The sequence below is a fragment of the Pseudoalteromonas sp. SWXJZ10B genome, assembly GCF_015864475.1.
Lineage (GTDB): Bacteria > Pseudomonadota > Gammaproteobacteria > Enterobacterales > Alteromonadaceae > Pseudoalteromonas > Pseudoalteromonas arctica.
The window spans coordinates 1-55,896 of the sequence record NZ_JADYXD010000027.1 but is presented as its reverse complement, the minus strand read 5'-3'; the positions used below and the strand labels follow the sequence as shown (position 1 = coordinate 55,896).

Annotated in this window: 52 protein-coding genes; 23 read left to right on the top strand and 29 right to left on the bottom strand. The window is 39.6% G+C overall.

All coding sequences use genetic code 11. From position 1 onward, the window contains the following. Positions 1 to 461: 461 nt before the first annotated feature. Both I6F54_RS18020 and I6F54_RS18015 read right to left on the bottom strand, forming a co-directional pair. On the bottom strand, positions 462 to 2,255 hold the full coding sequence (locus I6F54_RS18020) for a choice-of-anchor I family protein (RefSeq protein WP_197142522.1): 1,794 nt from the start codon (positions 2,253 to 2,255) through the stop codon (positions 462 to 464). An 83-nt stretch (positions 2,256 to 2,338) separates the two neighbouring features. Continuing rightward, entirely contained in the window at positions 2,339 to 3,568 is a 1,230-nt protein-coding gene (locus I6F54_RS18015) for an acyltransferase family protein (protein ID WP_197142520.1), read from the bottom strand. 144 nt (positions 3,569 to 3,712) lie between these two features. Between I6F54_RS18015 and I6F54_RS18010 the strand changes: the two genes are divergently transcribed. Then, entirely contained in the window at positions 3,713 to 4,555 is an 843-nt protein-coding gene (locus I6F54_RS18010; protein ID WP_165722850.1) for a LytR/AlgR family response regulator transcription factor, read from the top strand. Between the two features lie 27 nt (positions 4,556 to 4,582). Here I6F54_RS18010 and glmU read toward each other — a convergent pair whose 3' ends face one another. The 20 genes from glmU to rpmH all read right to left on the bottom strand — a co-directional run bounded on the left by glmU (position 4,583) and on the right by rpmH (position 23,699). Continuing rightward, positions 4,583 to 5,941, bottom strand: coding sequence for a bifunctional UDP-N-acetylglucosamine diphosphorylase/glucosamine-1-phosphate N-acetyltransferase GlmU (glmU, locus tag I6F54_RS18005; protein WP_101163105.1), 1,359 nt, complete (start codon positions 5,939 to 5,941; stop codon positions 4,583 to 4,585). A 294-nt stretch (positions 5,942 to 6,235) separates the two neighbouring features. Beyond that, a complete protein-coding gene (locus I6F54_RS18000; protein ID WP_007377666.1) occupies positions 6,236 to 6,658 on the bottom strand; it encodes a F0F1 ATP synthase subunit epsilon in 423 nt (140 codons plus the stop codon). A 13-nt stretch (positions 6,659 to 6,671) separates the two neighbouring features. Next, the gene (gene atpD / locus I6F54_RS17995) at positions 6,672 to 8,057 is read right to left on the bottom strand and encodes a F0F1 ATP synthase subunit beta (protein ID WP_007585971.1); all 1,386 of its coding nucleotides are present in this window, start codon (positions 8,055 to 8,057) and stop codon (positions 6,672 to 6,674) included. Positions 8,058 to 8,090: 33 nt separating this feature from the next. Further along, positions 8,091 to 8,951, bottom strand: coding sequence for a F0F1 ATP synthase subunit gamma (gene atpG, locus I6F54_RS17990; protein ID WP_007585974.1), 861 nt, complete (start codon positions 8,949 to 8,951; stop codon positions 8,091 to 8,093). 60 nt (positions 8,952 to 9,011) lie between these two features. After that, positions 9,012 to 10,553 (bottom strand): F0F1 ATP synthase subunit alpha, encoded by a 1,542-nt coding sequence (gene atpA, locus I6F54_RS17985; protein WP_007585976.1) that lies wholly within the window; start codon positions 10,551 to 10,553, stop codon positions 9,012 to 9,014. Between the two features lie 14 nt (positions 10,554 to 10,567). Then, positions 10,568 to 11,101 carry a F0F1 ATP synthase subunit delta gene (atpH, locus tag I6F54_RS17980; RefSeq protein ID WP_007585978.1) on the bottom strand — a complete coding sequence of 178 codons (534 nt, stop codon included), beginning with the start codon at positions 11,099 to 11,101 and terminating at the stop codon, positions 10,568 to 10,570. A 16-nt stretch (positions 11,102 to 11,117) separates the two neighbouring features. Next, positions 11,118 to 11,588 (bottom strand): F0F1 ATP synthase subunit B, encoded by a 471-nt coding sequence (atpF, locus tag I6F54_RS17975; RefSeq protein ID WP_004335264.1) that lies wholly within the window; start codon positions 11,586 to 11,588, stop codon positions 11,118 to 11,120. A gap of 41 nt (positions 11,589 to 11,629) precedes the next feature. Beyond that, complete coding sequence (gene atpE, locus I6F54_RS17970) at positions 11,630 to 11,872, bottom strand: F0F1 ATP synthase subunit C (RefSeq protein ID WP_007585980.1); 243 nt, start codon at positions 11,870 to 11,872, stop codon at positions 11,630 to 11,632. Between the two features lie 61 nt (positions 11,873 to 11,933). Continuing rightward, entirely contained in the window at positions 11,934 to 12,791 is an 858-nt protein-coding gene (gene atpB, locus I6F54_RS17965; RefSeq protein WP_010555143.1) for a F0F1 ATP synthase subunit A, read from the bottom strand. Between the two features lie 15 nt (positions 12,792 to 12,806). After that, entirely contained in the window at positions 12,807 to 13,187 is a 381-nt protein-coding gene (locus tag I6F54_RS17960; protein WP_007585983.1) for an ATP synthase subunit I, read from the bottom strand. Positions 13,188 to 13,329: 142 nt separating this feature from the next. Next, entirely contained in the window at positions 13,330 to 14,253 is a 924-nt protein-coding gene (locus I6F54_RS17955) for a ParB/RepB/Spo0J family partition protein (protein ID WP_165729267.1), read from the bottom strand. A gap of 20 nt (positions 14,254 to 14,273) precedes the next feature. Then, complete coding sequence (locus I6F54_RS17950) at positions 14,274 to 15,059, bottom strand: ParA family protein (RefSeq protein WP_004335235.1); 786 nt, start codon at positions 15,057 to 15,059, stop codon at positions 14,274 to 14,276. A gap of 14 nt (positions 15,060 to 15,073) precedes the next feature. Then, entirely contained in the window at positions 15,074 to 15,694 is a 621-nt protein-coding gene (rsmG, locus tag I6F54_RS17945) for a 16S rRNA (guanine(527)-N(7))-methyltransferase RsmG (protein ID WP_007585988.1), read from the bottom strand. 15 nt (positions 15,695 to 15,709) lie between these two features. After that, positions 15,710 to 17,599, bottom strand: coding sequence for a tRNA uridine-5-carboxymethylaminomethyl(34) synthesis enzyme MnmG (gene mnmG / locus I6F54_RS17940; RefSeq protein ID WP_197120029.1), 1,890 nt, complete (start codon positions 17,597 to 17,599; stop codon positions 15,710 to 15,712). 428 nt (positions 17,600 to 18,027) lie between these two features. Next, positions 18,028 to 18,477: an FMN-binding protein MioC gene (gene mioC, locus I6F54_RS17935; protein ID WP_024591277.1), complete on the bottom strand. Its 450-nt coding sequence runs from the start codon at positions 18,475 to 18,477 to the stop codon at positions 18,028 to 18,030. 1,105 nt (positions 18,478 to 19,582) lie between these two features. Then, positions 19,583 to 20,947 carry a tRNA uridine-5-carboxymethylaminomethyl(34) synthesis GTPase MnmE gene (mnmE, locus tag I6F54_RS17930; protein WP_197142518.1) on the bottom strand — a complete coding sequence of 455 codons (1,365 nt, stop codon included), beginning with the start codon at positions 20,945 to 20,947 and terminating at the stop codon, positions 19,583 to 19,585. 136 nt (positions 20,948 to 21,083) lie between these two features. Next, entirely contained in the window at positions 21,084 to 22,721 is a 1,638-nt protein-coding gene (gene yidC, locus I6F54_RS17925; RefSeq protein ID WP_197142516.1) for a membrane protein insertase YidC, read from the bottom strand. An 8-nt stretch (positions 22,722 to 22,729) separates the two neighbouring features. Then, complete coding sequence (gene yidD / locus I6F54_RS17920; protein WP_101216553.1) at positions 22,730 to 23,005, bottom strand: membrane protein insertion efficiency factor YidD; 276 nt, start codon at positions 23,003 to 23,005, stop codon at positions 22,730 to 22,732. A gap of 129 nt (positions 23,006 to 23,134) precedes the next feature. Then, positions 23,135 to 23,557: a ribonuclease P protein component gene (gene rnpA, locus I6F54_RS17915; protein ID WP_007584204.1), complete on the bottom strand. Its 423-nt coding sequence runs from the start codon at positions 23,555 to 23,557 to the stop codon at positions 23,135 to 23,137. 7 nt (positions 23,558 to 23,564) lie between these two features. Continuing rightward, entirely contained in the window at positions 23,565 to 23,699 is a 135-nt protein-coding gene (gene rpmH / locus I6F54_RS17910; protein WP_004335215.1) for a 50S ribosomal protein L34, read from the bottom strand. A 518-nt stretch (positions 23,700 to 24,217) separates the two neighbouring features. On the opposite strand from rpmH, the gene dnaA reads away from it, so the two are divergent. The 8 genes from dnaA to I6F54_RS17870 all read left to right on the top strand — a co-directional run bounded on the left by dnaA (position 24,218) and on the right by I6F54_RS17870 (position 34,676). Further along, a complete protein-coding gene (gene dnaA / locus I6F54_RS17905; protein ID WP_010555148.1) occupies positions 24,218 to 25,606 on the top strand; it encodes a chromosomal replication initiator protein DnaA in 1,389 nt (462 codons plus the stop codon). Positions 25,607 to 25,619: 13 nt separating this feature from the next. Beyond that, positions 25,620 to 26,723 (top strand): DNA polymerase III subunit beta, encoded by a 1,104-nt coding sequence (dnaN, locus tag I6F54_RS17900; RefSeq protein ID WP_197142514.1) that lies wholly within the window; start codon positions 25,620 to 25,622, stop codon positions 26,721 to 26,723. A 15-nt stretch (positions 26,724 to 26,738) separates the two neighbouring features. After that, entirely contained in the window at positions 26,739 to 27,833 is a 1,095-nt protein-coding gene (gene recF, locus I6F54_RS17895; RefSeq protein WP_008138030.1) for a DNA replication/repair protein RecF, read from the top strand. Positions 27,834 to 27,845: 12 nt separating this feature from the next. After that, a complete protein-coding gene (gyrB, locus tag I6F54_RS17890; protein ID WP_165729275.1) occupies positions 27,846 to 30,272 on the top strand; it encodes a DNA topoisomerase (ATP-hydrolyzing) subunit B in 2,427 nt (808 codons plus the stop codon). Positions 30,273 to 30,414: 142 nt separating this feature from the next. Further along, the gene (gene glyQ, locus I6F54_RS17885; protein ID WP_007584197.1) at positions 30,415 to 31,317 is read left to right on the top strand and encodes a glycine--tRNA ligase subunit alpha; all 903 of its coding nucleotides are present in this window, start codon (positions 30,415 to 30,417) and stop codon (positions 31,315 to 31,317) included. Positions 31,318 to 31,319: 2 nt separating this feature from the next. Beyond that, positions 31,320 to 33,389 (top strand): glycine--tRNA ligase subunit beta, encoded by a 2,070-nt coding sequence (gene glyS, locus I6F54_RS17880; RefSeq protein WP_197142512.1) that lies wholly within the window; start codon positions 31,320 to 31,322, stop codon positions 33,387 to 33,389. 75 nt (positions 33,390 to 33,464) lie between these two features. Further along, positions 33,465 to 33,914, top strand: coding sequence for a hypothetical protein (locus tag I6F54_RS17875; RefSeq protein WP_197142510.1), 450 nt, complete (start codon positions 33,465 to 33,467; stop codon positions 33,912 to 33,914). A gap of 66 nt (positions 33,915 to 33,980) precedes the next feature. Further along, a complete protein-coding gene (locus I6F54_RS17870; RefSeq protein ID WP_197142508.1) occupies positions 33,981 to 34,676 on the top strand; it encodes a hypothetical protein in 696 nt (231 codons plus the stop codon). 7 nt (positions 34,677 to 34,683) lie between these two features. Here the strand turns inward: I6F54_RS17870 and tusA are convergent, their stop codons facing one another. From tusA to fadB, 3 genes are all read right to left on the bottom strand, one after another. Further along, positions 34,684 to 34,923, bottom strand: a complete 240-nt coding sequence (gene tusA / locus I6F54_RS17865) for a sulfurtransferase TusA (RefSeq protein WP_007377644.1) — start codon at positions 34,921 to 34,923, stop codon at positions 34,684 to 34,686. 316 nt (positions 34,924 to 35,239) lie between these two features. After that, positions 35,240 to 36,409, bottom strand: a complete 1,170-nt coding sequence (gene fadA, locus I6F54_RS17860) for an acetyl-CoA C-acyltransferase FadA (RefSeq protein WP_007584192.1) — start codon at positions 36,407 to 36,409, stop codon at positions 35,240 to 35,242. A gap of 4 nt (positions 36,410 to 36,413) precedes the next feature. Beyond that, a complete protein-coding gene (gene fadB / locus I6F54_RS17855; protein ID WP_197142506.1) occupies positions 36,414 to 38,573 on the bottom strand; it encodes a fatty acid oxidation complex subunit alpha FadB in 2,160 nt (719 codons plus the stop codon). Positions 38,574 to 38,765: 192 nt separating this feature from the next. On the opposite strand from fadB, the gene I6F54_RS17850 reads away from it, so the two are divergent. The 8 genes from I6F54_RS17850 (at position 38,766) to I6F54_RS17815 (ending at position 46,409) form a co-directional block, all read left to right on the top strand. After that, positions 38,766 to 40,652, top strand: a complete 1,887-nt coding sequence (locus I6F54_RS17850; RefSeq protein WP_197142498.1) for a transglycosylase SLT domain-containing protein — start codon at positions 38,766 to 38,768, stop codon at positions 40,650 to 40,652. A gap of 157 nt (positions 40,653 to 40,809) precedes the next feature. Next, on the top strand, positions 40,810 to 42,132 hold the full coding sequence (pepQ, locus tag I6F54_RS17845) for a Xaa-Pro dipeptidase (protein WP_024592280.1): 1,323 nt from the start codon (positions 40,810 to 40,812) through the stop codon (positions 42,130 to 42,132). 88 nt (positions 42,133 to 42,220) lie between these two features. Then, positions 42,221 to 42,835, top strand: a complete 615-nt coding sequence (locus I6F54_RS17840) for a YigZ family protein (protein ID WP_197142495.1) — start codon at positions 42,221 to 42,223, stop codon at positions 42,833 to 42,835. Between the two features lie 96 nt (positions 42,836 to 42,931). Then, positions 42,932 to 44,383 (top strand): TrkH family potassium uptake protein, encoded by a 1,452-nt coding sequence (locus I6F54_RS17835; protein ID WP_121953916.1) that lies wholly within the window; start codon positions 42,932 to 42,934, stop codon positions 44,381 to 44,383. 44 nt (positions 44,384 to 44,427) lie between these two features. Beyond that, positions 44,428 to 45,087, top strand: a complete 660-nt coding sequence (locus I6F54_RS17830; protein WP_165729282.1) for a flagellar brake domain-containing protein — start codon at positions 44,428 to 44,430, stop codon at positions 45,085 to 45,087. A 464-nt stretch (positions 45,088 to 45,551) separates the two neighbouring features. Beyond that, entirely contained in the window at positions 45,552 to 45,764 is a 213-nt protein-coding gene (locus tag I6F54_RS17825) for an EF-hand domain-containing protein (RefSeq protein WP_004335175.1), read from the top strand. A gap of 139 nt (positions 45,765 to 45,903) precedes the next feature. After that, positions 45,904 to 46,116 (top strand): calmodulin, encoded by a 213-nt coding sequence (locus I6F54_RS17820; RefSeq protein ID WP_004335174.1) that lies wholly within the window; start codon positions 45,904 to 45,906, stop codon positions 46,114 to 46,116. A gap of 77 nt (positions 46,117 to 46,193) precedes the next feature. Then, positions 46,194 to 46,409: an EF-hand domain-containing protein gene (locus tag I6F54_RS17815; RefSeq protein WP_007584177.1), complete on the top strand. Its 216-nt coding sequence runs from the start codon at positions 46,194 to 46,196 to the stop codon at positions 46,407 to 46,409. 81 nt (positions 46,410 to 46,490) lie between these two features. Here I6F54_RS17815 and trkA read toward each other — a convergent pair whose 3' ends face one another. The 4 genes from trkA to def form a co-directional block, all read right to left on the bottom strand. Next, positions 46,491 to 47,867 carry a Trk system potassium transporter TrkA gene (gene trkA, locus I6F54_RS17810; RefSeq protein WP_004335170.1) on the bottom strand — a complete coding sequence of 459 codons (1,377 nt, stop codon included), beginning with the start codon at positions 47,865 to 47,867 and terminating at the stop codon, positions 46,491 to 46,493. 86 nt (positions 47,868 to 47,953) lie between these two features. Next, entirely contained in the window at positions 47,954 to 49,249 is a 1,296-nt protein-coding gene (rsmB, locus tag I6F54_RS17805; RefSeq protein WP_197142493.1) for a 16S rRNA (cytosine(967)-C(5))-methyltransferase RsmB, read from the bottom strand. Continuing rightward, the gene (fmt, locus tag I6F54_RS17800; RefSeq protein WP_197142491.1) at positions 49,242 to 50,195 is read right to left on the bottom strand and encodes a methionyl-tRNA formyltransferase; all 954 of its coding nucleotides are present in this window, start codon (positions 50,193 to 50,195) and stop codon (positions 49,242 to 49,244) included. Before fmt ends, rsmB begins: the two co-directional genes overlap by 8 nt. A 24-nt stretch (positions 50,196 to 50,219) precedes the next feature. Further along, positions 50,220 to 50,723 (bottom strand): peptide deformylase, encoded by a 504-nt coding sequence (gene def, locus I6F54_RS17795; RefSeq protein ID WP_007584168.1) that lies wholly within the window; start codon positions 50,721 to 50,723, stop codon positions 50,220 to 50,222. A gap of 118 nt (positions 50,724 to 50,841) precedes the next feature. Between def and I6F54_RS17790 the strand changes: the two genes are divergently transcribed. The 6 genes from I6F54_RS17790 (at position 50,842) to hemF (ending at position 55,789) form a co-directional block, all read left to right on the top strand. Then, complete coding sequence (locus I6F54_RS17790; RefSeq protein WP_010555159.1) at positions 50,842 to 51,960, top strand: LysM peptidoglycan-binding domain-containing protein; 1,119 nt, start codon at positions 50,842 to 50,844, stop codon at positions 51,958 to 51,960. A 31-nt stretch (positions 51,961 to 51,991) separates the two neighbouring features. Next, positions 51,992 to 53,083 carry a DNA-processing protein DprA gene (gene dprA, locus I6F54_RS17785; protein WP_024591289.1) on the top strand — a complete coding sequence of 364 codons (1,092 nt, stop codon included), beginning with the start codon at positions 51,992 to 51,994 and terminating at the stop codon, positions 53,081 to 53,083. Between the two features lies 1 nt (position 53,084). Then, positions 53,085 to 53,558 (top strand): DUF494 family protein, encoded by a 474-nt coding sequence (locus tag I6F54_RS17780; protein WP_010555161.1) that lies wholly within the window; start codon positions 53,085 to 53,087, stop codon positions 53,556 to 53,558. Between the two features lie 114 nt (positions 53,559 to 53,672). Continuing rightward, positions 53,673 to 54,248 (top strand): DNA topoisomerase family protein, encoded by a 576-nt coding sequence (locus I6F54_RS17775; protein ID WP_197142489.1) that lies wholly within the window; start codon positions 53,673 to 53,675, stop codon positions 54,246 to 54,248. Positions 54,249 to 54,273: 25 nt separating this feature from the next. After that, positions 54,274 to 54,837 (top strand): L-threonylcarbamoyladenylate synthase, encoded by a 564-nt coding sequence (locus I6F54_RS17770; RefSeq protein ID WP_004335153.1) that lies wholly within the window; start codon positions 54,274 to 54,276, stop codon positions 54,835 to 54,837. A 1-nt stretch (position 54,838) separates the two neighbouring features. After that, the gene (gene hemF / locus I6F54_RS17765) at positions 54,839 to 55,789 is read left to right on the top strand and encodes an oxygen-dependent coproporphyrinogen oxidase (RefSeq protein ID WP_197142487.1); all 951 of its coding nucleotides are present in this window, start codon (positions 54,839 to 54,841) and stop codon (positions 55,787 to 55,789) included. Positions 55,790 to 55,896: the final 107 nt, after the last annotated feature.

Genomic DNA, 55,896 nt, shown 5'->3' with positions numbered 1-55,896 from the left:
CTAAGTAGGTTGGCTGTTAGAACTCAATCTGTACGAGTGCCCACACAGATGATTGCTTTATATTGTTAAAGAACGTTTTGAGTCGCTTTAGCGTCTCAAGGGATGCGAATAATACACCCTTTATTTTTCGAGTCAACACTTAGTTTTAAACTTTCTTTTTGGAAGATTTAAAACCGAAGTTTTACTTAACTCTCTGAGTAGTTCGTGCCTCGCTATGCGTTGGCGTTTCCTGTCTCAGTGGGGTCGCATTATAGGGAGATTCGAGCGGGGGTCAATGTTTTATTTCAGCTTTTTGACAATTAAATGAATTTAGTATGAAAGCTATACAAATAAAGGGCTGCAGGATACTTTTAGTTTAAAAAACACTCATAATTTATGTATCAATTGATGATGTATTAGTAAGGTTTAAACTAAGCTGTATGTTAAACAAACAACACACAGCTTTATTTAAAATTAAAGATTTATTTAGATGCTATTTCCCATACGGCAATAGAGCCTGATATTTCATTTCCAACAATTAAGAGTGGATTTCCTGTTGCACTTTGCTCTGCTGAAACGAATACCATTCCTTCAGGTGCTAAATCGCCTGTAATATTCGCTCCTTTAATTAAGCCTCTATTATAGAAGTAGTCTTCAAATTGCACATTGTATGGATTAGTAATGTCGTAAACCATAATACCGCCCATACGTTCTAATCCAACAAAAGCAAATGTACGATCGTCAATTTTACCAATAGTCAGCGCTTCAGGCTCTGCGCCTTTATCATCTGAACGTGAGTCACCTTTGTTTTCATCTTCATTATTGTTAAATGATTCACCATGCACCGATGCTGTTATACGTGCTATATCGTCACCTGAATCAAAAACCACCAGCCCATTGCTATCCCAAATAGTAAAAGAACGTGCGCCATAGCCGTAAAGCGATTCGTATTGTCCGTCGTTATTGGTATCGCCTTTTATTGTTGTTACTTTTAAGCGACCAATATCATCATCGTCATTATTTAAGTAATCAAAATTAGTAGCAAGAGTTAAGTCTTCAACGCGGCTTTCATCTATATAAGCTAAGCAGCCATCGTCTTTATCGTAATCAAGTCCGCCCTTTGCTATACAGTCTGCTTCATCCGTTGTATCAAAAAAGTATTCTCTTGCGTCACCTTCGTTGGCAGTGACTATAAAGTTAGCGCCTTTCCAACTAAAGCTTGAGATAGTGTCGGGCTGGTACATACCATAGAGCCCTGGGTATGATTTAAAATTCACGCCGCCGTCTTTATCTGAGGCATCAAGTTGTAAGCTTGACCAATCTTTAAAGCCTAAGCCCTTTAGCTCAAGACTGTTGTCTTGTAGGTTAACTATTGCAAGTGCGTTGTTTTCTTGAATAGATACATAAGCATATTTGTTATCTTTAGAAATGCTAACGTACTCGGGCTCTAAATCCATAGCTACGGTGGTATTTATTAGATTACCGTTAATAGTACGACCATTTGGGTTTGCAAAAACTACCCCTTGCGCTTCTAGTTCGGTTTGTTTGTTGTTATAGGCTTTAAAATCAATATTTATTGCTGTATCGGCTATTACATTATTTGTTATATCGATAATACTAATAGAACCTTCAGGATCTACGCTGTAGTCATCACTTGGTTCACCTTCGTTAGCAACCACTGCTTTTGCGCCATCATGGGTGAACGTCACCATGTCTGGTAAAAATCCGACTGTAACATTTTTAATAAATACAGGTGAGTCGCCGCTTATATCGTAAAAAGCAATTTGACCTGTATCACCCGTGCTTTCAGCAGCCATTGCCACTGCAAGTAGATTGTTATTTTCATCAATAGCAATGCTGTTTGCATCGCCTTGGGTGAACTCGTTTAAAGGCAACGTAATAACGGATGTTAAATTTGTGCCGTTTATAACCCCTTCGTTATCTTTAACGAGTGCGGCAGTATCAAAGGTGTCGGCGGGTAAAATATTAACAACAGCGTCATCACCTGAACTGTTAATAGCGTAAATCCATTTTTTAGACGCTTGATATGCAACTATTTCAGCTGCTCCTTCTGGGCTTTGTGCATTTAATACACCTCTTCCTACAAGGCTAATATTTAATGCTGAATTTTCATTTATACCATTTAGCCCATTAGCTCCATCTATGCCTTGTTCTCCCTGTAACCCTTGAGAGCCGTTTTGACCATCGTCACCATCAAATGAGCAGCCAGTAAGAACAGATATAAGTGACAGCGCAATAATTGATTTTTTAAACATGTGATTTTCCTTAGTATTGTATTTGCTAAATATCAACACACAGGCATGACAAGATTATGGCAATTTCAATACAGCCCCTTAGCCTAAGTAATTAGCTTATACGCTAGCGGCGTTATTAAAATTAAAGCGGCCGTATAGCCAATCGTTTTTACAGTCGAGGAATACTCTCGTTTAATTGCAACCCCTAGCAAAGGTCTAAGTACATCAATACGTGTAATACCCCATGTAATAACACCGCAAAAAGACCAAGTCCCTGTAATAATGATGAATGGTTCAGCAACAGGCCCTAAACTTAAAGGCTGTAGAAAAAAACACAAAATAATCAAAATGCTTTGATGCAATAAATAAAAGGGAAACACCCATACATTGAGCTGTTTTAAATAGTAAGTATTAAAATTTAAAAATCGGTGAGCGAACGCGAGTACAAAAAATACACCTACAACACGTTGAATATTGTAGCTAGCGCTTAAAATAAAATGAGGAAGAGTAAACACCTTCTGATAACTTAATATTATAAGTACAAACAAAACCGCAAAACTCAAAGCTAGTAATACCAAGTTTTTATTTAAGCAGTTCCAAAAGTAAGTGTTTTTGGCAAGTATGTATCCTGCGAGTAGCAGTATTAAGCCGTTAGTCTCTCTGATTGAATCACCAGTTAAGTAATGGCTTGTAAATAGTACGGCAATAGTGAGCAAGGTAATTAAAAGCCCAAATGACATATCCCCTTTAACAAATGTTTTTAAAGGCGTAATAAAAGGCAAGCGTGCAAAAAGAGTTAAAACAATAATGATCAGCATAAATTGCCACAACGAGCGCAAATACCATAAGTGATTTACATCCACATTCGGCCACACTCCAGACTGATAATTAATAAAAAGCGTATTGTTCGTCTCTATAAAAGCTAAATAAAATTGCCAATAGCTAATATCAATAACACCTTGCTGCGACATTTCTGCAAACAGCTGTAAAGGCACTATTAACCATAACCCCACCAGCAAGGGTAATAGTAAAAAAATAGAGCGGTATAAGGTGAAATGTAACCAAGACTTAAAGCTGCGTACTTTATCAATCATAAAACGCAGTGCTACGCCCGATATAAACCAAATGAGCAACATGCGCCAAGGTGAAAACACCAACATTAAATATTCAACATACTGTGATGTATAATTACTTTTAAAATGAAATCCCCAGTTTTCGCTATACAACATGCCAATGTGATAAAAAATTAGCGACGCAAATGCGATTACCCTAAGCCAATCAAGATAATATTTACGCGAATTAACTAATGAAGGTTGTTGTACTTGAGTGCTCATGCTTTTACTACTTTATGTATGTTATGCGTTATTCATACCTAAAGCTCTCGCTAAAACTATCTATAAGTGCTTATATTACAAGCAATAGTGATAAAAGGTGGTATACAGGGATAAGCGTGCCACGTCAGCAATAAGCATACATTTATGAACCTACAGCACTTTCAACGTTTTCAAAGCATTTACGCATCAGTATTACTGTGTGCTTACGTATTAATTAATAATACAGTAAACGCTACAACCCAAATAATGGAAGCCCAAAGAGAAGGGGCTTTAACTTTTTTAATGTGGGAGCCATTTGTTTGGGAGTATTCAAGTGCCTTGAGTACTTTGCTTATATTCCCTATTTTAATTTGGTTTTTAAGACACTTATCTTTTAATTGGCAAAATATTACGGCTTCATTAGGTATGTACTTTGGTGCCTCTATTATATTTAGCGTGTTACACGTTGGTATTATGGTAGGGGTTCGTAAATTCATATATTTGTTGAATGATGGGTCTTACAACTTTGGACTTAGCTGGTTTGAGCTTATTTATGAATACCAGAAAGACGCTATAAGCTTTGTCTTTTTCATCGTACTTATCAAAGTATATCAATATGTGGTGCAGCAGTTACTAGGTGAAGCCTCTTCAATTGAAGAAAGTGAGCAGCAAACAACATCGACCATAAACCGCCTATTAGTTAAAAAGCTCGGAAAAGAATTCATTATAAAAATAGAGGATGTTGATTGGCTTGAATCGTCGGGTAATTATGTAAACCTACATATAGGCTCACGCATATATCCTTTAAGGGCAACGCTTACAGCATTGAGCAAACAACTTGAAGTACAGGGATTTTGTAGAATTCACCGCAGCCATGGCGTAAAACTCGATAAAGTGGAGTCCATTACAGCACTCCCCAGTGGCGACAGTGAAATAAAACTAACAACAGGTAAAGTACTTAACTTGTCTAGACGCTATAAAGAGCAATTTAAACTTCAACTAAAATAAAAAAGGCTACCTAAGTAGCCTCTATTGTTATTTTTTAACTGGGCGTTTCCAACCCGTTAAATTACGCTGTTTAGAGCGTGCAATTGCTAATTGGTCATCTTCAACGGTACTGGTGATCACAGAGCCTGCACCAATTGTTGCAGTTGCGCCTATATTTACTGGGGCAACGAGTGATGAATTAGAACCAATAAAGGCATTATCGCCAATAATAGTTTTTGCTTTGTTAACACCATCGTAGTTACAGGTAATAGTGCCAGCGCCAATATTCACTTTTTCGCCAATTTCAGCATCACCTAAATAACTTAAGTGGTTGGCTTTAGAGCCTTTACCTAGTCGGGTTTTTTTCATCTCAACAAAGTTACCAATGTGTGAGTCTTCTTCCATTACAGCGCCTGGGCGAAGGCGAGCATAAGGACCAAGCGTACACTTATCTGCAACTGTCGCATCTTCAATCAGCGTATTAGCTTTAATAATAACGTTATCGCCAATGCTACAATTTTTAAGGACACAGTTAGGGCCAATTTGTACGTTGTTACCAAGCGTGACTGTGCCTTCAAAAATAACGTTTACGTCGATAAGTACATCTTCACCGGTGGTAACTGTTCCTCGCACATCAATACGCGCAGGATCAGCAAGTGTTGCACCATTTAACATTAACTCTTCTGCTTGCCATGCTTGATAAGCGCGCTCTAAGCCTGCAAGTTGTACGCGGTTATTTGCGCCTTCAACTTCCATTGCATGGTCTGGCTGAGCTGAAGTGATTTCTACGCCTTCACTGTGAGCCATTGCAACGATATCTGTTAAGTAGTACTCGCCTTGTGCATTATTGTTAGATAAGTTACCTAACCATGTTTTTAATAGCTTACCGTTAACAGCCATAATGCCTGTATTTACTTCGTTAATAAGTAACTGTTCTGGGCTTGAATCTTTTTGCTCAACAATACCAACTAACTTACCACCGGCACGAAGCATTCGACCATAGCCATTTGGGTTTACTAAATTTACCGTTAATACAGCTAAACCATTTTTAGGTGTTGCGGCTAATAAACGCTCTAGTGTTGATTGCTTTGTTAGTGGTACATCACCGTATAAAATTAATACCGTGTCTTCATCATTAACATGAGAGTTGGCTTGCGCTACTGCGTGGCCAGTACCAAGTTGTTCAGCTTGAAGTACCCAATTTACATTGTTATCGGCAAGTTGTTGTTGTAATAGTTCGCCGCCGTGTCCGTAAACTAGGTTTGTAGTCGTTGCACCTAATGCCATCGCATTATCAATAACGTGCTGCACCATTGGTTTACCTGCAACTTTGTGCAAAACTTTAGGTAAAGCAGAGCGCATACGAGTACCTTTACCCGCAGCAAGAATAATAGTTGTTAGAGCCATTAAAACAATTTCCTTTTTTCGTTGTTTTAGCTAAATAAGTCTTATGTTTGATCAGAAGATTACGTAAATCACTTCTTGTGCAAATACTCAGTAGGTTAGTTTATTAGTACTGAATCTTGACTGAAAAAACACACTTAATTGGATGACGTTATTGTAGCGAGGATTCCGGCAGGATATAAGTGTAAAAGTGTAAAAGTGTAGATAATAATCGGACTAAGGTATTTAGTGTAAATACAAAAGTAACAGGCACAAAAAAGCCCACTTACTAGTGGGCTTTTTACAAACCGGATAGGCTTACTTGTGACGTAATTGCTGAATTACGCGTAACTGAGCAACTGCTTCTGCCAGTCGCGTAGCCGCTTGCTGATAGTCAAACTCAACAGCTGACGAATTCGCCATATGTTCTTCAGCTTCACGTTTAGCCTTTTGTACAGAATCTTCATCTAAATCTTCACCACGAACCGCAGTATCTGCAAGAATCGTGATGTGATTTGGTTGAACTTCTAATGTACCGCCAGCAACATATATCACATCTTCGTGACCAAATTGCTTAACTAAACGTACCATACCAGGTTTAAGGGCAGTTAGTAGTGGAGCATGGCCTAGGTTTACACCCAGCTCGCCTTCACTACCAGATACTTGAATCGATTCAACAAGACCAGAGAACAAACTCTGCTCAGCGCTTACTACGTCAAGATGTACAGTCATAGCTGTCATACTACCCTCCTAGTTACATGCCTTTGGCTTTTTCTTGAGCTTCTTCGATAGAGCCAACCATGTAGAACGCTTGCTCTGGCATATCATCAAATTCACCGTTTAAGATGCCTTTAAAGCCAGAAATTGTATCTTTTAGTGATACGTATTTACCAGACGCGCCTGTAAACACCTCTGCCACGAAGAATGGCTGAGATAGGAAACGTTGGATTTTACGTGCACGAGATACAAGTTGCTTATCTTCGTCAGAAAGCTCGTCCATACCTAGGATTGCAATGATGTCTTTAAGTTCTTTATAACGCTGAAGAACTGTTTGAACGCCACGTGCTGTATCGTAGTGCTCTTGACCAATTACTTGTGGGTCAAGTTGACGTGAAGATGAATCAAGTGGGTCTACCGCTGGGTAAATACCAAGTGATGCGATATCACGTGAAAGTACTACTGTTGCGTCTAAGTGAGCAAAGGTAGTTGCTGGAGATGGATCCGTTAAATCATCCGCAGGTACGTATACCGCTTGGATTGATGTAATTGAACCCGTCTTAGTAGAAGCGATACGCTCTTGAAGCACACCCATTTCTTCAGCAAGTGTAGGCTGGTAACCTACCGCTGATGGCATACGACCAAGTAGTGCAGATACTTCTGTACCAGCAAGAGTATAACGGTAGATGTTATCTACGAAGAAAAGTACATCGCGACCTTCATCACGGAACTTTTCAGCCATAGTAAGACCTGTTAACGCTACGCGTAAACGGTTACCTGGAGGCTCGTTCATCTGACCGTATACAAGCGATACTTTATCAAGTACGTTTGAATCGTTCATCTCATGGTAGAAATCGTTACCCTCACGTGTACGCTCACCAACACCTGCGAATACTGAGTAGCCGCTGTGCTCGATTGCGATGTTACGGATAAGTTCCATCATGTTTACGGTTTTACCAACACCGGCACCACCGAATAAACCAACTTTACCACCTTTAGCAAACGGACATACAAGGTCGATAACCTTGATACCAGTTTCTAAAAGTTCAACTGAACTTGATTGCTCTTCGTATGAAGGTGCTGCACGGTGAATAGACATACGGTCTTCTTCGCCGATTGGACCCGCTTCATCGATTGGCTCACCAAGTACGTTCATGATACGACCAAGTGTTGCTTTACCAACTGGAACTTGAATCGATTCACCTGTATTCATAACTAAAGCACTACGACGTAAACCATCAGTAGTACCCATAGCGATAGTACGCACTACACCGCCACCTAGCTGCTGTTGAACTTCTAGAGTCAAACCAGCTAAATCGCCATCTGTTACTCTTAGTGCGTGGTATACCGCTGGCACGCTATCTTGTGGAAATTCAATATCCACAACGGCGCCGATAATTTGGACGACCTTACCTAAACTCATGTCTATTCCTCTCGTTAATCTTTACCCGAAGCATTAAACTGCTGCTGAGCCAGAACAAATCTCACTAATTTCTTGTGTGATTGCTGCTTGGCGAGCCTTGTTATAAACAAGCTGTAGCTCGTCCATAAGGTCACCTGCGTTATCAGTTGCAGCTTTCATTGCAACCATACGAGCAGCCTGTTCAGAGGCAGCATTTTCTACCACACCTTGGTATGCTTGAGACTCAATAAAGCGTACTAACAAAGACTCTAAAATAGCCTCTGGATTTGGCTCGTATAAGTAATCCCATGTGTGAGCAGATACTTCTTCTTCAGCTTTTGGCAAAGGGAGTAACTGATCTATAATTGGCTCTTGCCTCATGGTATTAACGAATTTGTTATATACCAAGAATAAACGGTCTATTTTGCCTTCAGAAAATGCATCAAGCATAACTTTTACAGGACCAATAACGTCTTGTACTGAAGGTTTATCTCCTAGGCCCGCTTTTTTAGCGAGTAGTTGACCACCAAAACGTTGAAAGAAGCCAGCTGCTTTACTACCTAAAGTAGCAAATTCAGCATCAACACCTTTTTCTTTCCACGCTTTAACATCAAGTGCAACTTTCTTAAACTCGTTTGAGTTTAGACCGCCACACAGACCACGGTCTGTAGAGATAACAATATAACCAACTCGTTTCACTTCACGATCTTTTAAGAACGGGTGAGTAAAATCAAGATTTGCTTGAGCAACACGACCAATTACTTCACGTAATTTGTCAGCGTATGGACGGCTTGAAGCAACGCGTTCTTGCGCCCTTTTCATTTTAGACGCAGCAACCATTTCCATTGCGCTAGTGATCTTTTGAGTATTTTTAATACTCCCGATCTTGCTTTTAATCTCTTTTCCGCTGGCCATGACTCTCTCTCCGAATCAAGGTGTGCTTTAGTTTCCTAAAGCGCACCATTAATAACTAAATTACCAAGTTTGCGTAGACTTGAACTTCGTTAGAAGTTCTTTAAGCTGCGCTTCGATCTCGGCATTCAAGTTACCAGTTTCATTGATTTGAGCCACAAGCTCTGCGTATGTGCTATTTGCATACGAAAGTAAAGCTGCTTCAAAGTCACCGATTTTCGCGATTTCGATGTCTTGAAGGAAGCCTTTTTCAGCAGCAAATAACGACAAAGACATATCAGCAACAGACATTGGCGCGTACTGTTTCTGCTTCATTAGCTCTGTTACACGCTCACCATGCTCAAGTTGAGCACGAGTTGCATCATCAAGGTCAGACGCGAACTGCGAGAACGCAGCTAATTCACGGTACTGAGCTAGGGCTAGACGAATACCGCCACCTAGTTTCTTAACGATTTTAGTTTGTGCAGCACCACCAACACGCGATACCGAGATACCAGCATTTACTGCCGGACGGATACCTGAGTTGAATAAGTCAGTTTCTAAGAAGATCTGACCATCGGTGATAGAGATAACGTTAGTCGGTACGAACGCAGAAACGTCGCCGCCTTGAGTTTCAATGATTGGCAATGCCGTCAATGAACCAGTTTTACCTTTCACTTCACCATTAGTGAACTTTTCAACGTAATCTGCGTTTACACGCGATGCACGCTCTAAAAGACGAGAGTGAAGGTAGAATACGTCACCTGGGTATGCTTCACGGCCTGGTGGACGCTTAAGTAGTAATGAAATTTGACGGTAAGCAACTGCTTGCTTAGACAAATCATCATATACGATTAATGCGTTTTCACCACGGTCACGGAAGTATTCACCCATAGTACAGCCCGCGAACGGTGCTAAGTACTGAAGTGCCGCAGATTCAGAAGCAGATGCAACAACTACGATAGTATTTGCTAGTGCACCATGCTCTTCTAATTTACGAACTACGTTTGCAATAGTAGATGCTTTTTGACCAATCGCAACGTACACACACTTAACGCCTGTGTCTTTTTGATTGATGATTGCATCGATTGCTAGTGCAGTTTTACCTGTTTGGCGATCCCCAATGATAAGTTCACGTTGACCACGACCAACTGGAATCATCGCATCAATAGATTTATAACCAGTTTGAACTGGCTCATCTACAGATTTACGCTCGATTACACCTGGTGCAATTTTTTCTACAGGTTCAAACCCGTCGTTATCTAGAGCGCCTTTACCATCGATTGGAGCACCTAGTGTGTTTACAACACGACCAAGTAAACCAGGACCAACAGGAACTTCTAAAATACGACCAGTTGTATATACTTTTACGCCTTCAGTAAGGTCAGCGTACGGACCCATTACTACTGCACCAATTGAGTCGCGCTCAAGGTTTAGTGCGATAGCATAACGGCTGCCAGGAAGCTCAATCATTTCACCTTGCATACAGTCAGCAAGACCGTGGATGCGGATGATACCGTCAGTAACAGATACAATAGTACCTTCGTTACGAGCTTCACTTACAACTTCGAACTTCTCAATACGTTGTTTGATCAGATCTGAAATTTCAGTGGAATTAAGTTGCATGCTCTTTTTCCCAATTACGATTGTAGTGTTGTAGCTAAGCGGTTTAATTTACCGCGAATAGTACCGTCGATTACAGTGTCGCCAGACCTAATAATAAGTCCACCAACCACTGACGCGTCTTCACTACAATTCAGCTTAACTTTGCGTGCGAAACGTTTTTCAAGTGCCGCTACCAATGACTCTTGTTGCGCAGCAACAAGAGGAGTTGCAGAAATCACATCTACTTCGATTTCTTTATCGTATTCTGCTTTAAATTCAGCAAATAACTGTGCAACTTCAGGTAGAGCTGTCAAACGTCCATTTTCAGCCATCACCTTAACTAGGTTCTGACCTTGTTCGTTGAGCTGCTCAGCACAAAGTTGAATAAATAATTCAGCTTGTGCAGTAGCTGTAGGCATACTTGCTAAAACAGACGATGCCTGCTCATTGCTGGCTACATGGCCTGCAAAGAACAACATATCATTCCAGCTTTCTAGAGTGCCTTTCTCAACGGCAAGTTCAAAAGCCGCTTTAGCGTATGGGCGAGCGATAGTAGTCAAATTAGACATGCTCATACCCTCCTAATTACAGCTCAGCGACAAGTTTTTCAACGATGTCACTATGTGCGGCTTGATTAATTTCACGCTCTAAAATACGTTCTGCGCCAATCACTGCCAGAGTTGCTACTTGCTTACGTAGTTCTTCTGTTATGCGATTACGTTCAGACTCAACTTCAGAGTGCCCTTGAGCAATGATACTTTCACGCTCTTGTTGACCACGAAGTGTTTCTTCGTCAACAATTAGCACTGCACGCTTTTTAGCTTGATCAATGATATCAGCCGCTTGAGCTTTTGCATCTTTAAGCTGTTCAGCAGCTTTCTTTTGCGCAAGTTCTAAGTCTTTTTCGGCTCTATCAGAGGCAGCTAAACCATCTTCGATTTTTTTCTGGCGAGCTTCAATTGCACCGTTTAGTGGTGGCCATACGTATTTCATACAAAATAATACGAACACCGTAAACGCAATCAATTCACCGATAAGAGTGGCGTTTAAATTCACAACCGCTCCTCCTTAAATAGTAAGCTGTTCAAAGAATAAAATTAAAGTACGAACAACAATACCATAGCGATACCAACACCAATCATTGCTACAGCATCGATTAGACCAGCAAGGATAAACATTTTAACTTGTAGCGAAGGTGCAAGCTCAGGTTGACGCGCACATGCTTCAAGGAATTTACCGCCCATGTTACCAAAACCGATTGCTGTGCCGATTGCACCAAAACCGATTAGTAAAGCTACTGCGATGTATTTTAAGCCTGTTAATAATTCTAAAGCTTCCATTTATTTCTCCAAAGTTTCAATTGTAAAGTTAAAAGTAAAAGTAAAATTGTAAATCTAAAAATTAGTGATTATCTGAACTTGCCATGCTTAGGTATACAATCGTAAGCATCATGAATAAGAATGCTTGTAATGTAATAACTAGAATATGGAATACAGCCCAAACAAAGTGCAACGGTAGTTGCATAAAACCGATAGCGCCGATCAAGATGAAAATCAACTCACCAGCATATAAGTTACCAAACAAACGTAGTGCTAATGAAAACGGTTTAGAAACGAGTGCAATCAGTTCAAGTAATAAGTTAAATGGTATCAAAATAATTTGAACAAACATGTTATTTGAGCTGAACGGATGAAGCGTTAACTCTTTAATAAACCCGCCAATACCTTTTATTTTGATTGAAAAGCCAACCATTAGTATAAATACACCCAGCGCTAGCGCTGAAGTCATATTAATGTCAGTCGTTGGTACAATTTTCATGTACACATCGTGTGAATCCATACCAAATGCAGTCTCACCAACGAAACCTGCAAGTGCTGGAATGAAATCAACTGGTATTAAATCCATTAAGTTCATTAAGAACACCCAAACGAAAATCGTTAAGGCTAATGGTGCAATAAGCTTGCTTTTACCATGGAAAGTATCGCGTACGTTGTCGCCAACAAATTCTACGATTATTTCAATAAAACACTGAAATTTCCCAGGTACACCTAGTGTTGATTTTTTAGCGGCACTACGAAAGATCCATAAAAATATAAGACCTAAACCGATAGACCATGCAAGGGTATCTATATGCCATGTCCAGAATCCACTGTCCGTACATGCTTTATTGAAGGCGAGACCTGTATCGGTCGAACACATCTTAGCATTGGTCAAATGGTGCTGGATATGGCCAGATAGAGTAACTTCTTCTGCTGCCATGTTATATCCCAAAAGTTAATGTTTAAAAAAAACGGGTGCGAACAATCCAGTAAAGAGCGCCAGTATATAAGTACTAAAAAAGGGTAATAAAATTACCGGAAAATGCTTCAGTACTAGCGCAAACAATACAATTGTTAGCATAAACTTTAATCCGTTGCCGCGTTTCAACGAGGCATACGCTTGATTTGCTCGACTTGCACCCATATATCTGAATGCATAAAGTGCAAATACAAAGTGCGGAAGTACTGCTACAGCTCCACCAGCGAGTGATGAAAGCGAGGCATTGACTCCCGAACTAAAAAAAATAATTACAGCAGCAACTAATGCTACAACACCCTGAAGGCAAATTAACTTTAATACGGCAAGTCGATATGGACTCGCTAACTTATCAGTCACGTTTAGTTAACCTTTATTGCGTTCTAATTGTTAGGGTGTGAAAACTGGCGAAATTATACTTAATCCTGCCAGTTTTGCAACTTGAGTAGACGCTTTGTAACACGAAATAGCTACAAATGTCCCTTTTCAGACATGTAATAAATTAATGGTGGGTATTGTCGTGATTGATACGATTTAAAATGCCGTCAAGTTCATCTAAATTAGTATAAGAAATAACAAGCTTACCTTTGCCTTTTTTATTGTAGTTAATCTCAACTTTGGCACCTAGGTTTTCAGCGAGTTGTTGCTCTAACTGCTTAACATCAGGATCTTTTTCGGTTACTTCTTTAGCAGGTACAGGCTCTAAGATAGAACGTACGAGCTTTTCAGTTTCTCGAACGGTTAGTGCTTTAGCAACCGCTAAACGAGCAGCATCTGACTGCGCTTCACCTTCAAGAGCTAACAGACAACGAGCATGGCCCATTTCGATATCGCCATGTTCTAACAGAATTTTTACATCGTTATTTAAATTATTTAAACGCAGTAAATTAGTTACTGTTGTACGTGATTTACCAACGGCATCGGCTACTTGCTGATGTGTTAGTTCAAATTCTATAAGTAAACGATTAAGTGCAACCGCTTCTTCCATAGCATTTAAATCTTCACGCTGAATATTTTCTATCAGTGCAATCGCAACGGCAGCTTCATCAGGTACATCTTTAATAATACAAGGCACTGTTTCAAGCTTAGCTATTTGCGCAGCGCGCCAACGACGCTCACCAGCAATAATTTCGAAGCTATTGTGTGCAATAGGGCGCACAACAATGGGTTGAATAATACCTTGTGAGCGAATAGAACTAGCAAGCTCTTCTAACGCCTCTTCAGACATGTCTTTACGAGGTTGGTATTTACCCGAGTGTAAAAACTCTATTGGGAGTTTTTGTAATTCACTATTATTAGCCGCGGCATTTTGCACAGCCTCAGAAACGTTTGATGTGTCTTGTTCCTTGCTTGGGCTTGGTGCAGGCTTTGACGAACTTAAAAGTGCATCGAGTCCTCGGCCTAAACCTCGTTTTTTAGCAGACATGTTATTTTTTTACCTCAAAGTTAGGCGACAACGGACGCTGTTTTTTCTTTTCTGCGTAACATTTCACCAGCGAGTGCTAAATATGCTTTAGCGCCACTTGATGCCCGGTCATAGTACATAGCAGGAGTACCAAAACTAGGTGCTTCAGCTAAACGAACATTACGCGGGATCACCGTACGGTATACTTTATCGCCAAAATGTTGTTTTAATTGTTCTGATACATCATTTGCCAAACGGTTACGCGGGTCGTACATAGTACGAAGTATGCCTTCAATTTGTAAGCTAGGATTCACTAACTTAGCAAGCTGCGTAATCGTATCCATTAATGCGGTTAACCCTTCAAGTGCATAATACTCACACTGCATTGGCACTAAAATAGAATCAGCTGCGGCCATTGCATTAACAGTTAACATATTTAGAGAGGGTGGACAGTCGATAAAAATAAATTCGTACTGGTCCTGAATTTTTTCAAGTGCATTACGTAAACGCACTTCACGGGCAAATAATTCCATCAATTTAACTTCTGCAGCGGTTACATCACCGTTTGCAGCAATCATATGGTATTCGCCAGACGTTTCTTTAATGATAACGTCTTCTATAGGTTTATCTTCAATAAGTAGGTCGTAAATAGTTGGCACGTCGCCATACTTATCTACGCCACTACCCATAGTCGCATTACCTTGCGGATCGAGATCAATTAACAGCACTTTACGTTTCGTTGCAGCCATAGACGCAGCGAGGTTAACAGCGGTTGTAGTTTTACCCACTCCACCTTTTTGATTTGCTAATGCGATGACTTTTGCCACTGTGTCTCTGATCCCTAGTCTTTAGAAAGAATAATTAAATGTCGTTGTGCATCCAAATTAGGTACTTCTAATGCAATTTTTTGCTCAAACTTAACGCCTGCAGGTAGTGACTCTAGCTCTTCGCTAGGGAACACGCCTTTAAGTGCTATAAATTTACCCGAATGATCGATTAAGTGCGAACACCAGTCAACCATATCTTGTAATGAAGCAAAAGCACGACTTAGTACGCCGTCTAATTTAACACTTGGTTGATATTCTTCAACTCTTGACTGAACCGGGGTTACATTATCAAGACCAAGCTCATGTTTAACATGCATTAAAAATCGTACACGTTTACCTAAGCTATCTAATAACACAAAATGTGTATTAGGTAATGCAATTGCTAATACGATACCCGGTAATCCAGGACCCGTTCCAACATCAATATAATGATGACCGGGTAAGTGAGGCGCAACAACTAAGCTATCCATAATATGCTTAATCATCATTTCTTCAGGTAAGCGTACAGAAGTTAAGTTATAAGCTTTATTCCACTTATTTAATAACTCGACGTAACGAACTAGCTGTTGCTGTTGTTTTTCTGTTAGCGCAATATCAGTTTGCGCTAACAATGTAGTTAATTGTTGCTGTAACACTATGTACCCTTATCATTACGCAGATTTGCGTAATAAGCCTTGCTTCTTCAGATACACTAATAATAGCGAAATCGCCGCTGGGGTGATACCAGAAATACGCGATGCTTGGCCAATAGTGTCAGGACGTGATTCAATAAGCTTAGCAACTACCTCATTTGATAAACCAGATACGGTTTTATAATCAAACTCTTTTGGTAAAATTGTTTGCTCGTGACGAAGCTGTTTGTTGATCTCATCTTGTTGACGCGCAATATAACCTGCGTATTTAGTATGGATCTCAACTTGTTCAAGCGCTGCTTTATTTGTAAATTCAGATCCTAATCCGTCAATAGCCATAAGATCGTTATAACGAATCTCAGGACGACGCAATAATTCTTCTAAACTTGCTTCACGCGTAAGCGGTGTTTTAAGTAATGCATTTACTTGATCTACAACAACGTGATCTTTATGGATCCACGTATCTTTAATACGTTGCTTCTCTTTTTCGATTACTTCCATTTTTTCGTTAAATGCCTGCCAGCGCTCGTCATTAACCAAACCTAGCTCACGGCCTTTTTCAGTTAAACGAATATCAGCATTATCTTCACGAAGTAATAAACGGTATTCGGCACGGCTGGTAAACATGCGGTACGGTTCTTTTGTACCTAATGTTGCTAAGTCGTCGATTAATACACCCACGTAAGCTTCATCACGACGTGGTGTCCAAGAATCTTTGCCTTGCACTTTTAGTGCAGCATTCATCCCTGCAATTAAGCCTTGTGCACCGGCTTCTTCATAACCAGTTGTACCGTTAATTTGACCCGCAAAAAATAAACCTTCAATAAATTTAGTTTCTAAAGATTGTTTTAAATCACGTGGATCAAAGTAATCATATTCAATTGCGTAACCAGGTCGACAAATATGTGCATTTTCAAAACCTGTAATCGATTGCACAATTTCAAGTTGTACATCAAACGGTAAACTAGTCGAAATACCATTTGGGTATAATTCGTATGATGTTAAACCTTCAGGCTCAACAAATATTTGATGTTTATCTTTATCTGCAAAACGAACAATTTTATCTTCAATTGAAGGGCAGTATCGTGGACCAATACCTTCAATAACACCTGAGTACATAGGTGAGCGATGTAAGTTTTTACGAATAACATCATGTGTTTTTTCGTTTGTGTAAGTTATGTAACACGGTATCTGTTGTGGGTGATCTGATTGTTTACCCATAAACGAAAACACAGGAGTTGGTGTATCACCTGGCTGTGCTTCCATTTTTGTAAAATCAACAGTACGTGCATCAATACGTGGAGGTGTACCTGTTTTTAAACGATCAACTCTAAATGGATGTTCACGTAAGCGATCAGCTAAAGCGATTGAAGGAGGATCGCCTGCACGACCGCCTTTATAATTTTCTAAACCAATATGAATTAAGCCGCCTAAAAAAGTACCCACGGTTAAAACAACACTTGGTGCACTAAAACGTAAACCCATTTGAGTTACTACGCCAGTAACACGATCGTTTTCAACAATAAGATCATCACATGATTGTTGAAAAATCTTAAGGTTATCTTGGTTTTGTAATGTTGTTTGAATAGCCGCTTTGTACAAAGCGCGATCTGCTTGTGCTCGAGTAGCACGAACAGCAGGTCCTTTTGAAGAATTTAGTGTACGAAATTGGATCCCGCCTTTATCAATGGCTTGTGCCATTGCACCACCAAGAGCGTCGATCTCTTTTACCAAATGACCTTTGCCAATCCCACCAATTGCTGGGTTGCAAGACATTTGACCAAGGGTATCCATATTGTGAGTCAGTAGCAGGGTATTCATCCCCATACGGGCAGCTGCTAATGCGGCTTCAGTGCCAGCATGTCCACCACCTACTACGATAACGTCAAAATTTTCGTGAAAAATCATTAATGGGATCCTACTTAAATCAAACCGGTAAACTTCAAAAGGGAGCGTATTCTACCTAGAAATTGGCAGAAGATAAATGATTAAACAAAGGGCAAGATCTAAGTATGTGATCTCTAATAATATAAAGGATCTTTTAAAGAGATCTTTTATTACTATTACTACTACTGATCGACTTTTCTGTTGATAAGGTTTAGATCTTCATTTAAAACATGAAATTAGATCAGATCTAAAGGTGTTAATATGATCGGATCATCCAGCAAATAAGCTCTGATCAAAAAGGCACTTTATGCACAGGGTTGAATCAGTTGGATCTTATCCAATGGATAAGCATGCTTTAAAACGCAGTTTATTCAATCTTTATCCACAAAACCTATTAAATTATTAGTAAATTGTGGGTAACTTTATATATAACTTTTTACTTGATCTATCTATTTTATGCCTGTTTGAGCTATCCAAGAGTCTAACCATGTTAATGCAGTGTCTTCTGGTAGTGCTTCATCGAGAATATTAAGCTCTAAACGTTCTGCTACTTTTATAGCGCCTTTTTGAGTTAATAAGGCATCTATATTACGTCCTGCTAGGTTATAAGTGTCATAACTAGTGTCGCCTAAAGCGATTACTGAATATTTTAATTCAGATAAATCATCTGCTTGAGTTACATCTTCAACAAAACTAATAAGATTTTCAGGGTAATCACCTGCACCATAAGTTGATGTGCAGATTAACCAAATGGTATTTTGCTGATCAATATCGCTAAATTCAGGTTGATCATGTAGTTGCGTAGTAATACCAAGGTTATTAAGCGCGTCGCTTAATTGCTCTGCAACATACTCGGCTGATCCCATTTGGCTGCCGACAATAAGATTTACTGAACTCATGAATATTAGTGATCACATTGGTTTTAATTGCCGCCTATGATAACTGAGTGAGGATAACAGTAAAGTTAAGAGTGCTTTTTTGTATAACTATTTTTGCGGTAATTTTACACTCATTCAGAATCGCTTCTCTAAGTTGTTGATAATATAGTGTTTAACAAATTATCTTTAAATGTAATCTTCTGATCAAGTTGTTGATAACAGTGGGGAAAGCTCTGCTTAAACTGTTTTTTTAGGTTGTTTTATATTCGCTAAGTTATTGATATTACTTGTCAGTAAGGAATTAAATTGTAAATATCTCAATTAAAAATACATGTTGATCATAATGTGGATATAAAGCCTGTTGATAACCTTGAATTTAGATCGAAAATAATTTTTAAAAATGATCTAATAAAGCAGATCTAATGAAATTAATTAAAAATAAGTTCATAAATAGATAAATTACAATTGATCATGAGGTTTTTGCAGCTGATTTACCTAGTTTTGGTATTTATTTGAGCTGAAAATTAGGTATTGTGGATAAGTGATCTCGGTATTTTTAATTTTATGCGAATTTAGAGCTGCTATTTTTATTAATTTTGCTGGTGGAGTAAGCAGATCAAAAGTTTTGAATACTTAGCAGTTGAGTTATTTTATTTAAAAATCACAGTGATCATCAAATTATATGTTGTCAAAAGTAAGCTTTTTAGAGTACTAATCAGTATTTTTTAGCTCTTTAATTGAGCGAATAGCATCATCTTTTGCGTGTATGAGGTGTGTTTTAGTGCATTTTTGTGAGCTAAAGTAAGTATAAGGAAGCCATTTATAACTACTTTTTGTATGACATATAACGCTATTAAAGCGCGCGGTTGTTTGAAAAGGCATTGGTTTTAGTCTTAATAATAGGTGTAATTTGTGCTATTAATTCCCCCAATAAGCACTCTCAGTATTGCCTACTCTATATAATCTGACCTCTCTTAGCACGTAACAAAGGTAGTTTTGGATATGATTTTATTGGCAGTAATTTGCAGGCATCAGGTGTATAAATACATATTTTACAGCAGAATATTTTACATAAAAAAGAGCACCTAAGTGCTCTTATAATAAAAATATATCTGTAATAGGGTGCTTATTTACCAATACAAAACGAGCTAAATATTTTGCCAAGTAAGTCGTCTGAGGTAAATTCACCGGTTATTTCATTCAAATACTGCTGTGTTAAACGCAGTTCTTCAGCGAGTATTTCACCAGCAATGTGCATTTCTAACTGTGTTTTACCCGTTTCTAAATGATACGCAGCACTTTCTAGTGCATCCAAATGACGACGGCGCGCCATAAAGCCACCTTCTGTTGCACCTTGAAAGCCTATACAAGCTTTTAAATGCTCGCGAACAAGTTCAATACCGTCAGCATTTTTAGCACTTAAGCTGATGACCGGGTATTGTTGCTCTTGCTCCATTCCGACTATGTCGCCCGATAAATCAGCTTTATTTCTGATGACCGTAACCCCCATACCTTCTGGTAATTTTGCCATAAATTCAGGCCAAATTTTGTGCGGGTCAGTATCTATAGTATCAGTGCCATCAAGCATAAATAAAACGCGGTCGGCTTGGTTTATTTCATCCCATGCACGCTCAATACCTATTTGTTCTACTCTGTCTGGGCTTTCACGAAGGCCTGCGGTATCTATAATATGCAGTGGCATACCATCTATATGTATATGCTCTCGTAGTACGTCGCGGGTGGTACCGGCTATTTCTGTTACGATTGCGGCTTCACGACCGGCTAGAGCGTTAAGCAGGCTTGATTTACCCGCATTAGGGCGACCTGCAATAACAACACGCATACCTTCGCGCATGATACTGCCTTGCTTGGCTTGGTTGGTTACAGTGTTAAGCTGAGTAATAATCGCGTCTAAGTCGCCTGACACTTTACCATCTGATAAAAAATCAATTTCTTCATCAGGAAAATCTATTGCCGCTTCTACATACATGCGTAAGTGAATTACTTTTTCTACGAGTGTTTCTATGTGCTTAGAAAATTCACCTTGGAGAGACTGTAGGGCGCTTTTAGCGGCTTGCTCGCTAGTGGCATTAATTAAGTCGGCGATGGCTTCTGCTTGTGTTAAATCAAGCTTGTCATTCATAAATGCGCGCTCTGAGAACTCACCAGGCTTTGCTAAACGAACGCCCTCTATTTTACTAATTTCTTTAAGTAACATATCCAGTACTACAGGACCGCCGTGGCCTTGTAATTCAAGTACGTCTTCACCAGTAAATGAGTTAGGACCTGCAAAGTAAATGGCAATACCTTGATCTAGCTGCTCGCCAGCAAGGCTTTTAAATTTCACATAATCGGCGTAGCGAACTTTAGGTATTTTACCTACTACTTTTTCGGCGACACTTTTAGCAAGGCTACCTGAAACGCGAATAATACCAACACCACCACGTCCGGGAGCTGTTGCTTGTGCTGCAATTGTATCTTGATTGATCATGCTATTAATTTGCCAACGATGAGTAACTTTATGGCGGTATTGTAACCTATGGATTTATTTGTAGCGAATAGCACTGGTGAAAAACAGGCAATAAAAAAGGCGACCGAAGTCGCCTTTATAATAAGTAGGAGCTTAACTAGCCTCTAACTTTAATTCCTTTCTTTTCCATGCCACGGTAGATGATTAACATCTGGACAATAGAAATAAGGTTAGACACTAACCAGTAAAGAACTAAACCAGATGGGAACCATAAGAAAAATACAGAGAAGATAACCGGCATAAAGGTCATCATTTTTTGCTGCATTGGATCAGTAACCGTCATAGGTTGTAGCTTTTGCGTCACAAACATACTCACACCAAATAAGATTGGTAATACGTAGTACGGGTCTTGTGCAGAAAGGTCATTTAACCAAAAAATAAATTCAGCATGGCGAAGTTCAGTAGACTCTAAGAATACGTAAAACAAGGCTAAGAAAATTGGCATTTGTAGCAAAATAGGGAAACAGCCACCCATTGGGTTAACTTTTTCTTTTTTGTACATTTCCATAGTTGCTTGGCCGAACTTTTGACGGTCATCACCAAACTTTTCTTTAAGGGCTGCCATTTTAGGCTGTAGGGCACGCATTTTTGCCATTGAAGTGTATTGCGCTTTAGTAAGTGGGTACATTAACGATTTAACGATAATAGTGATGGCAATAATTGCTACACCCCAGTTACCTAAAATGCTGTGTAGCCATTTTAGCAATACAAATAAAGGTTGCGAGATAAAGAATAACCAACCGTAATCTACGGTTAGGTCTAGGTCTGGGTGAATCGCTTCAAGAATATCTGACTCTTTAGGGCCCATATAATAAGTAGCAGTTAGTGTTTGCTCACTACCAGCTTGAATATTTACAGCGGGATCTTTAGCACCAATAATAGCGGCATTACTTTTTGTAATTAAGCTATAAAGCGTATTTGATTGATCCTGCATTGGAACCCAAGCGCTCACAAAGTAATGTTGAATAAAGGCAACGTAACCACCTTGTGTGCTTTTATTTAGGTTTTTATCAGCCATATCTGAAAAACTATACTTTTCGTATTTTTCTTCATCAGTACCGTATGCAGCACCTAAATAGTTTTGATCAACCATGCTACCTTTTTCTTGTACGGTACGCTTAATTTGCGTGTATAGCTGTACTTGAAGTGGTGTGCTTGTTGTATTGTTAACTTTGTATTCTAAACCAACATCATATTGACCTTTTTTGAATACGTACGTCTTAGTAAAGTTAACACCATTACTATCAGTAAACTGAAGTGGAACGCGAAGCTCATCACCCGTTAAGGTATATGTTTTTTGTTCGGTACTATAAGTAGGGCGACCATTAGCTGATGCATCAGGGCCATTTAAGCCAATTAAGCCACTTTGTGAAAAGTATTGTCTACCTTCAATAAGCTCACCAAGAAGCATATAAGGTGTGTCGCTACCTTTGGTATCTTCATACTGAAGAAGATCTGCTTCAACAATATCACCGCCTTTGGTGTCAATTTTAACTTTAAAAACGTCAGTAGTGATATTAATTACAGAACGTTTAGCTAAAGTTGCTGAAGCGGGTAAACCTGAATCTGACGATGAAGGAATATAATCATCCGACTCTGGTGAATTTGCTTGTAGTGTTTGTGTTGTGGCACTTGGATCGACTTTAGGCTTGTTGTAATCATTATCCCATTCTTGGAACAATAAAAACGACACTAGCATTAGGCCAATTAATAAAAACGTGCGTTGCGATTCCATAACAGCTCTTATTTCTCGTGTTGGTGGTTAATATGGGTTAATTTTTCAGGAACGGGGTCGTTTCCGCCTGAATGTAAAGGATGGCATTTTAATATGCGTTTTAAAGCTAACCAACTACCTTTTACCGATCCATGCAATTTAATTGCTTGAATAGCATAACTAGAACAGGTTGGATTAAAACGACAATGCGGACCTAACAGCGGGCTAATCCACTTTTGATAACCGCGGATAAATAACACTAAACAAAAAGTTGGTAAAGCAACAAGTGGTTTAAGTAACCTCATGATGTTTATGCCCCTACTTAAGTTTAGTGAGATAGATATCATGTATTTAAAGACTCAATTAGAAAATTTAAATGCATGATTAAAAGGTGAGCTAAAGATACATTAATTAACCCTGCAATTCTATTGCAATTAGGTTTGTTTGTTAGATTTAGCTGATTTGTTTGGGCGTTTCTTAAAAGGTGGCGGTTTAGGTGCACCTGGTTTACAGCGTTCGTTAATTTTTCGCCATAATTTAGTAAGTTGTTTGGTTATTTCTTCATTAGACTGCTCATCAATACCATTTTTAACCATAAGCACAATATCAATATTATCGATGCTGTGTTGATTTAAACGAAAACTTTCGCGAGCGAGACGTTTAATACGGTTTCGTTGGCATGCCTTTTTTACACGTTTTTTAGCAACAGTAAGACCTAACCGAGGTTTTTCTTGGTCATTTGGTTTAGCTAATAGAGTAAAGAAAGGAGTTGCAGCCCGAGCGGGTTCATTAAATATGCGAGAGTAATGCGAGGGAGTTAACAGACGTAACTCCCTGCCAAAGCTAAAGTCTTCCACTTATAAATTAAGCAGAAAGAACTTTGCGGCCTTTAGCGCGGCGACGTGCTAATACTTTACGGCCATTTACAGTTGCCATGCGAGCACGGAAGCCGTGTGCACGTTTGCGTTTTAAAACGCTAGGTTGAAAAGTTCTTTTCATAACAATCTCATCCGATCGGTTAAAGTTAAAACATCCTATACAGGTCGCGATCCTGGCATAGGTGCCATTGCGAGCGCGAGATATTATAGAGTAAGTAATGTAAAGTCAATCATAATTACGTTAAGGGTATATAACCCACCTACTACTATATAAGAGATCATATAAGGCGATCTGTTAGGATCATCATAAATAAGAAGTTTTCCACAGCCCCTGTATAAAAAGTGAATAAAAGCGGGGGAAAAGTAAATTGGATCGTAAATTTGGTTCGCGATCTTGGTGTTATTTTGTTATGATCTCCTCTCAGGATCTAAAATAAAAACTGTTTTAAATCAGCTTGTTAATGATTTTATACATCGATATCAACAATTTTATAAAAATCAATCTTTTACTTGTGGATAAAGTGTCTTCATAATACGCGGTCTTGGGTCGCTTATTGGACCATTTGAACGCAATAAATGTATGATTTATAATCATTAATGATGTGCGGGAATAAAAATTATATCTCTGGGAGTTTAACTGTGTATCTGTCGGTTTGGCAAAGTTGTTTATATGTATTGCAAGATGAGCTGCCTTCGCAGCAATTCAGTATGTGGGTAAGACCGCTACAAGCAGAAAGTACCGAAGATACCTTGACGATTTATGCACCTAATCGCTTTGTGCTTGATTGGGTGAGAGAAAAGTACCTAAATAGAATTAACGAATTACTAGTAGAGATTTGTGGTGTTGAAGCACCAAAACTACGTTTTGATGTAGGTAGTAAACCTTTATTAAATGCACAAGCTGCACCGGTTATAGAAACTCAATCGGCACCAAGTGCACACGCTTCAGCAAAACAACAGCCTCGCGAGCAAAAGCCAGTTGTTGAACCTGCACCTAAGTCAGGTTACAAATCTAACATTAAAGAAAACTATACTTTTGATAGCTTTGTTGAAGGTAAATCAAACCAATTAGCAAAAGCTGCGGCCACACAGGTTGCCGACAATCCTGGCTCTGCTTTTAACCCTGTATTTATATACGGTGGCACTGGTTTAGGTAAAACTCACTTATTACATGCAGTAGGTAATGGCATTATGGCAAATAAGCCAGATGCTAAAATTGTTTACATGCATTCAGAACGCTTTGTTCAAGACATGGTAAAGGCACTTCAAAATAATGCGATAGAAGAATTTAAGCGTTATTACCGTAGTGTTGATGCATTAATGATTGATGATATTCAATTTTTTGCTAACAAAGAGCGTTCACAAGAAGAATTTTTTCATACCTTTAATGCATTGCTTGAAGGCAACCAACAAATTATTTTAACCTCTGACCGTTACCCTAAAGAGATTGAAGGCGTTGAAGACAGGCTAAAATCACGTTTTGGTTGGGGATTAACAATTGCGATTGAGCCACCAGAGCTTGAAACACGCGTTGCTATTTTAATGAAAAAAGCCCAGCAAAGTAAGATTAACTTACCACACGAAGTTGCTTTTTTTATTGCCAAAAAATTACGTTCAAATGTTCGTGAACTAGAGGGTGCACTTAACCGTGTAATCGCTAATGCGAACTTTACCGGTCGTCCTATTTCAATCGATTTTGTAAAAGAAGCGCTACGCGATTTACTTGCCTTGCAAGATAAACTGGTTACCATAGACAATATTCAGCGAACTGTTGCTGAGTACTATCGAATTCGTATATCAGACCTGTTATCTAAGCGCCGCAGCCGCTCTATCGCGAGGCCGCGCCAGGTAGCTATGGCATTGTCTAAAGAATTAACTAATCACAGCTTACCTGAGATTGGTGACGCATTTGGTGGGCGCGATCATACGACCGTATTACATGCATGTCGTAAGATAAAATCACTACGTGACGAAAGCCACGAAATTAAAGAAGATTACCAAAACTTAATAAGAACATTGTCATCTTAGGGCTGACTTTATTATGCAAATAACAATATCAAGACAACAATTTTTAAAGCCATTGGTGCAAGTGTCGGGCGCAATAGAGCGCAAACACACGTTGCCAATTTTATCTAACGTTTTGTTAGTGGTAGAAAACGGACAACTTTCAATGACGGGTACTGACCTTGAAATTGAACTAGTTTCTGGCGTATTTGTAGGTGATGATATTGCCGATACAAAACTAACGTTACCCGCTAAAAAGTTACTCGATATTTGTAAAAGTCTACCAGATGGTTCAGACATTACTTTAAGCTTGCAAGAGCATCAATTACTTTTAACCAGTGGTAAAAGCCGTTTTTCATTGACGACTTTATCTGCTGATGATTTTCCTAATTTAGAAGAGTGGGACGGAGAGGTTGAATTTCAACTAACTCGTTTAGAGCTTCGTAAGTTACTCGAAAGCACGCATTTTTCTATGGCAAATCAAGACGTACGTTATTACTTAAATGGTATGTCGTTTGAAGTAGATAATACCGATATAAAAACAGTAGCAACAGATGGTCACCGTTTAGCTATAGCGCAAAAGCAATTAACGCAATCGCTTAATACACAACGTCAATTAATTATACCTCGCAAAGGTGTGCAAGAAATTATGCGCCTTATGGTAGCTGACGATGAATTGGTAACAATTCAGTTTGGTGCTAACCATATCCGTATTATTGATATTGAGTTTACATTTACAAGTAAACTGGTTGATGGGCGTTTTCCAGATTACCGTCGTGTATTACCGCGTGGTGGCGACAAAGTAATTACAGCTAACCGAGAATGGTTACGTAATGCGTTCCAACGAGTGTCTATTTTATCTAATGAAAAGTTTCGTGGCGTACGCTTAAACTTATCAAACGGTTTATTAAAAATTACGGCCAACAACCCAGAGCAAGAACAAGCTGAAGAAGTTGTTGAAGTAAGTTACGAAGGTGCTGACCTAGAAATAGGGTTTAACGTGTCTTACGTATTAGACGTACTAAACACATTAAAAACAGAAAACGTACTATTTACATTAGCTGACTCAAACAGCAGTGCATTAATTGAAGGTGCAGGCGATGAAGAAGCAATGTACGTTGTTATGCCTATGCGTTTATAAGACTATAAATACATAATGAGCTTAAGTCATTTGAGCCTCAAATATTTTCGTAATATTGAGGCGCTGACGCTAGAACCAGTTAACGGCGTTAATATAATATATGGTGAAAACGGCAGCGGAAAAACCAGCCTTTTAGAGGCTATCTATTACCTTTCTCACGGCAAATCTTTTCGTACTCCAAAACACAAAAGTATTATCGCGCATCAGCAAGAGCAGTTTGTAATTCACGGGCGCAAAACAATACACGACTTATCTATTCCAATTGGTATTAGTAAAACCCAAACGGGTGAAACTAATTTAAAAATTCAAGGTAAGGCGAGCCGTAAAATATCCGAACTAGCTCAACTCATGCCAGTGCAAATTATTACACCAGAGAGCTATTCTTTATTTTTTGGTGGGCCTAAAGAGCGCAGAAAATTTTTAGATTTAGGTTTGTTCCACGTGGAACATGAGTTCTTTTTTTTATGGCAATCGTTCAATAAAGTACTTAAACAACGTAATGCATTGTTAAAAACTAAGCCCAAGAATTATTTTGACCAAATTAAGTTTTGGGACAAAGAATTTGTTAGACTGGCTGAAGAAATAAATAAATTAAGATTGGCGTATATAAGTAGGTTTAAGCAGCAATTTTTTGATAAAATGTGTGCAGAATTAACGCTTGTACGTGATTTAGAAATGACCTTTAACGCAGGTTGGAAAGAGACCGAATCTCTTGCAGATGCGTTAGAGCAAAACTTTGAGCGAGATGCTCGCCAAGGGTTTACAAGTAAAGGCCCTCATAAGGCTGATTTTAGTTTTAGTGTCGCTGGCAACAGTGTAGAGAATACGTTCTCACGCGGTCAATTAAAGTTACTATTGTATGCGTTAAAAGTTACGCAAAATAGCTTAATTGAGTCAGAGACAGATAAGCAATCTATATTGCTAATAGATGATCTACCTTCAGAGTTAGGCGAAGATACAAAAGAGAAAGTGGGTCAATTACTTGCTCACTGTAGTTCTCAAATTTTTATCTCTTCAATTTTGTCTGAAAGTATTTCTGCTGTGGTGGAACCCATGCAACGAGAACTACAAATGTTCCACGTGAAACATGGCAACCTAATAACAAGATAAGTGGGATTAACCATGTCTGAGAATTATGACTCGTCGAGTATTAAAGTACTTAAAGGATTAGACGCAGTAAGAAAGCGTCCTGGAATGTATATTGGGGACACCGATGATGGCACAGGCTTACACCACATGGTGTTTGAGGTCGTTGATAACTCGATCGATGAAGCCTTAGCAGGTCATTGTGATGATATTTATGTAACGATTCACTTAGACGGTTCTGTCTCAGTACGAGATAACGGTCGTGGTATTCCAACTTCTATCCATGAAGAAGAAGGCGTATCAGCAGCCGAAGTTATTATGACGGTACTTCATGCCGGTGGTAAGTTTGATGATAACTCTTATAAAGTATCAGGTGGCTTACACGGTGTTGGTGTTTCTGTTGTAAATGCACTTTCAGAAAAGCTAAAACTTACAGTTCGCCGTGAAGGTAAACTTCATGAGCAGTTTTACACTATGGGTGTTCCAGATGCACCTTTAGCTGTTATTGGTGAATCGGACACGACTGGTACAGAACTACGTTTTTGGCCAAGTGGTGAAACATTCACAAACTTAGATTTTCATTACGAAATTTTAGCTAAGCGTTTACGCGAGCTTTCATTCCTAAATTCAGGTGTGAGCATCATTTTAAATGATGAACGTGAAGAAAATAAATCTGACCACTTTAAATACGAAGGCGGTATTCAAGCTTTCGTTGAATACTTAAACCGTAATAAAACACCTATACATAAAGGTGTATTCCATTTTACTCACGAACGTGAAGAAGATGGTATTAGCGTTGAAGTATCAATGCAGTGGAATGATGCATACCAAGAAAATATTTACTGTTTCACAAATAATATTCCACAACGTGATGGTGGTACTCACTTAGCCGGTTTTAGATCAGCGCTAACACGTACACTTAATAACTACATGGAAAAAGAAGGCTTTAACAAAAAAGCTAAAACAACCAGCAATGCTACCGGTGATGATGCCCGTGAAGGCTTAACGGCTGTTGTTAGTGTTAAAGTTCCGGATCCTAAGTTCTCATCGCAAACTAAAGACAAGCTTGTTTCAAGTGAAGTTAAGTCTGCAGTTGAACAAGCAATGGCTGAAAAATTCACTGAGTTTTTATTAGAAAACCCAACTGATGCCAAAATTGTTGTAGGTAAGATTATTGATGCCTCACGTGCTCGTGAAGCGGCGCGTAAAGCCCGTGAAATGACACGTCGTAAAGGTGCAATGGACTTAGCAGGCTTACCTGGTAAGCTAGCTGATTGCCAAGAAAAAGATCCTGCCCAATCTGAACTATATATAGTGGAAGGGGACTCTGCTGGCGGATCAGCCAAGCAGGGACGTAACCGTAAAAACCAAGCTATTCTTCCGCTTAAAGGTAAAATCTTAAACGTAGAAAAAGCACGTTTTGATAAAATGTTATCTTCGCAAGAAGTAGCAACACTAATTACTGCATTAGGGTGTGGTATTGGTCGTGACGAATATAACCCTGAGAAATTACGTTACCACCGTATCATCATCATGACCGATGCGGACGTGGATGGTTCTCACATTCGTACGTTACTATTAACATTCTTCTATCGCCAAATGCCTGAAATTGTAGAACGCGGCTATATTTACATTGCTCAACCACCACTTTATAAAGTGAAAAAAGGTAAGCAGGAGCGTTATATTAAAGATGACCCTGCATTAGTTGAATACCTAACATCGCTTGCTCTTAATGGTGCAGCGTTGTATGCAAGTACAGATGCACCAGCTCTTGAAGGTGAGGCACTAGAGTCAATAGTTCACGATTATCAAAACACAGTTAAAGTAATTGAGCGTTTAAAGCGTAAATACCCTAACACGGTAATGGAACGCTTAATTTATCAAACAGAATTGAAAACTGATGACCTTTCAGATGAAGCTAAAGTAATTGCTTGGACTAAAGTGTTGGTTGACGACCTGATTGCACGTGATGAAGATGCGACTATTTTCCATGCTGGTACAGAGCATGATGCTGAGCGTAATATGTATTACCCGGTTGTGAATATTCGTCAGCACGGTGTAGATAAAGCACACGTACTTCATTATGACTTTATTGCGTCACGTGACTACCAACGCATTGCTGTGACTGGTACTAACATCGCAAACATCCTTAGCGAAGGTGCATATATTCAACGTGGTGAGAAAACAAAACCTGTTGATAACTTTGTGGATGCTTTGGAATGGTTGATCACAGAATCGAAGCGCGGGATCTATATTCAACGCTATAAAGGACTGGGCGAAATGAACCCAAGCCAGCTTTGGGAGACCACAATGGATCCTAGTGCTCGCCGTATGTTACAAGTAACGATCGAAGATGCTGTTGGCGCGGATCAATTATTTGCGACCTTAATGGGTGACCAAGTAGAGCCTCGTCGTGAGTTTATTGAAAAGAACGCACTACGTGTAGTTAACTTAGACGTGTAAAAAATATTGCTTACATAGAAAAAGGAGCCTAATGGCTCCTTTTTTATTTTCTTCAATTACACAAACTGCTTAAAACCTGAGTGTACACACGGTATACTAAGGGTAATTTTCACGCTACTTCTTAGATAGTAAAAAGCCAAATATGCAAAAATATGACGTAAAAACCTTTCAAGGTTTGATCCTGGCTTTACAGGATTATTGGGCGCAGCAAGGCTGTGTCATTATTCAACCACTTGATATGGAAGTGGGCGCAGGGACATTTCACCCGCAAACTTTTTTAAAGTCTATTGGTCCAGAGCCAATGGCGAGTGCATACGTGCAACCGTGTCGTCGTCCTACCGATGGTCGCTACGGTGAAAATCCCAATCGCTTACAACACTACTACCAGTTTCAAGTAGTTTTAAAGCCATCACCAGATAACATCCAAGAGCTTTATTTAGGCTCTTTAGCGGCTATGGGTATCGATACACTAACTCACGAAGTTCGCTTTGTAGAAGACAACTGGGAATCACCTACATTAGGTGCCTGGGGCTTAGGTTGGGAAATTTGGTTAAACGGCATGGAAGTAACGCAGTTTACCTACTTTCAGCAAGTTGGCGGTATTGAATGTTCACCTGTAACAGGTGAGATTACTTACGGCCTAGAGCGTTTAGCAATGTACATTCAAGGCGTAGATAGTATTTACGACTTAGTATGGGCAGACGGTCCACTAGGGCGTGTAACCTACGGTGACGTGTTCCATCAAAATGAAGTAGAGCAGTCTACTTACAATTTTGAACACGCAAACGTAGAAGACTTATTTGCTCAGTTTGATAAATGTGAAGCAGAGAGCCAAAAGTTAATTGAAGCAAACTTACCACTACCGGCTTACGAGCAAGTAATGAAAGCATCGCACGCATTTAACTTACTAGACGCACGCCACGCAATTTCGGTAACCGAACGTCAACGTTATATTTTACGCGTTCGTGCGTTATCAAAAGCGTGTGCACAAAGTTACTATGATAAACGCGAAGCGCTTGGTTTCCCGCTGTGTAAGGATAAGTAAGTATGTCAGCACAAAATTTATTAGTAGAAATTGGCACAGAAGAGTTGCCACCAAAAGCACTGCGTAAATTAGCAGAAGCCTTTGCTGCAAACTTAACTGCAGAGCTTGAAACACTAGAGTTAGCACATCAAGGCGTAAGCTGGTATGCATCGCCTCGTCGTTTAGGTTTACAAGTAAAAGCGCTTGAAGCTAAGCAACAAGACAAAGAAGTTGAAAAACGCGGTCCAGCAACTAAAGCCGCATTTGACGGTGACGGTAACCCAACAAAAGCAGCAATGGGTTGGGCACGTGGTTGTGGTATTGAAGTAAAAGACGCACAAACACTCGAAACAGACAAAGGCGCATGGTTATTGCACATTGCTAAAGTTGCAGGGCAAGAAACCAAATCGCTAATGACAGGTGCAATTACTAAAGCGTTGGCTAAATTACCAATTCCTAAACCAATGCGTTGGGGCGCGAATAAAACACAATTTATTCGTCCTGTGCATACGGTAACTATTTTGTTTGGTGATGAGTTACTTGAAGGTGAGATCCTTGGTAAGAAAATAACTAACCAGCTTCAGGGTCATCGCTTTCACCACCCAGAAAAAATTAGCATAAACCATGCGGACGACGTGTTTGACGTACTTAAATCTGCTTACGTTATTGCCGATTACGAACAACGTAAAGCACAAATTCGTACGCAAATAGAAGAGGCTGCAAAAGCAGTTAATGCTGTTGTTGCAATGGATGAAGATTTACTAGAAGAAGTAACATCACTTGTAGAGTGGCCAGTTACTTTAACGGCAACATTTGAAGAAGCATTTTTAGATGTACCAGCCGAAGCGTTAATTTACACCATGAAAGACGATCAAAAATATTTTCCGTTATTAGATCAAAACGGCAAACTTTTAAATAAATTTTTGTTTGTATCTAACATCGAGAGTAAAGATCCAAGTGTGGTTATTTCTGGTAACGAAAAAGTAGTGCGCCCGCGTTTAGCCGATGCACAGTTCTTCTTTGAAACAGATAAAAAGAAAACTCTAGAAAGCCGATTAGAATCGCTTGATAGCGTATTGTTCCAAAAGCAACTTGGTACGCTTAAAGATAAGTCTGAGCGCATTAGTGAGCTTGCAGGTTATATTGCTGAGCAATTAGGTGCTGATAAAGTACTAGCACAGCGTGCAGGCTTATTAAGTAAAACTGACCTAATGACTGAAATGGTAATGGAATTTACCGACGTGCAAGGTGTAATGGGAATGCATTACGCTCGCCATGACGGTGAAGCCGAGGATGTAGCCATAGCGCAAAACGAGCAGTACATGCCACGCTTTGCAGGCGACAACTTACCTACAAATTTAATTAGCTGCGCAGTAGCGATTGCTGATAAGTTTGACACGCTGGTGGGTATTTTTGGTATAGGCCAAGCACCTAAAGGTGACAAAGACCCATTTGCTCTTCGTCGTGCTGCTATTGGTGCACTTCGCATTATGGTAGAAAAAGAACTACCACTTGATATTTTAGACCTAGTAGCTAAATCGCAAACATTGTTTGGCGACAAGTTAACTAACTTAAATGTATCAGCTGATGTATTTGAATTTATGCTAGGGCGCTTCCGTGCTTGGTATCAAGACGAAGGTATTGAAGTAGACGTAATTCAAGCAGTGCTTGCACGTCGTCCGACTAAACCTGTTGATTTTGATCGCCGTGTTAAAGCTGTGAGCCACTTCCGTACATTAGACGCAGCAGAAGCGCTTGCAGCAGCTAATAAGCGTGTAGGTAATATTCTGGCTAAAAACGACATTACCAGCCAAGGTAGTGTTGATGAGAGCTTATTAAGCGACGACGCTGAAAAAGTATTAGCATCACAAGTAGCAAAATTTGCCACTGACCTTGCACCACTTTACGCAGATGGAAACTACCAAGAAGCATTAAGCCAATTGGCAGGTATTCGCGAAAGTGTTGATAACTTTTTTGACAACGTAATGGTTATGGCCGACGATGAAGCTGTTAAGCAAAATCGTCTTGCGCTGCTAAGCCAGTTAAGCGGATTGTTTTTAGGTATTGCAGATATTTCTGTTTTACAAAAATAACACCGATTAGCAATTTTAAAAGCCAGCGTTTTGCTGGCTTTTTAGTTTTCACTGTATGCAAAGGAAACCCCATTGATGATTTCTATGAAACGAATTTTAACCTTAGCAATTGCTGGTTTACTTACTGCCTGTACAAGCCAAATTTCGATTAACGATGTATTACCACAGCAAGAGCTTGACCGCACAATTTACTTACGTGGCGACTTTACACTGTGGGATGCAGAACCCCAGTATCAGTTTGCACCAGTTGGCCCTGCGCTTTATCAAGCAGAAGTGAAATTTTCGACGCCTGGTAAAGTGTACGAATTTAAAATAGCCGATGCCGATTTTAGTGAAGGTTACAACTGTGGTTACAGCGACGCACAACCAGCAGGGCAAAAACTAACACTCGGCCAGCCAGCTATTGCAGACTGTAATACTATTTATAACTACTTTAGCTACACGCCAGCGATAAAAGGCACCTACATAGTAAGCATTGATTACAGTGACTATGATGAGCCGAAAGTGACGATAACTAAAAAATAGCTAAGCTAAAAGTCGTCAGTTTTTAGCTGCCCGAGTGAGCTTATAGATTTGCGACAAGGACGTTGAATGAAGAATAGTAATAACAAAACAGTGAATAGATATAGCAAGCTATTACTAATTGAAACCGCTGGTTTATCAATAGCATTGCTAATATTCTTAATTATTTTGATTTGGTTGCTACTTAATGAGTATAGCTTAGGTAATATTATGAATAATGTTTTAAACTTCTTAGCAAGTTTAGGGAGTATAGCAGGCGGTTGTGCTGCCCTTTATGCATTTTACTCAATTCCAAAATGGAAAAAAGATTATGATAATAAGCTTTTTAGAGAAAAGTTATATAAAGCTTTAGCGAATATAGACGCTTTAGAAGAGTTAGTTAAACTGCAAGTTGATGCAAGAAAATATTACTGTAATTATAAAATAAATTTTAATATTGACGATGACAATACTAAAAAATATGGTATTCAAATGAATAAATGGGAGCGAGAAATATCCTACCTATTTAACTTAACTAGAGACCGCTTACTGATACTAAGTGAATATAGTTATTATTTCTCGCATATAAAAAATAATGAAATAAAAGGTAACTTAGATCTTCTAAGCCGTCATATAAAAATGATTCACAATATGCCCCGTGATACTGATATGGGTATTGACGTCAGCGCAATTCATATTGATAAGGAAAATAAAGAACATATTTTAGATACAGAAATATTTAAAAAGACTAAGGATTGTTTAAAAATACAACTTGAGAATAGTTAAATATAACTTAAAGCCCTTTCTTCACCACATACCTATAAGGTGCTTCTTCTGCATCTTTAGCCACCAGCGTGTGATCCATAAACGTACAAAAGCTCGGAATGTCGCGAGTTGTTGATGGGTCATCAGCAGTTATTAATAACGTTTCACCATCACTCATTTTACGAATAGCAGCGCGTACCATCATTACTGGCTCTGGACAGCGAAGGCCTATGGCATCTAATTGGTGATCGGGATTATCAAAGCTCATAATAAATTGACCTGTTTAATTAAAGTGATTGCTGCGTACGCGAGTGCTTAGGTATAGCAATTAATAAGTTTGGCAGTTTAACGCAATTTCAAGTGTAATTTAACTATTTTACTTATCTTAATATGCCCATTTTATTTGAAACTTTATTGCTTCAAAAGACTTTATTTAATAATACGCCCGATCACATAATTACGCTGTTACATGCTTGTTTGATAAAGGGTCGTTTTCACTTAATTAAAGCTAATAAAAAAGGCGAACTGAATAAAATCAGTCCGCCTTTTTAATCACCAAGATGGTTTTACATGTTTAAAACTAATTAGTCTTGAACACGTTCAAATACAGTGGCAATGCCTTGGCCTAAACCAATACACATAGTTGCTAAACCGTATCGTACATTTTTATCTTCCATTAAGTGAATAAGCGATGTGCTAATACGCGAACCCGAACAACCCAGTGGGTGACCAAGTGCGATTGCGCCGCCATTTAAATTCACTTTTTCGTCAACAACATCCATTAACCCTAAATCTTTCATTACGGGTAATGATTGTGCTGCAAAGGCTTCGTTAAGCTCTACTACGCCTAAGTCATCAATTGTAATACCGGCTTGAGCAAGTGCTTTTTTACTTGCTGGTACTGGGCCGTAACCCATAATTGATGGATCGCAACCAGCGACTGCCATTGCTTTAATGCGCGCACGAATTGGCAAGCCAAGTTCTTTTGCTTTTTCTTCGCTCATTACTAACATTGCAGATGCGCCGTCAGAAAGTGCAGAAGACGTACCGGCTGTTACCGTACCCGATGCAGGATTAAATACAGGGCGAAGCTTTGATAGGCCTTCTACTGTTGTTTCTGGGCGAATTACTTCGTCGTCTTCAACTAATATAAGCGAACCATCTGCTGCGTGACCTTCCATTGCTAAAATTTCGCGACGAAAACGGCCTTCAACAGTTGCCGCTTGTGCACGTTGATGTGAGCGGTAAGCAAATTCATCTTGTTGCTCACGGCTAATGCCATGAAGCGTAGCAAGGTATTCTGCTGTTAAACCCATTGAGCCCGATGCTTGTGCAATCGTTGTTGCAAGGCCTGGGTGAAAGTCGTTGCCGTGAGTCATAGGTACGTGACCCATGTGCTCAACACCACCAATTAGGTAAGTGTCGCCAGCGCCGGTCATTATTGCGCGTGCAGCGTCATGCAATGCTTGCATTGACGATCCACATAAACGGTTAACCGTTACAGCAGGTACGCTGTGTGGGATACCGGCAAGTAATGCTGCGTTACGTGCTACGTTAAAGCCTTGCTCTAATGTTTGCTGTACACAACCCCAATAAATATCGTCAATTGATGCTGGATCAACTGCTGGGTTGCGATCAAGTAAGCCTTTCATTAAATGTGCGCTTAAGTCTTCAGCACGTTTATGTTTGAATACACCACTTTTAGAGCGACCCATTGGTGTGCGGATACAATCTACAATTACTGGATTATTCATGATATTAACCTTCCACCTTATAGAAAACACGACCTTCTTCGGCCCACTTGCGAGTTTGCTCAGATACTTGGTAAATCGCACCTAGGTGAGCGTATTTGTCTGCTGCTGCAACAAAGTTGGCTAAACCAGTTTGATCTAAGTAACGGAACGCGCCGCCTCTAAATGGAGGGAAACCAACACCGTAAACTAATGCCATATCTGCTTCTTGCGGCGAGGCAACTATGCCTTCTTGCAAACACAGTAGCACTTCGTTAATCATTGGAATCATACAACGGTCGATGATTTCTTGTTTATCAAATTCTTTTGGTGCGTCTGTAATTGGGCTTAGTAGCTCAACTGCTGTCTCGTCATGAGACTTTTTAAGACGACCGCGACGATCTGTTTCGTATTTGTAAAAACCGGCTTTGTTCTTTTGACCAAAACGTTTTTCGTTGGCAAAAATAGTTACAGGGTCTTTATCAGCACGAGCCATACGCTCAGGGAAACCGTCAGCCATTACGCCAGTACAATGGAACGCTGTATCAATACCTACAACATCAAGTAAGTAAGCCGGACCCATAGGCCAGCCAAATACGTTTTCCATTACTTTATCTACTTTTGCAAAGTTAGCGCCTTCAACCACTAATTTGCTAAAACCTGCAAAGTAAGGGAATAAAACACGGTTTACAAAAAAGCCTGGGCAATCGTTAACAACAATTGGTGATTTACCTAATTTAAGTGCGTAATCAACTACTGCATTAATTGTTTTATCTGAGGTTTTTGCGCCACGGATAATTTCTACTAATGGCATTTTTGGCACAGGGTTGAAAAAGTGCATACCACAGAAGTTTTCTGGCTTATCTAGCGCTTGTGCTAGTAAATCAATACAAATAGTTGATGTGTTTGAAGTAAGTACCGTACCTTCTGGCATGGTCTTTTCAAGATCAGCGAGTACTGCTTGCTTAACTTTAGGGTTTTCTACAACGGCTTCAACAATAATGTTGGCACTTTGTAGGTCTGACGCGTTAAGTGTTGGCTTAATTTTGCTAAGTGTTGCCAACATTTTTTCCATTGGCATGTGGCCACGCTTAACTTTTGCGCCTAATAACTTAGACGCTTCACCCATACCTAAATCAAGCGCATCTTGTTGGATGTCTTTCATTATAATAGGTGTGCCTTTATAAGCAGACTGGTATGCAATACCGCCACCCATAATACCAGCCCCTAATACAGCGGCTTGTTTAATTTCTACATCGCTTTGTTTAGCAAATTTACGTGCTTTACCTTTAATGTATTGGTCAGCTAGGAATATACCTGTCTGTGCAGCTGCTTCTGGTGTACGTGCTAATTTAGCAAAGTTAGCATTTTCGATTGCCATTGCTTCATCGCGAGTACAGTTTGCCGCTGCTTTAATAGTACGTACAGCCATAACCGGTGCAGGATAGTGGCCTTTGGTTTTACCCATTACCATACCTTCTGCCATAGCAAAGCTCATGCCTTGCTCAACACGGTTTAATTTAAGTGGCTGTAGTTTTACGTTACGTTTTGCTTGCCAATCTAGCTTGCCAGAAATCGCTAGCTCAAGCGTTGATACACTTGACTCTAAAAGTTTGTCAGTACTAACTACCGCGTCAAATGCACCTACTTTAAGGGCATCTGCTGCGCGATTTTCTGCGCCAGAGGTAATCCACATCATTGCGTTATCGGCGCCAATGATACGTGGTAAGCGCACTGTGCCACCGAACCCTGGCATTATGCCAAGCTTAACTTCTGGTAGGCCCATTTTAGCTGTTTCGCTTGCTATACGATAATCGGTAGCAAGTGCCCACTCACAACCACCGCCAAGTGCCATACCGTTTATAGCGGTTAGGGTTGGGAATGGTAAATCTTCGATTGCATCAAAAACGTCTGTTGCGTTTTTGATCCACGTTACTAGTTCTGCTTCTGGTTTAGTAAACGTTGGTAAAAATTCGAAGATATCGGCACCAATAATAAAGTGCTCTTTATCACTGGTAAAAATCATGCCTTTGATATCAGTATTAGCGGCTAATTCTTTTAATGCTGCCGCGCAATCTGAAAGAGTTTTTTGAGATAATGTGTTTACAGAACCTGCAACACAAAACTTAAACTCGGCGATGTTTTCCTTTAGGAAGCTAACTTCAAAGGAATCGCTTTTATATAACATTATTATTCTCCCTAGTTGACGAACTAAGACTGGTACGATGAGTTTGCATTTCAATCAGTGTGCTTGCTTTAAATTAAAAATGCAACGAAAAATTTAACTCGGTTACAATCGACTGGTTAAAATATAGCTGGTTTGGTGCTAAGGTGGTTGAAAAGTTTTTATTCACTACTTTAATTTTTATTAAAGGACATTATGAAAAAATATTTACTAAGTGTTGCGGCAGCTGCATTCATTTTCCCTCTTCACTCTGCCGAGGCAAGTATCGATAACGATGCCTTTTTAGATGCCGAAAAAAAAGTAAGGTACGGAAGCTACCAAGACTTTAAAGAAGCGGTTAGTGGCTTAAATCATCCGTTGAAACCTTACGTTGAAAAAACATATTGGCAGCGCCATCCAAATATTAAGTATCAAGCCGAGATAGAAGACTATTTAAACATATATCAACATACTCCGCTTGAGTGGCCGGTACGTAAAGCATGGTTAGAGTATTTAAAAAAGCAAAATAAAAAAGCAGCTTATATTCGTAATTACCGTGAAACGTCTAATACTGGGCTTACCTGTACTTATTTAGATTTTCAGCTTGATTTGGGCGCACCTGAAAAAGCAATATTTAATCAGGTAACCGACCTATGGGCTGTGGGTAAGTCCCAGCCAAATGAGTGCGATAGTTTATTTTCACAGTGGCGTAAAAAAGGCTACATGAAAGAAGAAACCGTTTGGAAGCGCGTTACACTTGCCGCTGATGGCGGTACGCAAAGCTTACTACCTTATTTAAAAACGCTGTTACCTAAAAATGAAAGCTACTTAGCAGATTTATATTTAAAAGTACGTAAAGATCCAAGCGCTGCAGCTGGATTATATAGATATAAAAATAAGTCAGCTAAAGAAGGCCAAATAGCACTTTATGGTGTTAAGCGTTTAATATGGCGCGATAAAGAGCTTGCTTTGAAGGCATGGGAAAAGTTAGAAAAAATATTTAAGTACAGTGATGAAGAAAAAGCGGGTGTGTATTACACCTTTGCGTTGTCACTTGCTTCAAGCGGGCATAAGCAAGCGAGCTTTTGGCTAAATAAAGTGCCGAAAGAGCGATTAGACAGCAAGCTTATTCAATGGCAACTGGGCAATATGCTCAAAACCCAAGATTGGGAAGGGATTGCTGCGTTTTTTACAGGAAAAGAGGATTTAAGCCTTGGCCAGCAATATTGGTTAGCTTATAGCTATGCTAAACGTGGCGAGCAACAAAAAGCAGACGATATTTGGAAAAAAGTAGCGGCTAATCGTGATTATTACGGCTTTTTAGCAGCAGCACGTTTAGGTTTGCCCGTTGATTTAAATAATCAACCTTTAGCAGTCGATAAGGTGCTTGTAGATAAAGTAAGTAATGCACCTGGCTTTAAGCGTGCAAAAGCACTTTATGATATTGAGCGCTTTACGTCGGCGCGCCGTGAGTGGAATTATTTAACGGATACGTCTAGCGATGAAGAAAAGCTAGCAGCATCACAACTATCTACCGATTTAGGTTGGCACGACAGTACTATTTTTACTTTAGCAAAAATTAAAGCGTGGGATAACGTAGAGCAACGTTTTCCGTTTGCGTTTCAAGATGTTTTTGAGCGCTACAGTAAACGTAGCAAGATAGATGTTGCCTGGAGTATTGCTATTGCAAGGCGCGAAAGCTCTTTTGCGCCAGATGCACGCTCGCATGCTAATGCACGTGGTTTAATGCAGTTATTACCTAGTACTGCTGAGTATGTAAATAAAGGCAGTATGACAAGTAGTCGTTTATATCAACCTAAAACAAATATTAGGTTGGGTACGAGTTACTTACAATACTTAAAAAAGAAAAACCATGGCAATGAAGTGCTGGCAACAGCTTCTTATAATGCGGGTTATCACCGTATAAAGCGTTGGTTACCTGATGACGCTATTCCGGCTGAGTTATGGGTAGAGCTTATTCCGTATCGCGAAACCCGTGATTACGTAAAAAATGTATTTGCGTACAGACAGGTTTACCATACAAGAATGGGCCGAGAAGGTAATGTATTAGCGCCGCTACTCGAAATGAAAATGGGCGGTTGAATATATGATACCAATCGACCAATCGACCAATAACTTAACACGATAGGTATAGGTATTAATAAGGGGGATGTTTACATGTTAAATATCCCCCTTTTTTGAGCGCTTAGTGTTTAAGTGGTAGACTCAGAGCAAGTTAAATTTAACAGATGGATTAACAATGGATAAATTAGCCGTTTTATACGCCGAACATATTGCAACACTGCAACAGCGTACTCGTACAATTTGTAATAGCGAAGGGTTAGAAGGATTAGTAATTCATTCAGGCCAAGCTAAGCGCCAGTTTTTAGATGATATGTATTATCCATTTAAAGTTAATCCACAGTTTAAAGCGTGGTTACCGGTTATTGATAATCCTCATTGCTGGATTGTGGTAAATGGCAGCGACAAACCAAAACTAATATTTTATCGTCCAGTAGATTTTTGGCATAAAGTACCAGACGAGCCTCGCGACTTTTGGGCTGAGTACTTTGATATAGAGCTATTACTTCAGCCTGATCAAGTTGAAAAGTTATTACCATACGACAAAGCTAAATACGCTTACATGGGCGAATATATTGAAGTAGCGCAAGCACTTGGTTTTAGTATTATGAACCCTGAGCCTGTACTTAACTATTTTCATTACCACCGCGCTTATAAAACGCAGTACGAACTTGAATGTTTACGCAACGCTAACCGCATTGCAGTAGATGGGCATAAAGCTGCACGCGACACATTCTTTAATGGTGGTAGCGAGTTCGATATTCAGCAAGCGTACTTAATGGCAACACGTCAAAGCGAAAATGAAATGCCGTACGGCAACATTGTTGCGCTTAACGAAAACTGCGCTATTTTGCACTACACGCACTTTGATCCAAAAGCGCCACACACTCATAACTCATTTTTAATTGATGCTGGTGCAAACTTTAATGGTTATGCTGCTGATATTACTCGTACGTATGATTTTAAAAAGCAGGGTGAGTTTGCTGAGCTTGTACAAGCTATGACAGTTCAACAAATAGAACTAGGTAAAGGTTTAAAGCCGGGTATGCTTTATGGTGACTTACATGTTGAGTGCCATAATCGTATCGCACAAATACTCAGTGACTTTAAAATTGTTAACCTACCCGCTGAGGAAATTGTTGAGCGTAAAATTACCTCTACTTTCTTCCCACATGGGCTAGGGCATCATCTTGGTTTACAAGTACATGATATGGGCGGTTTTATGAGTGACGAAAAGGGCGCACATCAACCATCGCCTGAAGGTCATCCATTTTTGCGTTGTACTCGCCTGATTGAAAAAAACCAAGTGTTTACCATTGAGCCAGGCTTATATTTTATTGATTCACTGCTTGGTGATTTAGCACAAACCGATAATAAGCAGTTTATTAATTGGGAAAAGGTTGAGTCATTTAAACCATTTGGCGGTATTCGTATTGAAGATAACATTATTGTTCACGAAGATAGCTTAGAAAATATGACACGAGATTTAGCGCTCGATTAATTCTAGTTAACACTAATTAGTTTATACACGTTAAAATACGTACATTATTTAAAGGGGCCTTTTGGCCCCCTTTTTACAAGTTTAAAATATGTCTGAATATAAATATCCCGCTGCTGACGTTTTTCATCAAGAAGAAATTAAAAAAAGTACGTTTATAGTTCACATTGCACATACCCCCGATTTAAATTCAGCTAAAGCATTTATTAAAAGCATTGAAGAAAAGTATAGCGATGCCCGTCATAACTGCTGGGCACATGTGGCAGGCAACCCCGGTGGCAGCCATGTTTATGGTTTTTCGGACGATGGTGAACCAAATGGCACGGCAGGAAAGCCTATGTTAAATGTGTTGGTGGGTTCAGGCCTTGGCGAAATAACAGCTGTAGTTACACGTTACTTTGGCGGAATAAAATTAGGCACGGGCGGATTAGTACGTGCTTATGGTGGCTCATTAAATAATGCATTAGTAAAATTGCAAACGGTACTTAAAGTTCCCAGTGTTGAAATTACTGGGTGTAGTGAATACAGCATGCAAGGTGCTATAGAACAGTTATTAAAAACAAAGTATCAAGTGCTTAATATTGATAAGCAATTTACTGCTAATATTGAATGGGTCATTACTATAGATAGCCGCGAAGCTCAGCAAGCAATCAAAGATATTTTTGATTTAAGTCACGGCGCAGTTGAGTTAACTATTAAAGAGTAATAACCTACACAAATTGCATGTAATGCATACTGACTCTATTTAATTTGGTTGATACTACTCAGCCTGAATTTACTAATAATAAAAGCGACAAGCTAAATGCAATTTCGTACCATCATAAAAATTCTTGGCCAACTTGTTGCGCTGTTTAGTATTACCATGGTGCCCCCGGCACTAGTGTCTCTAATATATAAAGACGGTGGTGGTGTTCCTTTTGTTTTAGCATTTATCTTTAGTGTTGTTATTGGCATGATGGCTTACTACCCAAACCGCCATGAAAACGGTGACTTAAAAGCACGTGAAGGCTTTTTAATTGTTGTTTTGTTTTGGCTGGTACTTGGGGCGTTTGCGTCCTTGCCGCTTATATTTTTACAAGAACCTAATTTATCGCTCGCCGATGCGGTGTTTGAAGCATTCTCTGGCTTAACAACCACCGGCGCTACAGTACTTACCGGTATTGAGTACTTACCTAAGTCGGTGTTGTTTTATCGCCAGCAACTCCAGTGGTTTGGCGGTATGGGTATAATCGTACTCGCTGTCGCTATACTCCCCATGCTAGGTGTTGGTGGTATGCAGTTATATCGCGCTGAAATACCTGGGCCTGTAAAAGATTCCAAAATGACCCCGCGAATTGCCGATACAGCAAAGCACCTTTGGTATATTTATGTGTCGCTGACTATTGCTTGTATGCTGGCTTATTGGGCAGCAGGGATGGAGTGGTTTGATGCGATATGTCATGCATTCTCAACGGTCGCGATAGGTGGTTTTTCTACTTACGATGCTTCCATGGGGCACTTTGACAGCCCTGTAATTAACTTTATTTGTGTGTTCTTTTTAATTATTGCCGCTGTTAACTTCTCCCTGCACTACGCTGCAGTGGCGAGTCGAAACGTACAAGTTTATATTCGAGACCCTGAGTTTAAGGTGTTTTTGTGTATTCAATTAGCGCTGGTGGTTATTTGTTTTACCGTACTTTCCTCTAATGAAATATTTGCTAATGGCGATGAAACCCTCGATCAGGCATTATTTCAAGCTGTTTCTATGAGTACAACAGCAGGCTTTGCTACTGATAACTTTTCAACATGGCCTTTGTTTTTACCTATTTTACTTATATTTTCGAGCTTTATTGGTGGTTGTGCAGGCTCTACTGGTGGTGGTATGAAAGTAGTGCGCGTGTTCTTACTGTACTTGCAGGGTGTGCGTGAGCTTAATCGTTTGGTGCACCCACGGGCTATATATTCAATCAAGCTGGGTCGAAAGGCGTTGCCAGACAAAGTAGTAGAAGCCGTGTGGGGATTTTTCTCTGCGTATGCGTTGGTGTTTATTATTATTATGTTAGCGCTTATGGGCACTGGTATGGATAACATAACTGCGTTCTCAGCCACTGCGGCTTGTTTAAATAACTTAGGTCCAGGTCTGGGTGATGTAGCATCGCATTATGGCGCTATAACCGATGGTGCTAAATGGTTGCTTACCATTGCAATGGTGTTTGGTCGTTTAGAAATATTTACTTTATTAGTACTATTTACGCCTACATTTTGGCGTGGTTAAACGAGCCATTTGAATTTTAAAATACAAGTTAGTGGGAAAGGGATATGCCAACAAATTTAGAAAAGCTAAAGCATATAAGTGTAGGCAGCTTAGTCGACCTAGAAATATTAACACCTACAAGCAGTAAGCGTGTTAAAACTGAATTAGTTGGTTTACTCGATAAACAGTTTATTATTTTAAATTATCCCAATGCAAAGCGTTTACCTGTGGCGAGTGACTATTTACGTGATGGCGTAATGGTTGTTGTAAGAGCGCTTATTGAAGGTAGTGGTGGGCAAGTTATTGCGTTTCGCCAGCAAATTATGTCGGTAGCCTCTCATCCCGCTAAACTCGTGTTTATAAACTTTCCAAAGCAAGTGCAGTTATTTGCGCTACGCTCACAAACACGCATACCTACCTTATTACCTGCAAAGCTAAAACTAAGTGACGATAGGGTACTTGAAGGCCTTATTAAAGACATTTCACTCACTGGTGTAATGTTTGATATTAGAGGCGATCAGCAAGTTGAAAGTATTAAAGATATGCAATGCACTGTCGTACTTAATAGCAGTGATAAAGATTTTGAAGGTGAAATTTGCAGTGTTAAAGAGCATGCCGCAGGTGTGCACTGTGGAATTAAGCTACTAGCAAGCGAGGATGAAATGAAAGCCTTTATGAAAGAGCATTTTATAGACCCTTCTGCGCTTGAGCCTACCGTTGAATAAATAGGTTTTCGCTTATTTGCAACAAAAAGGCATTTTACGTCAGTATTTATAAAATGTTTTTTTCTCTTTCATAATTAAAATTATTATTTAAATAAAACAACTGATTACGTATTATTTTTTACAGCTTATTTTTTGTTATTAAAGCTTCCTCGTTAAAATTTATCTCAATTATTCTTTAAAATCCCTCCTTTTAAAACCGTACACTTAAAAATGTATCTTTTTATATAAACATAACTATATGTTTTTAATGACTTTAATGTCATCTCTTTAAAACGTGTTGCTAAAGGGCAACAATAACTATTCTAAAAACGCCTTCTTGTTGTACGTTTTATATTTAACTTATTGAAAATTAATAGCTTTTAAATGTTGGCATCTAAGTTGTAATAGTCTAAGTGTACTGAACGAAATCGTGATTCAAAGTGAAATACTTAATCGCACACACATAAATTTGAAGGATACATATTATGAAAAGCATTAATAAAACTTTAGCACTTATCGCTATTGCATCTTCTTCAGCCGCTTTTGCTGCAACAGATTTTGACACACTGGATGTAGACGGCAGTGGCACAATTAGCCAAGCAGAAGCATCAGTAGATGCAAAGCTAATGAGCATGTTTTCTGAGCTTGATACTGACCAAAATGGTGAGTTATCAAAAGAAGAATTTTCAGAAGCTTAATTAAAAAGTATTTATCCTGAGTTGCCAAAGACACCTAAGTAGGCAAGGGAGCTTACGAAAGAGGATAACAAGGAAGTGAAAAATTACGTTTTAAGTTAAACGAAGCAATTTTTTTGATAGAACATTGAAGGATTAAGTTATGAAACATTTAAATAAAGCATTAGCACTTATAGTACTAGCATCTTCTTCCGCTGCATTTGCAGCATCAGATTTTGACAGCCTTGATATCGATGGTAGCGGCACAATTAGCCCAAGCGAAGCGGCAGTCGATACAGATTTAATGGCTGAATTTATTGAGCTAGATACCGACGGTAGCGGCGAGCTTTCTAAAGAAGAATTCGCTAATTACTAATTAATCTTTTCAGATTAAACATTTTTCACAGTCAGGGATCTTTGAAAAGGACTTCCCATATTACTAGGAATATTATTATGAAAACATTAAATACAACACTTGCAGTTATCGTTTTAGCATCTTCATCAGCAGCATATGCCGCAGTAGATTTTGCCTCTTTTGATGCAGATGGTAACGGTGCTATTACAATGGAAGAAGCGAAGGTTAACCCTCAGCTTGTAAAGATTTTTGATGATTTGGATACTGATGGTAATGGTGAAATCTCTAAAGAAGAGTTTTCAAAAGTACAGTAATCAATATTTAAGCATACTCCATTAAAGCCGCCTTAATCAGCGGCTTTTTTGTGTATTAAATTAACTAATTAGAGTAACTAGTTAAAGGAATATAGCACTTACTTGGAATAGTTTTTCTACAACGGTAATGTGTTTTTTGTCGATTAAAAACATGATGACATGATCGCCCGACATAATAATTGTATCATCGTGAGCTATCAACACATCGTCATTACGTACTATTGCCCCAATGGTTGTACCTGCAGGAAGTTTTATGTCGGCAATCGCACGACCAACCACTTTAGATGTGTTTTCATCACCATGGGCAACGGCTTCAATAGCTTCTGCCGCACCTTTACGCAGTGAATACACGTTAACAATATCACCACGGCGTACGTGCGTTAATAACGCTGATATAGTTGCTTGTTGTGGCGATATGGCAATATCTATTTCGCCGCCTTGTACCAAATCAACGTAAGCTCCACGTTGAATAAGTACCATGGTTTTTTGTGCTCCCATACGTTTTGCAAGCATGGCCGACATAATGTTTGCTTCATCGTCGTTAGTTACGGCAATAAATACATCGACTTGTTCAATATGCTCTTCTGAGAGCAGTTCTTGATCAGATGCGTCACCACAAAAAACGACCGTGTTGTCGAGCATTTCTGAGAGTTGCTCGGCACGTTCTTTACTGCGTTCAATTAGTTTAACGGTGTGGTTTTTTTCAAGTGAGCGGGCAAGGCCTGCCCCAATGTTACCGCCACCAGCTATCATAATTTTTTTGTACGAACGCTCAAGTTTTTGTAGCTCGTTCATTACCGCACGTATATGTTTTGTAGCGGCAATAAAGAATACTTCGTCATCGGCTTCAATAACGGTGGTACCCAGTGGTTTGATTGCTTTACCTTGACGATAAATAGCGGCAACACGAGTTTCTACATTAGGAATATGTTCTTTAAGTGCAGATAACGCATAACCTACTAATAAACCCCCATAGTAAGCTTTTACGGCTACTAACGAGAGCATGCCATCGGCAAACTGCAATACTTGCAGAGCACCAGGGTAGTCAATTAAACGGCGAATATACTTAGTGACCAGTGCTTCGGGGGCAATGTAATGATCGATTGGTAAATCATCGTTTTGAAATAGTTTTTCGCGGTATTTTAAATATTGCTCTGAGCGAATGCGGGCAATTTTAGTGGGCGTTTTAAAAATACTGTACGCCACTTGGCATGCAACCATGTTCACTTCATCTGAACTGGTTACTGCTATAATCATATCGGCATCTTCAGCGCCTGCACGGCGTAATACATCAGGATGCGCGCTGTGGCCCATAACCCCTTGTAAGTCGTACTTATCTTGAAGTTCACGTAATCGGTTACCGTCTATATCAACAACGGTAATTTCGTTTTGTTCGCCAACTAAGTTTTCAGCAAGCGTAGCACCAACTTGCCCGGCACCGAGTATAATTATTTTCATTATTTACCCGTGGTATTGATCATAATTTAATTAAAAAAATAGCCATTTAATGTTTCATAAATGGCTAACTATTTAGTGTACGGCTATTAGGCTTTTTTAACTAGCTTAGCGTAATAAAATCCATCACTTTCACCGGGCAGTAACTGCAAACCAGGAGTTGTTACGGTATCATTTTCGTGTAGAGGTATATGTTCTACATCATCGTTATTGGCTAAAAACTTAGCAACTTGCTGTTGGTTTTCTTGTGGAAGAACCGAACACGTAGCATATACCAATGTGCCACCTGGTTTTAACAGTGGCCAAATGCTATCAAGAATATCGTTTTGTAACTTAGATAAGTCTTCGATATCTGATGCGCGACGTAACCATTTTATATCAGGGTGACGGCGAATTACGCCAGTAGCTGAACAAGGCACATCAAGCAAAATACGATCAAATAACTTTTCGTCCCACCAAGTATGTGGCTGTGAAGCATCGCCACATTGTAGGTCTGCACCTAAGCCAATACGCGTTAAGTTTTGCTTAACACGTTCAAGGCGAGTTGCGTCGCTATCAAGTGCAAGTACTTCTGCATCAGCAAGCTCTAATATATGACATGTTTTACCGCCAGGTGCTGCACAGGCATCTAAAATGTAGTCATCTGCTTTAGGTTCTAAAAAGCGTGCTGCAAGTTGGGCTGCTGCATCTTGTACTGAACATGCACCCGTATCAAACTCGGGCAATGAAAATACATCGCGTGGTTTGGCAAGCTTAATCCCATCTATAAAGTCCGGGTTTAAGGTATGTTCAATGTCGTTAGCGCTAAGCATATCGCTGTATTCTTGCGTACTAAATTGCGATTGATTTACACGTAACCACATAGGTGCTTGTTGTTGGTTTTCTGCAAGTATCTCTTCCCAGCTATCTGGATAGGCTTCTTTAACTTGTTTGATAAACCAATTTGGGTGGTTGTATAAGCACACAGGGATCAGCTTTGCTTTTTCTTCAAGCTCTGCTTGTTGGCGCTGAAAACTACGTAAAATGGCGTTTATTAGCCCTTTTAATCCTAAAGCGCGCAGTTGAGCCAGTGCGTTTACCGTTTCTGAAATGGCAGCATGTGGTGGTACGCGCATATGCTGTAACTGATAAATACCTACATATAATAAAAACTGAAATATTCTACGTTTACCTTTTAATGGCTGCTCTACTAAGTGTTGGCAGTAATTTTCGAGGCTAGGTAAGTAGCGTAAAACGCCGTAACAAATTTGCTGTAGCAGCGCTTTATCTTTAGGCGGCAAGCCTTGGCTTGCAAATGGAAGTTCTTGATTAAGCGATGCGCCTTTATCAACTACGTTATATAAAGTTTCAGCGGCAAGCGCTCGTACGTTTGGAACATTACTCATTGTTTTCGCCTAATATTGTGCCAGGAGTAACCCAGTCACTACGACCATTTAAAAAGTCGTTAATTGCCATTGGTTTTTTACCTTGCGGTTGTAATTGCGTAATACATAAAGCATGTTCGCCACATGCTACTACTACACCATTTTTGTCGCTTGATAAAATTTGCCCAGGATCACCTAATTGCTGCACAACCTGCGCTTGATAAATCTTTACTGTTTGCCCACCCATTTGGGTAAAGCACACTGGCCATGGATTAAAAGAGCGAATGTTTCGCTCAATTTGCAGCGCACTCATTGACCAGTCGATATTAGCTTCCTCTTTAGAAAGCTTTTTAGCGTAGTTAGCAAGTTCATCATTTTGAGGCTCAGGCGTGATCTCGCTATTTGCTAATTTATTAATGGTTTCAATCAACGCGTCTGGGCCTAGCTCAGCAAGTTTTGTATATAAACTTTCGCTTGTTTCGGTGGCGCTAATAGGGCAGCGGCTTATATGTAGCATATCGCCGGTATCTAGCCCTTCATCCATTTGCATTATTGTTACGCCAGTTTGCTCATCGCCTGCCCAAATTGCGCGTTGAATAGGTGCAGCACCGCGCCAGCGCGGTAAAATAGAACCATGTACGTTTAGACAACCTAATTTTGGAGCATCTAAAATTGCTTTAGGTAAAATTAAGCCATACGCTACAACAATCATAATGTCGGCGTTTAAGCTTGTTAGCTCAGCTAGTGCTTCATCATTTTTTAATGACTGTGGCTGAAAAACCGGTAAGTTGTGCTCAAGCGCTAGCGCTTTCACTTCACTGGCTTTTAATTTTTTACCACGACCTGCAGGGCGATCTGGCTGGCTATATACACCCACTATTTGGTGTTCGCTTTGTATCAGCGCTTGTAAATGACGTGCTGCAAAGTCCGGCGTACCGGCAAATATAATGCGTAATGGTTGAGTCACTGAGTTTTCCTAAGGTACTTATTACTAATCTGCAAATTTAGCTTCTTTTTCAAGCTTTTTACGAATACGTTGGCGCTTTAATGGAGATAAGTAATCAATAAACAGCTTACCTTGAAGGTGATCTAGTTCGTGTTGAATACAAATAGCCAGTAATTCATCTGCATCTAGTACAAACTCTTCACCGTTTTCGTTAAGTGCAGCGACTGTTACTGTTTCAGCGCGGTCTACTTTTGCATACGAGTTAGGTACTGATAAACAGCCTTCTTCGCTAACGGTAGAGCCGTCTTTTTTAATGATTTGTGGATTAATTAATACCAGTGGCTCATCGCGCTCTTCTGATACATCAATAACAACGATTCGTTGATGAATATCTACTTGCGTGGCCGCAAGTCCAATGCCATTTTCATCGTACATTGTCTCTAGCATGTCTTTTACAATTTGGCGTACTGTGTCGTCAACTTGTGCAACATCTTTTGCTATAGTACGTAAACGTTCATCTGGAAATCTTAAAACTTCTAACCTAGCCATAGTTACCTTTTTCACTTGTGCTTAATTTAGGGTATTGTATGCTCTTATTTTAGCCATTCGCGTTCACCTTTAACAGGTTTTGGGCAATAATAATGAAAAAACAATACAAGGAAGCTCAATGAAATCTCCATTACTTGCAATCATGCTTACGTTAAGTGCTGCGTTTCCCGCAATTGCTGACGTGCTTAAAATAAAAAAAGATGCACCAAAACAGTATGTTGTAAAAAAAGGCGATACACTTTGGGATATTTCTGGCATCTATTTAGATGAGCCTTGGCTATGGCCTGAACTTTGGCAAATGAATCCACAAATTGACAACCCGCACCTAATTTACCCCGGTGATGCATTAGCGCTGATATACGATGCAGATGGAAACCCACGTTTAGTGATTAATAAAGGATATAGAAAGCTATCTCCTCAGGGTCGTATTACACCAAAAGGGCGTAATGCTATTACTACTTTGCCGCTTGAAATGATCAAACCGTATATCAGTTACGAGCAAGCAATGAACAGTGACGATATTAAAGGCAAACCTTATATTTTAGGTGCTAACGAAAATACTAAAACACAAACGTTAGGCCATATTTTATATGTTAAAGGCGACTTACAAGTACATAAAGCATATGCCATTTACCATAAAGGTGACCCTTACACCGATTTAACCGGTGAAGTGTTAGCAACGCGTGCATCTTACGTGGGTATCGCACGTGCGTTTAGAGCGGGTGATGAACACAATGGCGTGCCTTCGTCATTACGTGTTGAGTCTGTTAAACGAGAAATTCAGCAAGGCGATTTTTTAATGCCGGCAATGGAAGGTCAAATGCTTCCTGCGTACTTTAATATTCACCGTCCTTCTGAGCCTGTAACAGGGAATATTATTGCTTCCCCACGACAAGTTAGAGAATTCAGCACAATGGATGTTGTAGTGCTAAACTTAGGCAGTGAACAAAACATAGAAGCGGGTCATGTATTAGATCTAGAGCGTCAATCGCCAACGGTTATTGATGGTCCTCGTGGCCCTCGTTATCCAGAAGATTCTAGTAAATACGAGAAGCTTTTATCTGATGTGAGCCAATTATTTGGTGATGAGTCTGACGAAGAGAGCACAACGTGGACTATGCCTAAAGAAAAAGTTGGCGAGCTAATTGTCTTTAAAGTGTATGACAAAATAAGTTATGCATTAATAACTAAAAACCAGCACCCAATTCGCATTGGAGATATTGCAGTTATTCATTAAGAAGTAGCGAGTCGGTGCTCTAGGAGAGAGCATGGATCAGTCATCTGGCAAGCTAGCCCACTGGCTTGCCTTTTATATGTGTAAAGGGTTGGGTATCAAAACCCTTTTAGCACTATCTACAAACTATTCCCTTGGGTCGTTATTCGACTTATCTCATGACAAGCTTTTACAGCTTGGATTAACCGCTAATCAAGCGAGTAATTTACTCAACACCAATTGGCAACAAGTCAGCCATTATGAGCAACTAATTGCGCAGCAGGGCATTACCGTTGTCTGTATTTTTGATGCGCTTTATCCAGAAGATCTCCGACAGATTGCTAGTGCGCCTTTATTACTATTTTGTAGGGGAGATGTCTCGTTATTATCTACTCCACAAATTGCAATTGTAGGAAGTCGTAATGCCACACCTACCGGGCTTGAAATAGCATCAGAATTTGCATACGAGTTAACTTTAGCGGGTATTACAGTTACCTCAGGTATGGCACGGGGAATAGATGGAGCAGCACATAAGGGCTCTCTTGCTGGTACGGGTAAAACCATAGCGGTGCTTGGTACTGGGGTTGATATTTACTACCCTAAACGCCATAAACTATTAACAGACCAAGTTTTAGAAAGCGGCCTGTTGGTGAGTGAGTTTTTACCAGGGGCAGCTGCTCATGCGCATAACTTTCCGCGCCGAAATCGTATTATTTCTGGGTTATCGTTGGGAGTGCTTATTGTTGAGGCTGAAATTAAAAGCGGTTCGTTAATTACAGTACGTTATGCGCTTGAACAAAATAAAGAGGTATTTGCAGTACCGGGTTCTATTAAAAACCCGTTAGCGCAGGCAAGTCACTTTTTAATAAAGCAAGGTGCTAAGCTGGTAGAAAACGTGGCTGACATTCTTGATGAGGTGAGTTTTACTTACGACAATAATGTATGTAACAAAGAGCAGCCTATTCAGGCAAATTCTCAATGCGAAGTGTTAAATAGTATTGGCTTTGAAGTCACCAGCGTAGACGACATTGTACGTCGCGCACAGTGGCCAATAGACAAAGTGCTCGCGAGGTTGCTCGATTTAGAATTAGACGATCAGATTGAGCGAGTGTTAGATGGTTATATTAAGTTGAGCGCAGGAAGGTAATATGTTTGATATTCTTTTATATCTTTTTGAAAATTACATTCATAGCGAAGCGGATATATTTGCAGAGCAAAATGAATTAACCGATGAGCTACTGCGCGCGGGCTTTAATAAGCCTGAGATATTTAAAGCACTCGATTGGTTAGAGCAACTCGCCGATTTACAACACAGTGACGAGTCTCCTTATCTTATTACTAACCCTAAAGATGCTGTGCGTATATTTACCGATAGTGAATGCCAAAGGCTCAGTGCTGAGTGTCGTGGCTTTTTAATGTTTATTGAGCAAATAGGCGTAATTAACAATGTAACTCGTGAGATGGTAATGGACTGTTTAGCCTCACTAGATAAACCAACCATAAGCCTAGAAGATTTAAAATGGATTGTACTTATGATTTTGTTTAATGTTCCTGGCTCTGAAGAGGCATATGAGCAAATGGAAGATTTGATTTTTGATGAACCCAGCGAACTTCTTCATTAGAGATAATTATCTTAATTGTACTCAAATTACTTAAACGGATAAGCACGGCATTGCTTGTATCTTTAAGTGGTTTGGGTATATTAGGCGAAAATTCACTAACCTATTAGGATCATCATGAGTAAAATCGACCATTCGCTTTTCTCGGCGAACAAGCACGCCCTCGAAAAAGAATACGAGATATGCCCACAGTGTGGTTCAGAGTTAGTGATCCGCAATAGTAAATCAGGCCCTTTTTTAGGATGCGCAAGTTATCCCAAATGCGATTTTATTAGGCCGTTGGCACATCACGATAGTAACGAAATTAAAGTTCTTGAAGATTCAGCATGCCCTGAGTGTAGCAAACCGCTGGTGGTTAAAAATGGGCGCTACGGTATGTTTATTGGGTGTACGGGATATCCAGAGTGCCATTACATTGCTAACGAAAATGAAGAAAAACAAAGCGAAGACACTTTGCCAAGTTGCCCTAAATGCAAAAAAGGTCATTTAGTCGCGCGCAGTAATAAATTTGGTAAAGTATTTTATTCTTGTGATTGCTATCCAAGTTGTAAATACACACTTAATAATAAACCGGTTGAACACCCGTGTCCTGAATGTAACTGGCCCATAGTCATAGAGAGAAATATGGCAAACGGCACATTATTGCAATGCCCACAAAAAAGCTGCATGCATAAGCTCACCCCAACTGAATAACGTTTAATTATATCTGGAGACTACTTTGTCAGACCTTTCAAATACGCCCACTGCAATAACATGCTTAACGCAAGGCGAAGTTATTTTATACCCAACAGAAGCTGTATATGGTTTAGGTTGTGATCCAGATAATCAACAAGCCGTTGAGGCACTATTAGCTATTAAGCAGCGCCCGGTTGAAAAAGGACTTATTTTAATTGCTGATAACTACGGACAATTATTAAAATACGTAGATGATGCAAAAATACCAATGGATAAACGCGCTGATATTTTTTCGAGTTGGCCTGCTGCAATTACATGGGTTATGCCTGCATCTAAAAATACGCCTAAATGGCTCACAGGGCAGTTTGATACCATTGCAGTAAGAGTAACAAACCATCCAACAGTAAAACGTTTGTGCCAAGAGTTTGGTAAGCCACTAGTATCAACCAGTGCAAACTTAACCGGTCAAGAAACAGTAATTAGTATTGAGCAAGCCAAAGCGCAATTTGCAGAACAAGTTGGCTTTTACGTTGACGAGCCGTTAGGTGGTAATACTCAACCAAGCACAATAAAAGACGCCATGACTGGCAAAATATTTAGAGGTTAATATGCAAAGCGAATTATTAGATCAAGTAAAAGCATACTTTATGGCTTTGCAAGACACTATTTGCCAAGGTTTGGAGGCTGCAGATGGCAGTGCTAAATTTATAGAAGATAACTGGCAGCGAGCAGAAGGTGGTGGTGGTCGCACACGTGTAACCACAAATGGTACTGTAATAGAGCAAGGCGGAGTTAATTACTCACACGTATTTGGCGCTTCAATGCCAGGTTCGGCAACAGCACATAGACCAGAGCTTGCAGGGCGCAGCTTTCATGCGTGTGGTGTGTCGTTAGTTATTCACCCTAAAAACCCTCATGTACCAACAAGTCATGCCAATGTGCGCTTTTTTATAGCCGAAAAAGAAGGCGAAGAGCCAATATGGTGGTTTGGTGGCGGGTTTGATCTCACTCCTTTTTATCCAGTATTAGAAGACGTACAACATTGGCATCAAGTTGCTCACGACATTTGTGCGCCTTTTGGCAGCGACGTTTATCCAAAATACAAAACCTGGTGCGACGAGTACTTTTATTTAAAGCACAGAGATGAGACTCGCGGAGTGGGCGGTTTGTTCTTTGACGATTTAAACGAACTTGGTTTTGAAAAGAGCTTTGCGTTTATGCAATCGGTTGGTAACGGCTTTTTAGATGCTTATATACCTATTATTGAACGTCGTAAAAATGATGAATACACAGAGCAACAACGTGATTTTCAGCTTTATCGTCGCGGACGTTATGTAGAGTTTAATCTAGTATGGGACAGAGGTACTTTATTTGGATTACAAAGTGGCGGACGCACAGAGTCTATATTAATGTCTATGCCACCACTTGCACGCTGGGAATATAACTATAAACCAGAGCCAAGTAGCCCAGAAGCTAACCTATATCAGTATTACTTACGCCCGCAAGAGTGGCTAACTAGTAAACCAAGTGAGCTGATAGCCAGAGAATGGCAATTATAACAATTACACAGTAATCAAAAAGGCGCTTAAAGCTGTCTCTTATACACAAATCCCTGCTAAGAAATTAGCGGGGATTTTTTTGAACTAAATCTCAATGTCATGATCAG

What these genes read in the sequence shown, in the direction of transcription:
- I6F54_RS18020 (WP_197142522.1), bottom strand. Translation starts at nt 2,255, where the DNA reads ATGTTTAAAAAATCAATTATTGCGCTGTCACTTATATCTGTTCTTACT.
- I6F54_RS18015 (WP_197142520.1), bottom strand. Translation starts at nt 3,568, where the DNA reads ATGAGCACTCAAGTACAACAACCTTCATTAGTTAATTCGCGTAAATAT.
- I6F54_RS18010 (WP_165722850.1), top strand. Translation starts at nt 3,713, where the DNA reads ATGAACCTACAGCACTTTCAACGTTTTCAAAGCATTTACGCATCAGTA.
- glmU (WP_101163105.1), bottom strand. Translation starts at nt 5,941, where the DNA reads ATGGCTCTAACAACTATTATTCTTGCTGCGGGTAAAGGTACTCGTATG.
- I6F54_RS18000 (WP_007377666.1), bottom strand. Translation starts at nt 6,658, where the DNA reads ATGACAGCTATGACTGTACATCTTGACGTAGTAAGCGCTGAGCAGAGT.
- atpD (WP_007585971.1), bottom strand. Translation starts at nt 8,057, where the DNA reads ATGAGTTTAGGTAAGGTCGTCCAAATTATCGGCGCCGTTGTGGATATT.
- atpG (WP_007585974.1), bottom strand. Translation starts at nt 8,951, where the DNA reads ATGGCCAGCGGAAAAGAGATTAAAAGCAAGATCGGGAGTATTAAAAAT.
- atpA (WP_007585976.1), bottom strand. Translation starts at nt 10,553, where the DNA reads ATGCAACTTAATTCCACTGAAATTTCAGATCTGATCAAACAACGTATT.
- atpH (WP_007585978.1), bottom strand. Translation starts at nt 11,101, where the DNA reads ATGTCTAATTTGACTACTATCGCTCGCCCATACGCTAAAGCGGCTTTT.
- atpE (WP_007585980.1), bottom strand. Translation starts at nt 11,872, where the DNA reads ATGGAAGCTTTAGAATTATTAACAGGCTTAAAATACATCGCAGTAGCT.
- atpB (WP_010555143.1), bottom strand. Translation starts at nt 12,791, where the DNA reads ATGGCAGCAGAAGAAGTTACTCTATCTGGCCATATCCAGCACCATTTG.
- I6F54_RS17955 (WP_165729267.1), bottom strand. Translation starts at nt 14,253, where the DNA reads ATGTCTGCTAAAAAACGAGGTTTAGGCCGAGGACTCGATGCACTTTTA.
- mnmG (WP_197120029.1), bottom strand. Translation starts at nt 17,599, where the DNA reads ATGATTTTTCACGAAAATTTTGACGTTATCGTAGTAGGTGGTGGACAT.
- mioC (WP_024591277.1), bottom strand. Translation starts at nt 18,477, where the DNA reads ATGAGTTCAGTAAATCTTATTGTCGGCAGCCAAATGGGATCAGCCGAG.
- mnmE (WP_197142518.1), bottom strand. Translation starts at nt 20,947, where the DNA reads ATGATCAATCAAGATACAATTGCAGCACAAGCAACAGCTCCCGGACGT.
- yidC (WP_197142516.1), bottom strand. Translation starts at nt 22,721, where the DNA reads ATGGAATCGCAACGCACGTTTTTATTAATTGGCCTAATGCTAGTGTCG.
- yidD (WP_101216553.1), bottom strand. Translation starts at nt 23,005, where the DNA reads ATGAGGTTACTTAAACCACTTGTTGCTTTACCAACTTTTTGTTTAGTG.
- rpmH (WP_004335215.1), bottom strand. Translation starts at nt 23,699, where the DNA reads ATGAAAAGAACTTTTCAACCTAGCGTTTTAAAACGCAAACGTGCACAC.
- dnaN (WP_197142514.1), top strand. Translation starts at nt 25,620, where the DNA reads ATGCAAATAACAATATCAAGACAACAATTTTTAAAGCCATTGGTGCAA.
- recF (WP_008138030.1), top strand. Translation starts at nt 26,739, where the DNA reads ATGAGCTTAAGTCATTTGAGCCTCAAATATTTTCGTAATATTGAGGCG.
- gyrB (WP_165729275.1), top strand. Translation starts at nt 27,846, where the DNA reads ATGTCTGAGAATTATGACTCGTCGAGTATTAAAGTACTTAAAGGATTA.
- glyQ (WP_007584197.1), top strand. Translation starts at nt 30,415, where the DNA reads ATGCAAAAATATGACGTAAAAACCTTTCAAGGTTTGATCCTGGCTTTA.
- glyS (WP_197142512.1), top strand. Translation starts at nt 31,320, where the DNA reads ATGTCAGCACAAAATTTATTAGTAGAAATTGGCACAGAAGAGTTGCCA.
- I6F54_RS17875 (WP_197142510.1), top strand. Translation starts at nt 33,465, where the DNA reads ATGATTTCTATGAAACGAATTTTAACCTTAGCAATTGCTGGTTTACTT.
- I6F54_RS17870 (WP_197142508.1), top strand. Translation starts at nt 33,981, where the DNA reads ATGAAGAATAGTAATAACAAAACAGTGAATAGATATAGCAAGCTATTA.
- tusA (WP_007377644.1), bottom strand. Translation starts at nt 34,923, where the DNA reads ATGAGCTTTGATAATCCCGATCACCAATTAGATGCCATAGGCCTTCGC.
- fadA (WP_007584192.1), bottom strand. Translation starts at nt 36,409, where the DNA reads ATGAATAATCCAGTAATTGTAGATTGTATCCGCACACCAATGGGTCGC.
- fadB (WP_197142506.1), bottom strand. Translation starts at nt 38,573, where the DNA reads ATGTTATATAAAAGCGATTCCTTTGAAGTTAGCTTCCTAAAGGAAAAC.
- I6F54_RS17850 (WP_197142498.1), top strand. Translation starts at nt 38,766, where the DNA reads ATGAAAAAATATTTACTAAGTGTTGCGGCAGCTGCATTCATTTTCCCT.
- pepQ (WP_024592280.1), top strand. Translation starts at nt 40,810, where the DNA reads ATGGATAAATTAGCCGTTTTATACGCCGAACATATTGCAACACTGCAA.
- I6F54_RS17840 (WP_197142495.1), top strand. Translation starts at nt 42,221, where the DNA reads ATGTCTGAATATAAATATCCCGCTGCTGACGTTTTTCATCAAGAAGAA.
- I6F54_RS17835 (WP_121953916.1), top strand. Translation starts at nt 42,932, where the DNA reads ATGCAATTTCGTACCATCATAAAAATTCTTGGCCAACTTGTTGCGCTG.
- I6F54_RS17830 (WP_165729282.1), top strand. Translation starts at nt 44,428, where the DNA reads ATGCCAACAAATTTAGAAAAGCTAAAGCATATAAGTGTAGGCAGCTTA.
- I6F54_RS17825 (WP_004335175.1), top strand. Translation starts at nt 45,552, where the DNA reads ATGAAAAGCATTAATAAAACTTTAGCACTTATCGCTATTGCATCTTCT.
- I6F54_RS17820 (WP_004335174.1), top strand. Translation starts at nt 45,904, where the DNA reads ATGAAACATTTAAATAAAGCATTAGCACTTATAGTACTAGCATCTTCT.
- I6F54_RS17815 (WP_007584177.1), top strand. Translation starts at nt 46,194, where the DNA reads ATGAAAACATTAAATACAACACTTGCAGTTATCGTTTTAGCATCTTCA.
- trkA (WP_004335170.1), bottom strand. Translation starts at nt 47,867, where the DNA reads ATGAAAATAATTATACTCGGTGCCGGGCAAGTTGGTGCTACGCTTGCT.
- rsmB (WP_197142493.1), bottom strand. Translation starts at nt 49,249, where the DNA reads ATGAGTAATGTTCCAAACGTACGAGCGCTTGCCGCTGAAACTTTATAT.
- def (WP_007584168.1), bottom strand. Translation starts at nt 50,723, where the DNA reads ATGGCTAGGTTAGAAGTTTTAAGATTTCCAGATGAACGTTTACGTACT.
- I6F54_RS17790 (WP_010555159.1), top strand. Translation starts at nt 50,842, where the DNA reads ATGAAATCTCCATTACTTGCAATCATGCTTACGTTAAGTGCTGCGTTT.
- dprA (WP_024591289.1), top strand. Translation starts at nt 51,992, where the DNA reads ATGGATCAGTCATCTGGCAAGCTAGCCCACTGGCTTGCCTTTTATATG.
- I6F54_RS17780 (WP_010555161.1), top strand. Translation starts at nt 53,085, where the DNA reads ATGTTTGATATTCTTTTATATCTTTTTGAAAATTACATTCATAGCGAA.
- I6F54_RS17775 (WP_197142489.1), top strand. Translation starts at nt 53,673, where the DNA reads ATGAGTAAAATCGACCATTCGCTTTTCTCGGCGAACAAGCACGCCCTC.
- hemF (WP_197142487.1), top strand. Translation starts at nt 54,839, where the DNA reads ATGCAAAGCGAATTATTAGATCAAGTAAAAGCATACTTTATGGCTTTG.